Consider the following 54,634-nt stretch of genomic DNA (forward strand, 5'->3'; position numbering starts at 1 on the left):
GCCCCCACCCGTCTCGCGCTTCGCGCGATCCACCCTCCCCTGCAGGGGAGGGAAACCGCGCCCAGCCATCGGCAATCACTTGTGTGCATTTCGACGGGCCGAGCCCGGGCATCCCCGGCTTTGCCGGGGGCCGTTCTCGAGTCGTGGATGACCGGGCCAAGCCCGGGCCCCGACGTCAGGGCCGGCGCAACGGCTCGGCGCGGCTCCAGATGTCTTCGAACCGCTCGGCGAATCGACGGACGAGCTCCGGGTCGCGGGTGATCGCGAGGTCGTTGTCCTGCTTCTTCAGGCCGCTCGCCGAGAAATTGGCCGAGCCCCAGCGCAGGATGCGGCCGTCCACCAGATAGCTCTTGAGGTGCATGATGGGCCGCGTGCGCTTCATGTGCACCGCGTCGCCGAGGTCGGCGAGCCTGTCGAGCACGTGGTCCTGGCTGCCGTCCAGCACGACCCGGACCTTCACGCCGCGACGCCTGGCGTCTGCCAGGGCATCGGCGATGACCCAGTCCGACAGGATGAACGCGGCGAAATCGATCGACTTCTCGGCCTTGTGCAGGAGTTCGACGTCGATGCGCTCGAGATTCTCGGTCGGGGCGTAGTGGATCTCGACCTCGGCCGCGACGGCCGAGAGCGGCGCGGCGGCGGTCAGGACGCCGAGAATCAGACCTGCAACCATGGCTCTCATGGAGCCATTCTGTACCACCGCAGGTAACGCCACCGTCAATGCGGGGGCTGCCTGGCCGCAACCGCGAGTCCGTTGCCGCCCGTGCCCGCCATTCGTATCGTCGTGTGGTCGCGGTCCGAGAGCCTCGCGGGACTTCCATGTGCATCACCGCCAGCGTCGGCGCCCATGGCGCCAACCATTTCGACGACGTGATGGTCATCCAGTGCGCCCTGACCTACGTGTGGCCGGGCGTGCCCTACCGGGCGGCCCCGATCACCGGGCGATGCGACCCGGCGACGATCGACGCGATCAAGGATTTCCAGACGCGGGTCCAGAACGCGGCCAAGCCGGACGGCCAAATCTCTGCGGTCAGGGGAGGCTCGCTGGACAGGCTCTGGCTGGAGGTCGAGCCGGAGTACAATCCGATCAACCTCAAGGGGATCATGACGCGCACGTCGTTCAAGGTGCTCGACCGCTACTACAAGCACCTCGAGACGGCCATGCTGACGCGCGGCATCACCACGCCCCTGCGCCAGGCGCACTTTCTTGCCCAGCTCGGCCACGAAAGTGGAGGCTTCCGCTACACCGAGGAACTGGCGAGCGGATCCGCCTACGAGGGCCGGACGGACCTCGGCAACACGCAGAAGGGCGACGGCGTGCGCTTCAAGGGCCGCGGCCTGATCCAGATCACGGGCCGGGCCAACTACACGGCCTATGGCGACGCCATCGGCATGGATCTCACGACCGGCGGGAACTGGACGAAGCTGTCGACCGATCCCTTCCTGGCGGTGGACTGCGCCGGCTGGTACTGGGAGACCCGCGGCCTGAACGACCTTGCCGACCAGGACGACGTCCAGAAGATCACCCGCAAGATCAATGGCGGCGTCAACGGTCTCAAGGACCGAAAGGCCTATCTGAGCCGCGCAAAATGGTTTCTGGTCTACCCATGATCGTCCGAACGGCTCTCACCGCCCTCGTCGTCGCTCTGGCCCTCCTCGGCCCGCCGGCGCCCGCGGGCGCGACCGACGTCCGCCCGATCGCCTTTGCCCGCGGCAAAAGCGCCGCGACCCTGTCGGGGGCCGTGGTGCGGGGAACGCGGGACGTCTATTCGCTCGAGGTCAAGGGCGGCCAGACGGCCGCCATATCCGTCTCCGCGACCGAGAAGAACGCCGTCTTCGCCATCTTCCAGCCCGGCGCCACCGTCACGGCGGACGGCGACGTCAATGGCGAGGCCCTTCCCAAGGCGGGCGAAGAGGACGAGGCACGCCGCTGGACCGGCCGCCTTCCGGCTACGGGCATCTACCTTATCGTCGTCGGCGGCACCCGGGGCAACGCGACCTACAGCCTGACCGTCCAGGTCAGGTGACCTGCGGAGTTCGGCCGGGCTGGCCCTGCACAGGGCCTGGAGACCGAGCCCCACCTGGACGAGGGGACGGGGTCAGATGCCGTCAGCACGCCGTGGAGGCGATCAGCAGGCCGTCGCAGCGGCCTGCGATCAGGTCTTCGAGCCGGTCGGGGCTCCAGCGATCGATGCGCTTCAGGAGCGCCTGGGCTTCGTCGAACGAGTCGAAATGGGCGGCAAAGGCCAGCTTGACCGGGCGCCGGCCCAGGGTTTCGCGCAACGGCGAGCCATGGCGGTTGTGCTCGGCCACGCGCTTGGCAGGGTCGTCGTGGTCCGTCAAACCGACGAACAGCGACCTGTCTGCGCACCGCAGGATGTAGAGCCAGTATCCACCCATGCCGTGAGTGTGGCGGAGGCGAAGGCCCGTTTCCACGCACCCGCGGTTGCAGCCACGTTCAACTGAAAGTCGCAGAAACCGGCCCAAACCCTGCCTGCACAGACGAAAACACCGCCCGAAGCAGAGCTTCGAGCGGTGTTTCCCACCGTCCGGTGGAAGAGGTGGCCGGCTGGGAGCGGCCTGCGAGGAGGCCACTCCGGCCGTTCCCGAGCCGGCCGAACCCCACGGGACCCAGGAGATGCGGCGGACCTGAGCATCCGTAGGGTATTGGGGAGAAACGGCGACCGGGCGTTCGATGTTTCGAAACGTCCGGGCCGCTTCAACGAATTGGACACTAGCAAACGCGCCGGCTGCTTCCAACCGACTCGCGCCGTCCCTTAGTGTTTACCTCGCATTAAGGTAAAATTGCGCCCGGAAAGCTCAGGCGGCCTGCGCGTTGACGATCACACGATTGCGACCGCCGCTCTTGGCGGCATAGAGCGCCTCGTCCGCCCGCTTGAGCAGCGAAGCGGCGGTTTCCTCAAGAGTTTCAATGGCTGACACGCCGATCGAGACCGTCACGGTGATCGTCACGCGCCCCCGATGGACGCGGAAAGGCTCGGCCTGCACCTTCTCGCGGATCCGCTCGGCGGCGAGCCTCGCCGTCTCGATGGGAGTATCGGGCATCACGACGACGATCTCCTCGCCGCCGAAACGGGCCACGAGATCCACGCCGCGCACGCTTCGACGCACCCGCTGGGCGAATTCCTTCAGCACGTCGTCGCCGGCATCGTGGCCGTGCGTGTCGTTCACCGACTTGAACCGGTCGACGTCGAGCACCATCACCGACAGGGGCCGCCCGCGGTCCAGCGCCTCGTTGACGAGGCCCGAGAAGTGGCTGTCCAGGTAGCGACGGTTGTGGAGACCCGTCAGCGGGTCGACGATCGCGAGCTCGATCGAGGCATGCACCGTCTCGCGCAGGCGGTCGGCGTATCGCTTGCGCCGCAGCTGGGTGCGCACGCGGGCGATGAGCTCGTTCCGGTCGACCGGGCGCACCAGATAGTCGTTCACGCCGAGATCGAGGGCCCGCAGCACGCGGGAATTGTCGTCCGCCTCGGCCAGGACGAGCAGCGCGATGTGGCGCGTCCTGTCGAGCGAGCGCAGCTGGCTGCAGATCCTCAGGCCGTCGAAGTCGGCGAGGTCCATGCTGACGATCACCAGGTCGGGCTCCATGTCCGTGGCGACGAACAGGGCCTGCTGGGGATCGCGTTCGATGGTGACGGTGTAGTGCGGCGACAGCGTCGCCGTCAGGCGCTCCGAGGCGCTGGCACGGTCCTCGACCACGAGAATGGACCCGCCCTGCTCCACGGCGGCCGCGGCCTGGACGAGCGGATCGCCGAAGCCCAGGTCGCGGGAGCTCAGCGCGCGGCTGCGCAGCTCGTCCACCACGGCCTTCAGCCGCACCAGGCTGCGGACCCTGGCGATGAGGGCGATCTCGTTGACCGGCTTGGTCAGGAAGTCGTCGGCGCCGGCCTCCAGCCCCTTCAGGCGGTCGCTGGGCTGGTCGAGCGCCGTCACCATCACGACCGGCAGGTGGGCGGTCGCCGGATTGGCCTTGATGCGGCGGCACAGCTCGAAACCGTCCATGCCCGGCATCATGACGTCGGTCAGCACGAGGTCGCACTGGCCCTGGGCGCAGATCGCCAGGGCTTCCGCGCCGCTCATGGCGGTGACCACGTCGAAATACTCGGCGGTCAGCCGAGCCTCGAGCAATTTCACATTGGGCAGGAGGTCGTCGACGACGAGAATGCGCGCTGTCATGGTCCCCGAACTCGGACGTCAGGCGTGGGCTGTCAGGCGTCGCCGAGGTAGTTGCGAACGGTGTCGAGGAACTTCGACACCGAGATCGGCTTCGAGAGATAGGCCTCGCAGCCCTTGCGCCGGATGCGTTCCTCGTCGCCCTTCATGGCGAAGGCCGTGATCGCGATGATCGGGATGGCCTTCAGCTCGTCGTCCGTCTTGATCCACTCCGTCACGTCCTCGCCGGACACTTCTGGCAACTGGATGTCCATGAGAATCAGGTCGGGGCTGTGGGCCCGCGCGAGCTCGATCGCCTCCACGCCGCTCGACGTCTTCAGGGTCGAATAGCCGTGAGCTTCCAGAAGGTCGTTGAAGAGCTTCATGTTGAGCTCATTGTCTTCGACGATGAGCACCTTCTTCGCCATCGGACCATCCCTTCCTGGCCGCGCTGTCGCGGCGCCGAACCGTCACGATCTCGTCTGGTCCCGGCATTGGGGTTATAACAGCCACACGTTGACGAAACACGAATTCGGTCGGAGACCCGTGTGCGAACTCCGTTCAAAAGCGGCCCCGATGCCGAGGCCATCGCCATCGACGCTCTCGCCTTCCTGGCTTCCGACGTCGAAAGGCTCGGTCGGTTCCTGGCCCTGACGGGTCTTTCGCCGGAAACCATCCGCGAGGTGGCGCAAACGCGCGGCTTCATGGCGGCGGTGCTGGACCACCTCGCGTCCGACGAAAGCCTGCTCCTCGCCTTTGCCGCCAACCAGGGCCTGGACCCCGCAAACGTGCTGCGGGCGCGCGAATCGCTGGCCAGGCCCCATGCCATGGGCCTGCGCGACGGGTGAGCCATGTCGGGACCGGGGGGCATCTGCCGCGACTGCATGACGTTCGCGAGCGCGCCGGCCGGACGATGCCGGTCGTGCGGCTCGCCGCGGGTCCTGCGTCATCCCGAGTTCGCGACGCTGTCCATCGCCCACATCGACTGCGATGCCTTCTACGCGGCCATCGAGAAGCGTGACGATCCCTCGCTGGCCGACAAGCCCGTCATCATCGGCGGGGGCAAACGGGGAGTCGTTTCAACGGCCTGCTACGTGGCGCGCACCTACGGCGTGAAGTCGGCCATGCCCATGTTCAAGGCGCTGAAGGCCTGCCCGCACGCGGTCGTGATCAAGCCCAACATGGAGAAGTACGTCCGCGAAGGCCGCACGATCCGGGCCATGATGACCGACCTGACCCCGCTGGTGCAGCCGGTCTCCATCGACGAGGCGTTCCTCGACCTGTCGGGAACCGAGCGGCTGCACGGCGCTCCGCCCGCGGTCACCCTGGCCCGCTTCGCGCGCCGCGTGGAGGACGAGCTGGCCCTGTCCGTCTCCGTCGGCCTGTCGTTCAACAAGTTCCTCGCCAAGATCGCCTCCGACCTCGACAAGCCGCGCGGCTTCGCCGTGATCGGCCGGGCGGAGGCCGTGTCGTTCCTCGCCGACAAGCCGATCGGGATCATCCCCGGGGTCGGCAAGGTCACGCAGGAGCGCCTCGCCCGCGACGGGGTCATCACCATCGGCGACGTGCAGCGGCGGGACCTCGCGGACCTCGCGAGGCGCTATGGCGACGAGGGCCTGAGGCTGGCCCGCCTGGCACGGGCCGAGGACACGCGCCGCGTCGAGCCCGAACGGGAGACGAAGAGCATCTCGGCCGAGACCACGTTCGACGAGGACATCGGCGACATGGAGCGGCTCCTGCCCATCCTGCTGCGCCTGTCCGAGAAGGTCGCCACTCGCCTGCGCCACGCGGAGTTCTCGGCCAAGGGCCTGACGCTCAAGCTGAAGACCGCCGACTTCAAGATCCGCACGCGCGCCCGCTCGGGCTTTCCGCCGACCCAGCTCTCGTCGCGCATCTACGACGTGGGCCGGGAACTGCTGGCGAAGGAGGCAACCGGCGAGCGCTTTCGTCTCATCGGCATCGGCGCGTCCGATCTGGGGACCGCCGAGGAAGCCGACCGCGGCGACCTCGTCGACACGGGCGCGGCGCGCGAGGCCACCATGGAGCGGGCCATCGACAAGCTGCGCGAGCGCTTCGGACGCGACGCGGTGCAGCGCGGGCTGGTATTCGGAGCGCGGAAGAAAGAGGGCTGATCAGGGCCCTGCCCGCCCCCTCACTTGTCGCAGGGAGCGCCGCTCTTGAGCACGTCGACGCGGGTGAGCACGCCGTTGAGGCCGAAATCCCCGTAGTCGAGCTTGAGCTTGCGCGACACGCCGTTCTCGAGGAGCTCGAAGGAGATCACGTAGAGCGGGGTGGAGGTGTCGCCGCCGTCCTCGAAGTAGCTGACCGACACGGGCCAGCGCGCCAGCTTGTCCCAGCCTGCCGCCTTGAGCGGCTCCTCCACGTCCCCGCCCTCGGCCTGCTTGCCGATGACGGTGAAGGTCTCATAGGCCTTGCGGGCCTGCTCCGAGCCGTCGAACACCTTGACGTTCACGGTGCTGCGCCCCTCGCGGGCCGCCTCGATGATCAGCTTGATCTGGGCCGTGGGGAACACCGCGTCGGGCAGCGACACGGTGCCGGGCTGGGGCTTCTTCACGGAGACGGAGACCTTGCCGTCCTTGCGCTCGGCGACGCCGTCGCTGGCTTCGTTCTTGCCGCCGCTGACGCGGCTCTCGGTGTTGAAGCGCAGCATCGAGCCGTCGCCCTCCTCAAAGGTCGAGGAGCGCATGTCGGAGATGCGCGTGCCGATGTCGCCGCCGCCGAGCTGCGTCACCTGGCGGAAGTTCTGGGTGTAGCCCTCGCAGGCGCTGCCCGTGAATTCGAAGACGATGCGCCCTTTCGCCGTCTCGATTCCCTTGCTGCTGCCGTTGTCGGCGAGCGAGAGGTCGTAGGTGGCCCGGTGCGCGGCCATCTGCACGGGTTGCGCGGCGAAGGCCGGGGCGGCGGCCAGGAGGGTGAGCGCGGTCCCCGCCGCGAGGCGGCGGACGACGGATGCGACCAGGGGGGAAGCGGACATGACGGCCTCCGGGCGGCGGCCCTGCGCCGTCGCTTCGATGACAGAGGATAGGCGCCGCAATCCGCGGCGACAATGCGGCGGAGGATGCCAGAAGCGTGCCGAGTCTTCGACACGCGCCGCCTTGCGGCCATCCCGTCTATGCGCGACAAACACGCATTCTCACGCTCCAGCAGGGATCTCCCGATGAGCATCGACGCGAAGCTCGCCGAACTCGGCATCGTCCTCCCCACTCCCGCAGCTCCGGTGGCCAACTACGTGCCGAGCGTGCGCACCGGCAACCTGCTGGTGATCAGCGGCCAGATCTGCCTCGGGCCGGACGGCAAGCTGGCGCCGCAGCACAAGGGCAAGCTGGGCGCGGAGGTCTCCGCCGAGGCCGGCTACGAGGCGGCGCGGCTCAGCGCGATCAACGTGCTCGCCCAGGTCAAGGCGGCGCTCGGCAGCCTCGACAAGGTCGTGCGCTGCGTGCGCCTCGGCGGCTTCATCAACGCCGTGCCCACCTACGCCGCCGTCCCCGCCGTGATGAACGGCGCCTCGGACCTGATGGTGGCGGTGTTCGGCGATGCCGGCCGCCACGCCCGCAGCACCATCGGCGTGGCCGAACTGCCGGCCGACGCGGCGGTGGAGGTCGAAGCCATGTTCGAGGTCGCCTGATGGCGGCCCCTGCCTGGCTCACGGCCCGCCCGATCGCGCATCGCGGGCTGCACGTGCGCGACAACGGCGTCATCGAGAACACCATCGGGGCGGCGAAGGCCGCCATCGGCCATGGGTTCGGGATCGAGTGCGACGTGCAGCTGACCCGCGACGGCGAGGCCGTGGTGTTCCACGACTTCACACTGGACCGGCTCACCGAGGCGACGGGTCCCGTGGCCGGCCGTTCGGTGGCCGAACTCGCGGCGATCGCGATGAAGGGCACGAGCGACCGCATCCCCACGCTGGCGGCGTTCCTGGCCGAGATCGGCGGCCGCGTGCCGCTCGTGTGCGAGATCAAGAGCTCCTTCGACGGGGACCTGCGGCTGACCCGGCGAACGGCCGAGATCGTGGCCTCCTACGACGGACCCGTGGTCCTCAAGTCGTTCGATCCCGACATCGTGACCGCGCTGATCGACCTCACCGATCGCCCGCGCGGCTTCGTGGGCGAGAACGACTACCGGCACGGCGAGTGGGACCGGCTTCCGCCGCGCTTGAAGCACGAGATGCGCAACCTGCTGCAACTCGAGCGGATGAAGCCGGATTTCCTGTCCTGGCAGGTCAAGGATCTCGACACCGCCGTGCCGTTCCTCGCCCGCAAAGGGCTCGGCCTGCCGGTGATGACCTGGACCGTGCGCACGCCAGAGCACCGCGCCAAGGCCGCGCAATGGGCCGACCAGATGGTGTTCGAGGGCTTCGTGCCCTGAGGCCGTCCGGAGATCCTGCGTCCATCGACATGGCCGCCGGTCGGCGTGTCGATGGGCGCAGCCTCCCTCCGTGCGAGCCATGCGTCCGTGCGCCTTGCCGCGATGCACCTTGGCGCTAGGTTGAAGGCATGTCCTCGCAAGACCTCTCCGTCAGCATCGCCTCATCGCTCTCGGCCGTCGATGCGGCGGAGTGGGACGCCTGCGCCTGCCCAGACGGTGCCGGGCCCTGCTCCGTGCGCATGCCGCTGCGGGATCCGGCGGCGCCGCGTCCGGTGCTTGCCGAAGACGACGACGAGGCGGAGCTGCCCTCCCCGCCCGATCCCGACAATCCGTTCGTGCGCCACGCCTTCCTGCTGAACCTGGAGGAGTCGGGTTCGGCGGTGACTCGCACGGGCTGGCAGCCGGTCCACGTGCTCGTCAACGACGCCTCAGGCGCCCTGCTCGCCTGCGCGCCCGCCTACCTGAAGGGCCACTCCCAGGGCGAATACGTGTTCGACCATTCCTGGGCCGACGCGTACGAGCGCGCCGGTGGGCGCTACTACCCGAAGGTCCAGGTGAGCGTGCCTTTCACTCCCGCCACCGGCCGCAGGCTTCTGGTGCGGCCCGGCGAGAGGGCGGAGGAGGCCCGAGCGGCGCTGGTGGAGGGGCTGCGCGCGCTGCGGGCGCAGGCAAAGGCGTCCACCATCCATGCGACGTTCCTGCCGCGCGACGAATGGGACGACCTGGGCGCGCGCGGCTTCCTGCAGCGCACCGACCAGCAGTTCCACTGGCTGAACGCCGGCTACGCCACCTACGACGACTTCCTCGGCGACCTCGCCTCGCGCAAGCGCAAGGCGCTGAAGAAGGAGCGGCGCGAGGCGCTCGCGTCGGGTCTCACGATCGAGCGGCTGACCGGGGCCGACATTCGCGAGGAGCACTGGGACGCGTTCTTCGCGTTCTACATGGACACCGGCTCGCGCAAGTGGGGCCGGCCCTACCTGACCCGGACGTTCTTCTCGCTGGTCGGCGAACGGATGGCGGACCGCACGCTGCTGGTCATGGCCCGGCGCGAGGGCCGCTACGTCGCCGGCGCCATCAACTTCATCGGCGCCAACACGCTCTACGGCCGCAACTGGGGCTGCATCGAGCACCACCCCTACCTTCATTTCGAGGTCTGCTACCACCAGGCCATCGACTTCGCGATCGAGCGCGGCCTGGCGCGCGTCGAGGCCGGGGCGCAGGGCGAGCACAAGCTCGCCCGGGGCTATCGTCCGGTGACGACCTACTCCGCCCACGACATTCCCGACCCGGGCTTTCGCCGGGCGGTGGCGGACTACCTGATGCGCGAACGCCGCCACGTGGCGGCGCTGCAGGACGAACTGGTGGAGATGGCGCCGTTCAGGAAGGCTGGGGGATAGCCCCGCCCGTCGGCGCGGCGGACAGCGCCGCCGCCTCCGCCTTGATCAGCCGGCCCACGTCGGCGGCGTCCGGGATGCGGAACAAGGTGGGCCTGCGCCACAACAGCGGGAAGACGAACTCCTCGGCCGTGACCTGCATGCGGTGGTCGGGAAACACCAGCGTCCCGCGGCCGTCCGCATCCTCCGTCACCTCCATGCGCCCGATGTCGGCGAGGGGCACCGTGGTGACCTGCCTGTTCTCGACGATCACCACCTGGTTCTGGGTCAGGGCGTAGACCGTGTGGCGCAGGCGCCAGGCCCGAATCCACGGATAGGCCGGCCCGACGACGACCGCGGCCAGCAGGACGCCGATCCCCGCCAGCTTGAGGAGGATCGGGCCTTCGAAGGCGAACTCGAGCGTCAGCCAGACCGCCGTGATGGCGGCCATGACGGCGGCGTAGACCATGCGCTGCTGGCCGCCGAAGGCGAGCGTGATCTGCGAGAGCGGGCGCCCCGCCCACTTGATCCGGTCGGTGGGTTGAAGGTAGCCCTTGACGAGCCCTGCTGCTTCCACGTCGTCCTTCATGACCCTCCCCCCGGAGATCGCAACCTTGACCCAAGCCTACGACCCCTCGAACGTCTTCGCAAAGATCCTGCGCGGGGAGCTGCCCTGCGAGAAGGTGTACGAGGATGAGCACACGCTGGCGTTGATGGACATCATGCCCCGGGCCGACGGTCACGTGCTGGTGATCCCCAAGGCGCCCGCCCGCAACATCCTCGACATCGCTCCTGAGGACCTGTCGCGCCTGGCGGTCAGCGTGCAGAAGCTCGCCAAGGCCGTGAAGGCCGGTATGGGGGCGGACGGCATCACCGTCCAGCAGTTCAACGAGAGCGCCGGTGGCCAGGTCGTGTTCCACATCCACGTCCACGTCCTGCCGCGCTGGGAGGGCGTCGCGCTGCGCCCCCACACGGGCGCCATGGAGAAGCCGGAGGTGCTGAAGGCCCACGCGGACAGGATCCGCGCGGCCCTCGCCTAGGTTCAGCGGCACGCCAGCGGCGCGCGGCGTCAGACCGGCGTCGCGCGCAGCGGTGCGATGCGGACGGTGTCGCGGAAGCGCATTTTGTCGCGCATGACCACGAGCGAATCCTTCGGCTTGCCGGGGCCGAGGATCACCAGCCAGTTGCGATCGACGCCGTGGTCGCCGTTGTGCGGTCCCGCCGACTCGACCGACCGCAGGGCCTTCTTGCCGTACATGCCGAGCTGGGCGGCCTGCCAGTCCATGCCGCCGAACGAGTTGGCGACGAAGGCGTGGTCCATCATGTCGCCCGGCTCGGTGATGGCGATGTGGGCCCCCATCCCGCCGCTGACCTGGGGGATGACACGGCCCTTCCCGTCCACGCGCATCACCAGGTAGGTGCGCGAGCGATCCAGCGTCCCGGGGTCGGTGACCGGTGCCTCGCACCAGTGCGTTTCATAGTGATCGATCGTCTGCGACGGCCCGACCTCCTTGGCCGACGCCGTGTTCCGCCACGGCTTGGCGAGGAGATCGTGCACGAGGTAGTTGCCGACGAAGCCGTTGCAGTCGAGGCCGAGGTTGAGGTCGGCCCAGGTCTGAAGCGACTGGGGACGGACCAGCTTCAGGGCGACGGCGAGCTGGAGCACCAGCTGGCACTCTTCCGGCGATCCCTTGCCAATGAACGGGTTCTGCAGGTTGAGCTTGATCTCGTCATAGCTCTGCACGGCGAACGGCTGGCCGTTGATGGTCGTCGCGAGACGATAGAGTCGGTCGGCCTTGTGGTGTCCGAAGTGATCCCGCACCGTTCCGAGCAGCTCGTCCTTGGCCTTGGTCGGCGCGCCGCGATGGTAGCGACCGATCTTCACCGGCCCGGTGGCGACACCCGGCACGTCGATGGCCAGATACCGGCACGCATAGTTCCATGGGGTCATCGTTGCACCCTCGCGTGGGAAGAGGAGCGACCCGTGCTGACCGTTTCGTTTTCCGGACTATGCGCCCTCTCCTCCGCGACCGACAAGCCCGCCGGTGTGCGCGAGCGCACGTGTCCGACGCGCCCATCGCCCCCTGCGGATCGGCCGGGAGCCGGCGGCTAGCCCCACCACCAGGCCGAGGCGACGAGTACGGCCTCGCCTGCGATGACGCCCGCGATCATGCTGCGGCGGATCAGCAGGAAGGCCGCGGCTCCGGCCACGATGCCGGCCAACCGGCCGGCGAGCGGCACGTTCGCCAGCGCGCCGGTGGGGGCCAGCAGGAGCTTGATCACGACGCCGGAGAGCAGCGCCGTCGCGACGTAGCGCACCCAGACAATCACGGCGGACGTCTCCGGCAGCCCCCGCGACAGCACCACCGCGAGGATGCGCCACATGGCGGCGGGCAGGACGCCGAAGACGAGCAGCAGCGCGTAGGGCCACAGCGACGCGAGGAGACCGGAGGGGACGAGGCTTGCGTCCGGAGCGGTCATGCCGGTTGCCCCCCGCCCTGCCGCGCCGCGGCGCGGGCATCGCCCAGCCGGGCCACCAGGAAGGCCACCGTCCCGCCCACGAGTCCGACGGCCAGCAGGTCGAAGCTTTCCCCCACGAGCCACACGGACAGGGGCTGGAGCGCGAAGCCGAGAAAGATCGCCAGCCAGTCGGCCAGCCGGCGCGCGCCACCGCTCACCGACAGGGTGAAGAAGATCGGCGTCAGGAAGAGCAGCGCGGCGGCCAGCGGGCCGGGCAGCGCGCCCACGAGGAAATAGCCCAGCCCCGTGCCGAGCGCCGCCAGCCAGACACAGGCATTGGCGAAGCCCAGATAGTAGGCCTGCCGGGCCTCGACCGGGACGTTGGGAAGGCGCCGCAATCCCTCGCTCCACACGGTGACGGCCACGTAGTGCGCCAGCACCATCTGCCAGAGCAGGCTGTCCTTCGGCCGCCGGATCAACGGCAGGATGGACATCGTCATCGGCAGGAAGCGGATCGAGGAGAAGCAGACCGCGGCGGCAATGGCGAGGGGCGCCATGCCGGTTCCCAGGCCGCCGTAGAAGATGACCTGCGCCGGTCCGGCCCAGACGAGAAGGGTCGAGAGGACGGCGGAGCCCAGGGGCTGGCCGACGTCGCGCGCGATGCTGCCCACCCCCACCAGCGCGAAGGCGACGGTCCAGGCCGGGAACGACAGCGCGTCGAACGCGCCGCGCCCGAACCACGGCCAGAACGAGAAAGGTTTGTCGTCGATCATCGCCGGACGGCTCAGGGGGCCGCCGGCGTCCGGTCCTTGCCGGTGATGATGCCGATCAGGGGCGTGCCCTTGACCTGCTCCTTGACCTGCAGCCAACCCCACCACAGGCAGATGGCGATGGCCGGGACGACGATCCAGGCCACCACCTCCTCGAACCGCTCACGGCGTCGACGCCGACGCCGCCTTTCCTCGAACCAGGACGCCACGCCCCCTCCAGTCCTGACTGTGCGCGGGCACTACCCGCGGACCAGGGGCACCTTCGGAACCGTGCGCACGGGCGGCTTGCCGGAGCCTTTTCCGCCACCGCCCTCGCCCGGACCTCCGGGGCCCTCGTCGCCCCCCTTCTTGGCCTTCGGCGCCTTGCGGGCCGCGGACGCCTTCCGGGAGGATGGAGGCCGCTTTTCGCGCGCCTTGGTCGCTTCCGCAACATCCTTTTCGGGCTTCGGGGTGACCGGGCCCTCCGGGAACTCGAATCCCAGGGCCGCCTTGCCGTCGGTCGTCTTGACGACGACCTTCACCGCGCCGCCGCTCTTCAGGCGGCCGAACAGCACCTCGTCCGCCAGGGGCGTCTTGATGGTGCTCTGGATCAGGCGGGCCATGGGGCGGGCGCCCATGGTCTCGTCGTAACCGTGCTCCACCAGCCAGTCGCGCGCCTCGTCGGAGAGCTCGATGGTGACGTTGCGGTCGGCGAGCTGGGCCTCGAGCTGCAGGACGAACTTGTCCACGACCTTGGAGACGACCTCCCGCGGCAGCTGGCCGAAGGAGATGATCGCATCCAGGCGGTTGCGGAATTCCGGCGCGAAGAGGCGGTTGAGCGCCTCGTTGTCGTCGGCATCGCGCTTGCTGCGCGTGAAACCCATCACCGGGCGAGCCAGTTCGGCGGCTCCCGCATTGGTCGTCATGATCAGGATGACGTTGCGGAAGTCGACCTGCTTGCCGTTGTGATCGGTCAGCTTCCCGTGGTCCATGATCTGCAGGAGGATGTTGAAGAGGTCCGGATGGGCCTTCTCGATCTCGTCCAGCAGCAGGACGCAGTGCGGATGCTGGTCGATGCCGTCGGTCAGCAGGCCACCCTGGTCGAAGCCGACATAGCCGGGAGGCGCGCCGATGAGGCGCGACACCGTGTGCCGCTCCATGTACTCGGACATGTCGAAGCGGATCAGCTCGACGCCGAGGCTCGAGGCGAGCTGGCGCGCGACCTCGGTCTTGCCGACGCCGGTCGGACCCGCGAACAGGTAGTTGCCGATCGGCTTTTCCGGATCGCGCAGGCCCGCGCGGGCCAGCTTGATCGCGGAGGTCAGCGCGGTGATGGCCGCGTCCTGGCCGTAGACGACGCGCTTCAGGGTCTCGTCGAGGGCCTTGAGCACCTCGGCGTCGTCCTTCGACACGGTCTTGGGAGGAATGCGGGCCATCGTGGCGATGGCCGCCTCGATCTCCTTGATGCCGATCGTCTTCTTGCGGCGGTTCTCCGGCAGCAGCATCTGCGAGGCGCCGGTCTCGTCGATCACGTCGATCGCCTTGTCCGGCAGCTTGCGGTCGTGGATGTAGCGGGCCGAGAGCTCGACCGCCGCCTTGATGGCGTCGTTGGTGTAGCGGATGCGGTGGAAGTCCTCGAAATAGGGCTTGAGGCCCTTGAGGATCTCGATGGCGTCCGGCACCGACGGCTCGTTGACGTCGATCTTCTGGAAGCGACGCACCAGGGCCCGGTCCTTCTCGAAGTACTGGCGGTACTCCTTGTAGGTGGTCGAACCGATGCAGCGCAGCGTGCCCTGCGCCAGCGCCGGCTTCAGGAGATTGGAAGCATCCATGGCGCCGCCCGACGTGGCTCCCGCACCGATGACGGTGTGGATCTCGTCGATGAACATGATCGCCTTGGGATGGGCCTCGATCTCCTTCATCACCTGCTTGAGGCGCTCCTCGAAGTCGCCGCGGTAGCGGGTGCCGGCCAGCAGCGTGCCCATGTCGAGGGCGAACACCGTCGCGTCCGCCAGCACGTCCGGCACCTCGCCGTTGACGATCTTGCGGGCGAGGCCCTCGGCGATGGCGGTCTTGCCCACGCCGGGCTCGCCGACGAGGAGCGGGTTGTTCTTCTGCCGGCGGCAGAGCACCTGGATGGTGCGCTGCACCTCGGGCTCGCGACCGATCAGCGGGTCGATGCGGCCTTCGCGGGCGCGCTTGTTGAGGTTGACGCAGTAGGCGTCGAGCGCCTCGCCCTTCTTCTTGTTGCCGGGCCCTTCCTCGGTCGTGTTGGAGCGCTCGGCCTGCTCCTCCTCGGCGCCACGCGGCGAGCGCGGCTCGGAGAGGCCGGCCCGCTTGGCGATGCCGTGGGAGATGTAGTTGACCGCGTCGTAGCGCGTCATGTCCTGCTCCTGCAGGAAGTACGCGGCATGGCTCTCGCGCTCGGCGAAGATGGCCACCAGCACGTTGGCGCCCGTGACCTCCTCGCGGCCCGACGACTGCACGTGAATCACGGCGCGCTGGATGACGCGCTGGAAGCCGGCGGTCGGCTTCGAATCGTCGCTGGAATCGGTGATCAGGTTGGACAGTTCCGCATCGACGTACTCGGTCAGATTGCGGCGCAGGGCGTCGAGGTCGACGTTGCATGCGCGCATGACGGCCGCGGCGTCCTGGTCGTCGATGAGCGCGAGAAGCAGATGCTCGAGCGTCGCATATTCATGGTGACGCTCGTTGGCCAGGGCGAGTGCCCTGTGAAGCGCCTGCTCGAGATTGCGTGAGAAGGATGGCATCGAGATCGGCCTTTCACTTCTTTTCCATGACGCACTGCAAGGGATGCTGGTGCTTGCGGGCGAAGTCCATGACCAGGGTGACCTTGGTCTCGGCGACCTCGTAGGTGAAGACGCCGCACTCACCGACGCCGTGCTGGTGAACGTGCAGCATGATGCGCGTGGCCTCGTCCGCGTCCTTGTTGAAGAAGCGCTGCAGGACGTGGACCACGAACTCCATGGGCGTGTAGTCGTCGTTGAGGAGCAGCACCCGGTACATGTTGGGCCGCTTGGTGCGCGTCCGGGTCTGCGTGATGACTGCCGTGCCCGAGCCGTTGTCGCCCGGTCGCACGGGCCCCCTCCTGCGTTCGGCCATGCGCGCCGGCTGCCGCCGGAACAGGTCGGCCGCGTAGTCGCGACCGCGCCTGAGCGCCTGGCCCATGCGGATCACGAAGGGGGTGATGCTTTGTATGGGTCGCATTGCGGGATAGAGGGTCCCTCGATTGGGTGTGGGGCGGCCCAGACGCAACGGGGCGCCGCCACGCCCGGTTCCCCTAATGTAGAGTGCGTGGCCGCGCTCCGCCAGACCATACGCCATGATGTGTCGGTCTGGAACGCACCCGGGCGCCCCCCGCCGCCCCGCCCTGCCCGGCCTGGCCCCGGCGCAAGCGAAAACGGGGCCCGGCGCTGGCCGGACCCCGTCTCATCCGCTCGCGAGCGGACACTTCGTTCCACCGGCCGCGCGACCATGCCGCACGGCCCGCATGGGACTTACTTTCCGGCGGCGGCCTGCGCCTTGGCGACCAGCGTCTCGTACGGCTTCACCGTTTCCTTGGCGAGGTTCGTGTAGAGCTCGCCGAGCTTCGAGGCGTAGGCCACGAACGACTCGTAGGCGGTCTTGGCGTAGTCGGACTGGATCTCGACGGCCTTGTCGAGCGTCTTGGCTCCGGCGAGCTTCTCGGCCACGGCCGAGGTCTGCTCGAAGGCCTTCTTGGAGAAGTCGGCGACCTCGTTGGCGATCGCCTGGACGCCGCTGGAGGTGGCGCCGAAGCTCTTGATCACCAGGTCGACGTTGTCCTTGGCCAGCTTCTGGAAGTCCTCGAACTGCGCAGCCATCGTAACACCCCTGTGCTCTGGCCGCCCCCGGGCGGCGTTGGATCGGAAAGCCAGGCGGAACGCGACGCTCCCGGCTTGTGCGCCTCATATATGTGCACCGCACCATCCGTGTCAACGAATTTTGTTGCACTGCAACATATGCCGTTCGGCGGACCCGAACCGTCGTCTTTCACCGATCGCGGCCACCCTCCTTTAACCACCCCGTAACCTCATCTCTCTACGGTCCACGACTGTGCCGTGCATGCGACAGGGGGCGCCGGGACGCGCTCCCCCGCCGTCGGCAAGGCGCCGGTTCACCTGGGACGGGCCGGTCAATGTCGGGGACTTGTGGAATGGTTTTCTGTCGCGTTTTCGCGAAGCGTGGTGCTGCGCTCGCCACCGTGATCGTCGCTGCGACCGTCATGGTCACGGCGATTTCCTCTCCTGCGGAAGCGCGCCGCCGCGCCGTCCACAAGGGCGGGGGATACAATCCTCCCTACGCGGCGATGGTCGTCGACGCGAAGACGGGTCGTGTTCTCCACGCGGAGAACGAGGACGCGCTGCGCCACCCGGCCTCCGTCACCAAGGTGATGACCCTCTACCTGCTCTTCGAGCAGATCGAGAAGGGTCGCTTCCGGCTCGACAGCGAGCTCAAGATCTCCGCGCACGCCGCCAAGCAGGCGCCCTCCAAGCTCGGCCTGCGGCCGGGCGAGACGATCGAGGTCGAAGACGCGATCAAGGCGCTCGTGACGAAGTCGGCCAACGACATCGCCGTGGCCGTCGCCGAGAACATCGGCGGCACCGAGGACGCCTTCGCCGACATGATGACGCGCAAGGCGCGCCAGCTCGGCATGAACCGGACCGTCTACAAGAACGCCTCGGGCCTGCCCGATACCGGCCAGGTGACCACCGCGCGCGACCTCGTGACGCTGGGCCGCGCCATCCAGGACCGCTTCCCGACCTACTACCGCTATTTCTCGACCCCGACCTTCAGCTACGCCGGCGCCACGCACCGCAACCACAACCGGCTCCTGGGCCGCGTCGAGGGCATGGACGGCATCAAGACCGGCTACACGCGGATGTCGGGCTTCAACCTCCTCACCTCGGTGAAGACGGAAGGCCGGCACGTGGTGGGCGTCGTCCTGGGCGGACGCAGCGCCGCCCTGCGCGACCGCCAGATGGCCGACCTGCTCGACCAGTCCCTGGAGCGGGCCTATGCCGGCAACCGGACCGCCCCGCCGGTCGGCGAGGGTTCGGCCGTGGCCGAGCGCGAGACGCCGAAGGAGCCCGTCCGCACCCGCGTCGCCTCGCTCGACGACGAGGTCCCCACCGCGGCCGTGACGCAGAAGCCCTCCGTGACCCCGGCGGCCCCTGCGCCCAAGCAGATCGACGTCGCGGCGGCCCGCCCCGTGGTCGCCTCCGCCGTCGGCGCCTCGACCGCGACCCCCACCTCGACGGGTTCGCTGCGCTGGTCGGTCGGGGCCCCGCCCGCAACCGACACCGGCAAGGCGGATCCCAAGGCCGCCAAGGCCGAGCCGGCGAAGCCAGAGCCCGTGAAGGTCGCGCGCCTCGAGACCGGCAAGCCTGACGCCAAGGCCGACAAGAAGGCCGACGTCGCCAAGACCGAGGTCCACAAGTCGGTGGTTCCGAAGTCGGCCCTCTCGGGTTGGATCATCCAGCTCGGCGCCACGGACGACGAGGCCAAGGCCAAGGAAATCCTGTCGAAGGCCCGCAGCCAGAACCGCTCGCTCGCGAAGGCCGATCCCTTTACCGAGAAGGTCTCCAAGGGCGGCTCGACGCTCTACCGGGCCCGCTTCTCCGGCTTCGACGAGGACGATGCCCAGACCGCCTGCAAGTCCCTCAAGCGCAGCGGCTTCGCCTGCTTCGCGGTGAAGGGCGGCTGATTTCCAAGGTCCGATCCCAGCGAAATGCACGTGACGGCGCACGGTCGCGCCGTCCCCGAATGAATTCGAGAACGTCCGGTTAACGGGCGCGCAGGAGACTGAAGCCTCGGGCTTCACCGAACGATTGGTGTCAAACCGGAACGCGCGTGGAGTTTTAGCGATGCCGGCTCAAGAGGACGTCCTTGGCCTGGTTGACGCGGGTGGCGAGATACGTCGAGCCCCCCTGATCGGGATGCAACTTCTTCATCAGCGCTCGGTGCGCGCTTCGGATGTCATCCTCTCCCGCCCCAAGCGGAAGACCCAGGATCTCATAGGCTTCCTTTTCGGACATCGCGTTGCGATCGCGTCCCGGCGGCCCCGTGTCAGCGTCACCCTGTGCTGCTTTACGCCGACCGGGAAACCGGCGGTCGAGATAGGCCTCTAGGAGCCGCGCGCCTTCGGGGTCCGAGGCCCGGCAAAGGCCCTCGAGGTCCGCGAGTTCCGCTTCGCCCAGTGCGTCGAGTTCGCGGCCGGCCATCGCGCCGTCCGTGACCCGTCCCCGCAGCGCACCCGTCCCGTGGTCGAGCTCCATCTCGATCAGCCGCGAGCGCACCTTCGAGGTGCCGCCCGGCGCGCTGGTGGTGCGCTGTCCCCAGCCGGGCATGGAAAATCCCGGCAGGTCGAGAAGCCAGGCGCCGAAGCCGCCCAGCGGGATGGCGATGTCGATGCGGCCACGGAACACCAGGAAGGCCGCCGCCACCAGGGCCAGTGCGCCGCCGGCCTTGCGCACGTTCTTGGCCAGGAAGGCCGGGTTTGCCTTGGCGTAGCTCTTGAGGAGCCACCAGATCAGGCCGACGGCCACGAGGCCTGCCAGAAGCGTCACGTCACCCTCATTTCATCTGGCCGAGCAGCAGCCTCGCCTCGCGCTGGCCATTGCTTTCGAGGCGTTCCAGGCCGGCGATTCCCCCGGCCGCGTAGGCGGCGGCGGCCTTGAGAAGGCCCGCCAGCGCCGCGGACGCCCCCGCGTCGAACCGCGCATAGGCGCCCTTGGTCAGGCGCGCCACTTCCCGGTAGGCGCCGGTCGCGACCGGGTCGCCGCCTTCCTGGAACATGAACGCCTTGATCCCGAGCAGGCCGAGTTCCCCGGCGCGGGCGCACAGGTCGTCGAGGCGCTCCTCCATGGCGTCGCCCACATAGACCAGGGCCCGGACCGGCCCGCCCTGGCTTTCGTGGCGGACATGGTCCAGGACCTTGCCGATCTGCGTGTGGCCCCCGCGGCAGGAGATCTGCGCCATCAGGTCGGTGAGCGCGCGGGCGTCTGACACCCAGCGCGAGGCGCGGCACTCCGAGAAACCGCGGAAGAACACGAGCTGCACGCCGAGGCCGGTGGCCAGCGTCGCGGCGGTGGAGAACATCTCGCCCTGCAGCCGGCAGGCGAGGTCCCAGGTCGGCTGGCGGCTCATGGTCGCGTCGAGGGCGAAGATCAGGCGGCCGCCATCGGCCGCTCCCGGCGCCAGGGCCCGGGCCTTGTCGACGAAGGCGTCCACGGCACGCCGATCCGACGGGCTGACGGACGTGCCGCCTCCCTTCACGATCGCATTGTCGTCCTCACGTGGCATTGCCGGCTCCGTTGGCCTCTAGATTGGCCGTCCGGCGCCGGATTGCAATCCACGCGTCAGGGATGGATGAGGCCGTCCGCCCGATGTTGCGGCGCCGTGGGAACCGAAGGCGGCTCGGCGGCCCGCGTCCACGGACCGGGAACATCGCCCGATATCGCGCGCAGGGAGGTGGGCGGAGCATGCTCGACGGGCACGAACATCATCGGGCATCCGCCCGTCCGCATCTTCACGCCGGGAGCCACCTCGGTGGCGGGGCAGGCAGGCTTTCTCTGATCGAGAGCCAGGGCCGGCGACACGGCGACGCAGGTCGTCAGCAGCAGCAACACACGCGTCACGAATCGGCTCCCCATCGTCCGGCAACGGCCAGAGTCACGCCGGGATTGTGGCCTTTTTGGGCGCGGGCGTTGCCGTCAGAGGAGGCCCAGGGACGACAGCTCCCGGCGCAGGTCCTCGGGCATCGCCGCCAGGTCCCCCGCGCCGGTGCCGAGATCGGGAGGAACGGCCTTGTCCTCGATGTAGCGCCACCCCTGGAACGGCCTGCAGGGCCGCGGCGACACGGGCACCACGACCGGCTCCAGCACGAGGTTGCAGCGCCCGATCCCATCCGCATCCTTGAACGGACGGATGTCGAGCAGCCGCTGGCGGCACGCGACCTGGCCCTTGATCACCCAGTAGAGCGAACCGCCCTCGAGGATTTCGTCGATGCGCTTGGGCACCATGCGGGTCGTATGGATCTGCTCCTGCGGCTTGCCGAGCCGGCGCCAGAGCGCCATCGAATCGGCGATCCAGCTTTCCAGGTCCGCGATGGACTCGCAGCCGACGCACAGCTTGAGGATGTGAAGAGCCATGCCGTTGCATAGCGTGGCCGACCGGAGGTGGACAATCGGCGCCGATGCCGCCCTGTGGACAACGGCGCCCGGGGCGATCGCGCGCGGTCAGAGCCCTTCGGCGTCCGCGATGACGACGACCTTGGCGCCTTCGGAGACCTGCTGCCCCGCCGCGACGGCCACCTCGCCGACGGTGCCGGCGCGCGGCGCCACGAGGGCGTGCTCCATCTTCATCGCCTCGACGATGGCCAGCCGCTGGCCCTTCTCGACGGCCTGCCCTTCGGTCACGAACACCGCCACGACCTTGCCGTGCATGGGCGCCTTGATCGTCCCGCCCCCGTCCGCATCGTCGGCCGACTGGGACAACGGGTCGAACAGCGCCACCGCGGCCTGCCGGCCGCCGGACAGCACGATCAGGCCTTCGTCGGTGACCACGATCGTGGCCGGCTCGTCCTCGCCCCCGGCACCGTGGACGACGGCGCCCGTCTCCGACCAGCCCAGCACGACGTCGAGGCGCTCGCCCTCGACGACCAGCGGCAACACGTCGCGGCGCGGGCCGGCGGTCTGGAAGGCGTCGGCCTGGTCCCAGGGCGACGACCATCCCGGCGCCGTGCCCACGGCCGAGGCGATCCGCGAGCGCTCGGCGCTGACGAGCGCGAGGGCGGCCGCCGCCACCGCGGCGGGATCGACGGGGTGCGGCACGGCGCCGAGAGCCTCGAGATTGCGCTCGATGAACCCGGTGTCGAAGGCCCCCGACCGGAAGCCCGGCGCGTCGGCGAGCCGGCGCAGGAACGCGGCGTTGGATCGCGGCCCGGCGACGAGGGTGTCGCCCAGGGCCGCGGACAGGCGATCGAGGGCTTCGTCGCGCGTCGCCCCGTGAGCGATGATCTTGGCGATCATCGGATCGTACCAAGGCGTTACCGCGCTGCCCTGCTCGACGCCGGTGTCGACGCGGATGCCCTCGCCTTTCGGAAAGCGCAGGGCCCAGAGCCTCCCGGTGGACGGGAGGAAGCCCTTCTCCGGGTCCTCCGCATAGAGACGCGCCTCGACGGCGTGACCGTCGATGGCGAGGTCCCCCTGGCCGAAGGGCAGGCGCTCGCCCGCAGCCACGCGCAACTGCAGTTCCACGAGGTCGAGCCCGGTGATCGCCTCGGTGACCGGATGCTCGACCTGCAGGCGGGTGTTCATCTCCATGAAGAAGAAGCCGTCCGGCCGCAGGCCTTGCGAACCGTCGGCGATGAACTCGACCGTCCCGGCGCCGACATAACCGACCGCGCGCGCCGCCTCGACCGCGGCCCTGCCCATGGCGGCCCGGACCTCCGGGGGCATGCCGGGGGCCGGGGCCTCCTCGATCACCTTCTGGTGCCGGCGCTGCAGCGAGCAGTCCCGCTCGAACAGATGGACGACGTTGCCATGCCCATCCGCGAAGACCTGCACCTCGACGTGGCGGGGCGAGCGGACATATTTCTCGACCAGCACGCGCGGATCGCCGAAGGCGTTGGCCGCCTCGCGTTGCGCCCCCTGCAGGGCTTCCTCGAAGTCGATCAGCCTGTCGACCCGGCGCATGCCCTTGCCGCCGCCGCCCGCGACGGCCTTGATGAGGACGGGGAACCCGATGTTGGCGGCCCGCTCGCGCAGGAAGGCCGGTTCCTGCTTGGGCCCGTGATAGCCGGGAACGACCGGCACCCCTGCCCGCTCGACCAGCGACTTTGCGGCGTCCTTGAGCCCCATGGCGCGGATGGCGGAGGCGGGAGGGCCGACGAACACCACCCCGGCCCTCTGGCAGGCCTCGGCGAACTCGGCATTCTCCGACAGGAACCCGTACCCCGGATGGATGCAGGCCGCCCCCGTGGCCCGGGCCACCTCAAGGATCCGCTCACCGACGAGATAGCTCTCGCGCGCCGGCGCGGGCCCGATCCGGTGGGCCTCGTCCGCCATGCGGACGAAGAGCGCATCGGCATCCGCGTCCGAATGGACGGCGATCGTCCTGAGCCCGAGCCGGCGGGCCGTGCGGATGACCCGGCAGGCGATCTCGCCACGGTTGGCAATGAGGACGGAGGGGAACATGGGCGTGCGGTTCTCGTGCGGTTCAGAGGTCGATGTCGAGGTAGATCTCGGCCAGCGGCAGTATGGCCCCCACCGCACTTAGCCTGAGAACCTCGGACCGTTGCGTCATGATTTCAGGCTGGCTCGGCCACCCACTGTCGTCCCCTCGATGCCAGGCCTCGACCCTGACAATCGTCGGCGAGACGAAGACAAGATGGCGCAGGCTCGTGACCTCAAAGTAGCGATCGCGCTTGTAGCCACGGTCTCTGGCTGCCGTCGAAGGTGACAGAACTTCAAAAAGGACGACTGGATCGCTAGTCCATCGGCTGTCACCCGAGAGCGGTCCACAGCGGACCATCACATCCGGCTGCGGCATGAAGATGGACATCTCGGATGCGGCCACTCCGAAGTCTCGCAACACCTCGCAGCCCCTGCTACGCACTTGCTCCTTCAGGGCGTAGTCCACATTGCGACATGCCACCTGGTGTGCACGTGTCGTCGGCGCCATTGCCACCGGCTGGCCGTCAAGCAGTTCAAATCGCTCGAAAGGGCGCGCGTCGGCAAAGATCAGGTAGTCGCGAACGGTCATTCCCATGGCGGCATCCACCGGCTTCGGCTGACGCATCGACAATATCCTTCTTGAAAAAGGGACGGCCTGAAATCACTCACATCCGGAACACGCCGAAGCGCGCCTCCTCGATCGGGGCGTTGAGGGTCGCTGCGAAGGCGAGGCCCAGGACCCGGCGCGTTTCCGACGGGAGGATGATGCCGTCGTCCCACAGCCGCGCCGTGGCGTGGTAGGGGTTGCCCTCCGCCTCGTACCGGCTGCGGATCGGAGCCTTGAAGGCGTCCTCCTCCTCCGCCGACCAGGACTTGCCGTCGGCCTCCAGATTGTCGCGACGCACGGTCGCCAGGACGCTGGCGGCCTGCTCTCCACCCATCACCGAGATGCGGGCATTGGGCCAGGCAAAGAGGAACCGCGGCGAATAGGCCCGGCCGCACATGCCGTAGTTTCCGGCGCCGAAGGAGCCGCCCACGATCACGGTGATCTTCGGCACCTGCGCGCAGGCCACGGCCGTGACCAGCTTCGCGCCATCCTTGGCGATCCCGCCGGCCTCGTACTGGCGCCCGACCATGAAGCCGGAGATGTTCTGGAGGAACAAGAGCGGGATGCGCCGCTGGCAGCACAGCTCGATGAAATGCGCGCCCTTGAGCGCGCTCTCAGAGAACAGGATGCCGTTGTTGGCGAGGATGCCCACGGGCATGCCCCACAGGCGGGCGAAGCCCGTGACCAGCGTCGTGCCGTACAGCGCCTTGAACTCGTCGAAGCGCGAGCCGTCGACGAGGCGGCCGATGACCTCGCGGATGTCGTACTGCTTCTTCAGGTCCACCGGCACCACGGCCTCGAGCTCGCCCGGATCGAGCCGGGGGTCTTCGGGGGCGCAGAGCACCGGCCCCTCGGGGCGCGCGCGGTTCAGATTGGCGACGATCCTGCGGGCGATGGCCAGCGCGTGGACGTCGTCCAGCGCGTAGTGGTCGGCGACGCCGGACTGGCGGGCATGCACCTCGGCTCCGCCGAGGTCCTCGGCGCTCACCTCCTCGCCGGTCGCCGCCTTCACCAGCGGCGGGCCGCCGAGGAAGATGGTGCCCTGCCGGCGCACGATCACCGTCTCGTCCGACATCGCCGGAACATAGGCGCCGCCGGCGGTGCAAGAGCCCATCACCACCGCGATCTGGGGGATGCCGAGGGAGGACAGCGTGGCCTGGTTGTAGAAGATGCGGCCGAAGTGCTCCCGGTCCGGAAACACGTCCGTCTGGTGCGGCAGGTTGGCCCCGCCCGAGTCGACGAGATAGAGACAGGGCAGACGGTTCTCGCGGGCGATCTCCTGGGCGCGCAGATGCTTCTTCACCGTCATCGGGTAGTAGGTGCCGCCCTTGATGGTGCTGTCGTTGCACACCACCATGACCTCGCGGCCTTCCACGCGCCCGATGCCGGCGATCATGCCGGCCGCGTGGATCTCGTCGTCGTACATCTCGTTGGCCGCCAGCGCGCCGATCTCGAGGAACGGCGAGCCCGGATCGAGCAGGCGGGTCACCCGGTCGCGCGGCAGGAGCTTGCCGCGCGCCAAATGGCGCTCGCGGGCCCGCGGCGGGCCGCCTTCCGCGGCCTCGGCCCGGCGTTCCCGGAGCTCGGCGGCGAGCTCGCGCCACTGGCTCGCCGTGGCGAGCGCCGTTTCGGAGCGGGGGTCGAATGCGGACGTGAGAACGGCCAAGGGTCTTCACCTCACCTGATGGAGGCCGGCCGGCCTCCGGCTTGCCTTGCGGGTGCGTCGGGCGTTCAGCCTTTCGCGCCGGGCTCGACGGGCCCGCCCTGCTTCTTCCAGGCCGCGAAACCGCCGGCCACGTGGGCCACCGGCTTCAGGCCCATGGCCTGGGCGTCCCGGGCGGCGAGCGCCGAGCGCCAGCCGCCGCCGCAGAAGAACACGAACTTCTTGTCCTGCGCGAAAACCGGCTTGTGATAGGGGCTCTCGGGATCGATCCAGAACTCCAGCATGCCGCGTGGACAGTGGAAGGCGCCGGGCACCCGCCCCTCGCGTTCCAGTTCGCGGGGATCGCGCAAATCGACCAGCACCGTGTCCTCGCGCCCGACCAGCCCGACCGCCTCGGCCACCGGCACGGTCTCGATCGCGGCCTCGGCCTCGGCGATGAGCTGCTTGTAGCCGCGGGTGATCTCCTGGGGCATGGCGTTCTCCTCGCTGCAGGCGTCGTTGCACCGCACCTTGGTCCGGCCGACGGCGGTCGGTCAATGCTTCGCAGGTCGCGTGCCGACGGGCTTGCCGGAAGCGGTGCAGGACGGCCATCATCGGCCCCATGCAGGCTCTCTCTCCCACCGACATCGCCGCCCTCGTGTTCTTCGTCGTCGCATGGTTCGGCTATGCGGGCGTGGTCGAATCGCAACGCTACGGGCCGCTGTCGCTGAACGGCCTCATGAACCAGTACCGGCACGAATGGATGGACCGGATGCTGACCCGCGAGGTCCGCATCATCGACACGCAGATCATGGCCAGCCTGCAGAACGGCACGGCCTTCTTCGCCTCGACCTCACTGCTGGCGGTGGGCGGCTCGCTGGCGGTGCTGCGCTCGGCGGACGACGTGGTCCGCCTCTTCTCCGACCTGCCGCTCGGGCTGGCCACGACGCGCGCCATCTGGGAGACCAAGGCGACCGGCCTCGCCCTCATCTTCGTCTACGCCTTCTTCAAGTTCGCCTGGTCCTACCGGCTCTTCAACTACGCGGCGATCCTGCTCGGCGGAACGCCGCCCGTCGAGGAGGCGGGGACGGAGGAGGCGAAGGCCCACGCCAGGCGCACGGGCATGATGACCACCGCCGCGGGACGGCACTTCAACCGTGGCCAGCGCGCGTTCTTCTTCGCGCTGGGCTATCTCGGCTGGTTCATCTCGCCGGTGGTCTTCGTGCTGGCCACCGCGGGCGTCGTCCTGGTCATGGGCCTGCGCCAGTACCAGGGCGACGGCCGCCAGGCCATCGGGCCGCGGGCTTGACGCGTCGCGCCCGCGGGGCGCACACGGGGGCATGGCCAATTCCTCCACCGAATCCCCTGCCCGCCCCGCCGCGGATCCCGCGCAGATCGAGGACACGATCCTGACGCTCGTGGCCGAACGCGGCGAGGGCAAGACGATCTGCCCGTCCGAAGCGGCGCGGGCGCTCGGCGGGTCTCATCCGGACGGCTGGGGGCCGCTGATGATCCCGGTGCGGCGGGCGGCCGTCCGGCTGGCCCATGCGGGGCGGATCGTCATCTACCGCAAGGGAAAGCCGGTCGATCCCGACGACTTCAAGGGCGTGTATCGCCTGGGCCTGCCCCGCCTGGACTGAGCGACGGGAGCCGCGGTCCCAAGCTTTCCGCGGAGCCCTTCAGGCGGCCGTCACGTGCGGCTCGTCGCCGGCGTCCGCTGGCTTCGCGGCACGCGCCAGGTCGATGCCGTTCCTCTGGGCAAAGTCGAAGATCTCGTCGACGAAGGCATCGTTGCCCCGCCGCTTTTCGGCCTGCACGAGCCACTCGCCCTTGGCTTGCCGGTACTCTTGCTGATCGAATACGGCGAAGCGGTCGAGCCCGCGGAGCATGTCGAGCGCCAACTGCGTGCGCATGCACTTGGTGCAGCGGGAGCAGTTGCTCTCGACACCATTGGAGCACACCTGCAGGTGCCGCTGCGCCACGTCATAGTCGAGCAGACGACGCGTCTTTTCGATCCGCGGCGTCTCGGCATCTCCCGACGTGGCCCGGAAGGCCGTACCCGAAAGGAGCGGCAGCACGATCAGATCGAGGCGCGCCATGTCTCCGGTCGGCATCGGGGTCTGGTAGCGGATGGGGTAGCCGGATGCATAAAGATAGGTCGACACACCGTTGTTGAGCGCCATCGCAGCAGCCGTGTTGCGGATGGTGTGCGTGTCCTCGAAACGGATGCCCCGGTAGAAGGCCCCGACGTTCGAGTTGATCAGCAAGAGCGGCAGCCCGACCTCCTCGGCCGCCGCACGCGTGCACTCGAAGCGACGCTGGACGTAGGGGTTGGCGCTGTCCAGGTCATTGTCCTCCGCCCAAATGTCGTTGAGGCACAGATGGGTCAATTCCAGATCCGACACCAGGCGGCTGTGATAGTGCCTTGCGATCATGCTGAAGCTGTCGACACCGCGGGAGAAGCCGGTCATCACGCCCTTCGCGCGAGGCGGCCTGCGGTCGCCCACGCGCTTCGCGAAAACGTTGATGGGCTTCAGGTCCGGGTGCGAGCACCGCAGCAGCGCCTGCAACGGCCCGCAGGCATGGTAGTAGAACAAGCTGTCCACATCGCCGGACAGCACGATGTCTTCCCCAGTGCGCATCGCAGGAAACAAGAGGGCCGCAAGCGCCGCATCGAGGCCACTGGACAGGAAATCCCGATAGGCGGACGGGACCGAGAACCAGAGCCGGCCAAGGCTGGTCTCAAAAATCAGCGCCGTTTCCGTGTTGTTCCGGACGGGCTTCACGACAGGCGGATTGACCATGATGGGCATGTCGAAATTCCCCTCGTTCGGGAGATGGAAAGCGACCAGTTCGACTTAAATGTTGCTTGGCGTTTATCAATTTTGAGTTGAACAGCCGGCCTTTGGCTGGGTAGGGCGCCGCTCGTCTGCGCCCATGACTGCCAAAGGGTTAAGCTCCCTCACGGGCTCGGAAACACCGTGTCGATCTGGCCGAGCAGGCGCGCGGCGGCCAGGCCGATCCACTCACGGACGGCGAGGTCGGTGAGGCGCAGGCCGTCGCTGGCGCGGATGAAGCCGTCGAAGTCGTCGGGCCCCGTCGTGCGGTAGTCGACCGGGAAGGCGACGACGTCGAAGCCGGCCTTGCGGAACAGCCCCACCGAGCGGGGCATGTGGAAGGCCGAGGTCACCAGGAGGTAGCGGCTTCCTTGCGCCGGCTTCAGCAGGTCGCGCGTGTAGAGGGCGTTCTCGAGCGTGTTGCGGGATCGCTCCTCGATCGTGAGCCTTCCGGGCGCAAGGCCGATCCAGCCGGAATAGCGGGCCAGCGTGCCGGCTTCCGAGGCTTCTTCTCCGAACAACGCGGCCGAGCCGCCGGTGAACACGACGGGGACCGTCGGCCGGGTCCGCGCCAGGGCCGCCAGCGCCACGATGCGGTCGCCGGACTCGTTGAGCGACAATTGTCCGCGCGCCAGCGAGATCTGCTGTTCCACCGGCCCCCCCAGCACGATGATCCCGGAAATCGGTCGGCCATCCTCCGCATAGGGCGGAAACCGGTCCTCCAGCGCGAGGATCAGCCGGCGCGACAGGGGCGTCAGGCCGGCGATCGCGAGCAGCGCGACGCACAGCATGGCCACGCCGAGCCCCGGGCGCCGCCAGCGCGTGAAGGCTGCGGCCAGGAGGCCGAGGCAGGTGCCCAGCAGGAGGGCGTTGGTGGGCGAGCCCACCAGCCACAGGATCTTGGAGGCGACGAAATACATGGAGCCCGCGTCAGCCGCCGGCTTTCCACGCCTCGTAGCGTGCGCGGGCCTCGGCATTGGGCGGATAGAGGCCGGTGAGCGGCACGCCGCGGTCCACCTCCGCCATGATCCAGGCCTCGAGCCGCTCCTGCTCGGGAGCCTCGGCCAGCACCGTTTCGACGGAGGCCGCAGGAATGCACACCGCGCCGTCAGCGTCCGCCACGATGACGTCGTCGGGCAGCACCGCCACGCCGCCGCAGGCGATGGGCTCCTGCCAGCCGACGAAGGTGAGACCCGCCACGGAGGCCGGCGCCGCGGTTCCGCGGCACCACACCGGCAGGCCGGTGCCCGCGATCCCGGTGACGTCGCGCACCACGCCGTCGGTGACGAGCCCGGCAACGCCACGCCGGGCCATGCGCGCGGTCAGGATGTCGCCGAAGATGCCCGCGTCGGTGACGCCCATGGCATCGACCACGGCGATGCAGCCCTCCGGCATCGCCTCGACCGCGCCACGCGTCGAGCGGGGCGAGGCCAGGGACTCCGGCGTGGCCAGATCCTCGCGCGCCGGGACGAAACGCATGGTGAAGGCCCGCCCGGCGATCCGGTGACCCGGCGACAAGGGCATCGCGCCTTGCATCCACAGGCGGCGAAGCCCCTTCTTGAAGAGCACCGAGGTGATCGTGGCCGTGGCGATGCCGCGCAGGGCCTCGAGGGTTGCGGCGTCGAGGGTCATCGCGGGGCCAGCCTCAATCCCATTGCGGCGCGAACACCGGGTTGACGACGCGCCCGTCCGGCCGGCGCAGCCGCGCGATCTCGAGCATGTCGTCCTCGTCGAGCTCGAAATCCCAGATCGCCGCGTTCTCCTCGACCCTCGCCTTGCTGGCCGACTTCGGAATGGCGACCACGCCTGGCTGCTGCACCAGCCAGCGCAGGATCACCTGGGCCGGCGACTTGCCGTGGCGATCGGCGATTTCCGCGATCACCGGATCGCTGACGTCGCGCCCGCGACCCAACGGGCAGTAGGACACGAACGCCATGTCGTTGCTGCGGCAGGCCGCCCTGAGCTTCGACTGATCCAGCGTGGGGTGGTACTCGCACTGGTTGGCGACCAGCGGCACGTCCGCCAGCCGCACGGCCTCTCGCACCATGGCCACCGGGAAATTCGACACGCCGACATGCCGTGCGAGCCCGCGCTTGCGCGCATCGCACAGGCCCTTGATGGACGAGGCGAGCGGGATGGCCGGGTTGGGCCAATGGATCAGCAGAAGGTCGACGACGTCGATGCCCAGCCGCTTCAGGCTGCCCTCGGCCGAGCGCTGCAGGTCGCCGTCGGCGATGTCGTCCCACCAGACCTTGGTGGTCACGAACACGCTGTCGCGCGGCACGCCGGACGCCTTGAGCCCTTCGCCCACCTGGTGCTCGTTGCCGTACATCTTGGCCGTGTCGAGGTGTCGGTAGCCCACGTTGAGGGCATGCGCGACGATCTCGGCGCACTCCCCGCCCTCCGAGCGGAACGTGCCGAGACCCAGCGCCGGAATGCGGGCCCCGCCCGCATGGACCACGATCGGATCACCCATGTCGTTTCTCCCTGGCGCATGGAGCCGAGGCGCGTTCAGGCCTCGTCCGCGCCCTGCTGGTTGCGGGCGCCGCCGCGAAAACCGGTCGCCAGCACGTAGAGTTCCGCCGAGTCGGCCCTGCTGGCGGCAGGCTTCACGTGGCGAACCACGGCGAAGTCGCGCTTCAGGTCCGCCAGCAGCGTGCCTTCCGTGCCGCCCTGCAGGACCTTGGCCACGAAGGCCCCGCCGGGCGCGAGAACCTCGCGCGCGAACTCGATGGCGAGTTCCGCCAGGGCCACGATCTTCAAATGGTCGGTCTTCTTGTGGCCGGTGGCGTTCGCCGCCATGTCCGACATCACGAGGTCGGCCGACCCGCCGAGCATGGCGCGCAGCCGCTCCGGCGCGTCGGCGTCGAGAAAGTCCATCACGGTGAACTCGACGCCCGGGATGGGGTCGATGTCGAGCAGGTCGATGCCGATGACCTTGCCGCGCCCCTTGTCCGAGCCCACCTTCGCCGCGGCGATCTGCGACCATCCGCCCGGCGCCGCGCCCAGGTCGACGACACGCATGCCGGGCTTCAGCAGATGGAACTTCTCGTCCATCTCCATGAGCTTGTAGGCCGCGCGCGACCGATATCCCTCGCGCTTGGCGCGGGCGACGTACGGGTCGTTGAGCTGCCGCTCAAGCCACCGCGTCTGGGACACGGTGCGCTTCTTGGCCGTCTTGACCCGCTGTTTCAGGGAGCGGCCGCCCTCGCGACCGGATCCGGCGTTCCCGCTCACCCGCGTGATCCCCCACGACCGTTGCCGTTCCAGACGCCGTCCTCGGCCATCAACTGCATCAGGATCCCTTCCCGCAAGCCCCTGTCGGCGATCCGGAGCCGGTCGGCCGGGAACGCCCGGCGAATGGCCTCGAGGATCGCGCACCCCGCCAGAACGAGGTCCGCCCGCTCCTGACCGATGCAGGGATTGGCTGCCCGGTCCCGATAGGTCATGGCGAGCAGGTTCTCCAGCACGCCGTCGACCTGCTCGGCGCGCATCCACAGGCCGTCGACCTGGCGACGGTCGTAGCGCGGCAGCGCCAGGTGGACGCCCGCGATGGTGGTGACGGTGCCGGAGGTTCCCAGGAGATGAAAGCGATCGCAGGGCCGGCTGCCGCCCAGATCCGCCAGGAAGCCCTCGAGAAGCCCGTAGACCTCGTCGACCATGGCCTGGAACCCGTCACGGCTGACGTCGACGCCGCCGTGGCGCTCGGCCAGGGTGACGACGCCGACCGGCAGCGACGTCCAGGCGCGCACCCGGTCTGGCAACCGGCGACGGCCGGAGCGTTCCCGGTCGAGCCAGACGAGTTCGGACGAGCCGCCGCCGATATCGAACAGCACCACGCCCTCGGCGCGCGGGTCGGCGAGGCTTGCGCAGCCCGCGACGGCGAGGTGCGCCTCCGTCTCGCGGTCGACGATCTCCAGGTCGAGATCGGTCTCCTCGCGGACACGGGCGATGAACTCGGCGCCGTTGACGGCCGCGCGGCAGGCCTCCGTGGCTATGAGGCGCGCGCGGGCGACGCCGCGGGCTTCCATCTTGTGGCGGCAGACCTTCAGGGCCTCGATCGTGCGCCGGATGGCCTCGTCGCGCAGACGATTCGACGCGCCAAGGCCCTCGCCCAGCCGAACGATTCGGGAGAACGCGTCGACGACCCGGAACCCGTCGGAGGACGGCCGCGCAACCAGCAACCTGCAGTTGTTCGTCCCGAGGTCCAGCGCCGCGTAGGTGGTTCCGTGCCGGCGCGGCCCGGCCGCCCGCGGCGCCGCGCCATGGGCGCGCGCTCGGTCCGCGGACAGGGGGTCCCGCGCCATGGGCGGGGAGTCCGTTGTCGCGGCGGCGGCGGGATCGTCGACCGGCGACACGTTGAACCTCATTTTCTCGTCGAGAAGACTGTAACAAGTGTCACGCGCGAAAGCCAAGCGCGGCGCAAGCCGCGCCGTTTGCGCCGCAAGCGCGGCGGGAGCCGCACCGTTGGCGTGCTCGGGATCGACGCTGCCGCGTCAGTCGAGACCGGGCTTGTCGGTGCGCAGGGCCTTGAGGCCGGAGCGCTTGGACTTGCTGTCCAGCCGGCGCTTCTTCGACGCCAGGGTCGGGCGCGTCGGGCGGCGGATGGCGGGCCGCACCGCCGCCTTGCGGATGAGCTCGACCAGCCGGTCGACCGCGTCCTGCCGGTTGCGTTCCTGCGTGCGGTAGGTGCGCGCCGTGATCACGATGACGCCCTCCAGCGTCATCCGGCTGCCGGCCAGCGTCTTGAGCCGCTCCTTGACGTCGTCGGGCAGGACCGCCGAGCCCATGGCGTCGAAGCGGATTTGCACGGCCGTCTCGACCTTGTTGACGTTCTGGCCGCCGGGCCCCGAGGCGCGGACGAAGGTCTCCTCGATGTCGCGCTCGTCGATGGCGATGCGGCCGTTCACGCGGATCATGGCGGTCTCCAGAAGCCGGCCCGCCGTTTAGCATGAAACCGGCGCGGCGCTGCCATGCCGATACAAGGACCGGCCGGAAGTGGCTCGACAGGAGTCGTTTTCCGCCGCAAGACGGATCGCAAGCGCGCAAGACGGGAGGACGGCATGGCCGGTGGACTGAAGAAGGGCCTGACGAGCTACGGCGACCAGGCGTTCTCGCTTTTCCTGCGCAAGGTCTTCATCAAGGCCGCCGGCTATTCCGACGACGCCCTCGACCGGCCCATCGTCGGCATCACCGACACCGCCAGCGACTTCAACCCCTGCCACGGCAACGCCCCCCAGCTGATCGAGGCGGTGCGGCGGGGCGTGATGCTGGCCGGCGCCCTGCCGATGAGCTTCCCGACCATCTCCATCCACGAGTCCTTTGCCCATCCGACCAGCATGGTGCTGCGCAACCTGATGGCCATGGACACGGAGGAGATGATCCGCGCCCAGCCGATGGACGCCGTCGTGCTGATCGGCGGCTGCGACAAGACGATGCCCGCCCAGATGATGGCGGCGGTCAGCGCCGGCATTCCCGCGATCATGCTGCCGGTCGGCCCGATGGTCGTCGGTCACCACCGGGGCGAGGTTCTGGGCGCCTGCACCGACTGCCGGCGGCTGTGGGGCGAGCACCGCGGGGGCCGCATCGACGCCGCCGAGATGGAGGTGATCGCCGGCCGGCTCGCGCCGTCGGTCGGCACCTGCATGGTCATGGGCACGGCGAGCACGGTGGGCTCCATGGTGGAGGCCCTGGGGCTCGCCCTGCCGGGCGCGGCGTCCGCGCCGGCGGTCCATGCCGATCGCCTGCGGATCGCCGAGGCGACGGGCCGGGTCGCCGCCGACCTCGCCCGGCGCGGCGGCCCCTCCCCGTCCGAGCTGGTGACCCCGGCCTCCATCGCCAATGCCATGGCCGTCCTCCAGGCGACGGGCGGGTCCACCAACGGGCTCGTCCACCTCGCCGCGCTGGCCGGCCGCGCCGGGCTGCCGCTCGCCTACGCGCTGTTCGACAGGCTCGGGCGCGACGTCCCGGTGCTGGTGGACCTGAAGCCGTCCGGCCAGCACTACATGGAGCACTTCCACCACGCTGGCGGCGTGCCCCGCCTGATGCGGGAGATCGCCGACGCGCTGGACCTGACGGCGCCGACGGTCGACGGCCGGACCCTCGCGGACGTCGTGGCGGAGGCGGAGGACGTGCCCGGGCAGACCGTCATCCGCTCCCGGGCCAATCCGGTGAGCCCGGAAGGCAGCATGGCCGTGCTCTCGGGCAACCTTGCGCCGCGCGGTGCCGTGATCAAGCAGTCGGCGGCCACCAAGGGCCTGCTGCAGCACACGGGACGGGCCGTGGTGTTCGACTCGGTGGACGACATGGCCGCCCGCATCGACGCGCCGGACCTCGACGTCACCGCCGACGACGTGCTCGTGCTGCGTAACACCGGGCCCGTGGGCGCGCCGGGCATGCCGGAGGCCGGCTACCTGCCGATCCCGCGCAAGCTCGCGCAGCAGGGCGTCAAGGACATGGTGCGGATCTCCGACGCGCGCATGTCGGGAACCGCGTTCGGGACCATCGTGCTCCACATCGCCCCCGAGGCGGCCGTGGGCGGCCCGCTGGCGCTCGTGCGCACCGGCGACATGATCCGCCTCGACACGCAGGGCCGGCGCATCGACCTCCTCGTGGACGACGCCGAGCTGGCCCGCCGGCGCGAGCACTGGACCGCCCCGCCCGCCCGCCCCGGCGAAAAGCGTGGCTATGCCAGGCTCTACCGGGAGCAGGTGCTCCAGGCCGATCAGGGCTGCGATTTCAGGGTGTTGCGGGCCGATCCGGACGCGGACTGAGAGGACGGCTCGGCCGCCGGCGGCGTGCGCGGCCCGGTGCGGCGGCGCACGAGGTCCTGCCCGAGGTCGTTCGGCAGCATCGTGTAGAGCAGGACCGACGTCGCAGCGGCCAGGCATCCCATGGCGGCGAAGACCGGCGGGAAATGGGAGGCTTCCAGCGGCCCTGTGCCGTCGAGCCGCCCCATGAGCTCCAGGCCCAGGGCCGCGACGGAAACCCCGACCGAGCCGGAGAGCTCCTGGACGACGGCCGACAGCGTGGTGGCGCGGCTGAGCCGGTTGTCCGGCACCTGCGCATAAGCCACCGCATTCAGCGCGGTGAACTGCAGCGACCGCAGGAACCCGCCGATCAGAAGCAGACCCATGACCACGGGCCAAGGCCAGCCCGGGGTGAACAGCCCGGGCACCGCGATGAAGACGGCCGCCAGCACGGCATTCACCGTCAGGGCGCGGCGGAACCCCCATCGCCGCAAGATCGGCGAGGCGCAGGCCTTCATCAGAAGCGCGCCGATGCTGGCCATGAAGGTCGTGAGCCCGGACTGGAAGGGATTGAGCCCGAACGCCACCTGCAGCATGAGCGGCAGCAGGAATGGGGTCGCCCCCACCGCGATGCGGAAGGGAAAGGCGGCCGCGATGCTGGCGCGCATGCTGGCCAGCTTGAACATGCGCAGGTCGATGATGGGCGCCTCGGTGCGCAGCGCGTGCACGCCGTAGGCCGCCAGCAGAACGGCCCCGACGCCGATGAGCACGGCGACCTGGGCGGTCGGCAGGAGGCCGAGCCCCGCCACCGTCGCCCCGGTCAAGAAGGTGGCGAGGCCCGGGCCGACCAGCGCGAAGCCCAGTGCGTCGAACCGCGTCCGCTCGTCGCCGCGCACGTCGGGAATGAAGAGCGTGACGAGCACGATGCCCAGCACCGCGATGGGGATGTTGACCCAGAAGATCCAGCGCCAGTGGAAGTAGGCGGTGATGAAGCCGCCGAGCGGAGGGCCCAGGATGGGTCCCAGCATGCCAGGCAAGGTGAGCCAGGCCAGCGCGTTGACGAGGTCGGAGCGGTCGATGCTGCGCAGGACCACGAGGCGGCCCACGGGCACCATCATGGCCCCGCCGATGCCCTGCACGACGCGCCCGGCGATGAGCCCCGTCATGTCGTGCGCGAAGCCGCAGCCGATCGAGCCTGCGGCGAACACGGCGATCGCGGCGCGGAACACGAGCCGTGCGCCCAGGCGATCGGCCACCCAGCCCGACGCCGGGATGAAGATGGCCAGCGCCAGGAGGTAGGACGTGACCGCGAGCTTCAGATGGATGGGGTTCTCGCCGAGATCCTGGGCGATGGCCGGCAGTGACGTGGCCAGGACCGTCGAGTCCAGGTTCTCCATGAACATCGCGGTCGCCACGATGAGCGGCACGAGACGTTCGCGCGGAAGCGCGGGTGATGTGCGGGCCATGGGGGGAACGTCCACACGCGGCGGGCCAGGCACCGCGGGAGGCGGGCGGCCGGGGCCCCCTCTTCGATCTGCCCGGCGGGCCTGTCAACCGACCCAGGATCAGAGCCGGCGTGCGGCCGGAGCGGAGCAGGTGGCGCCGCGCGGCGATCTCCCGCAGGCGGGAACGGGTTGCGGCGGCGGGCGCACCGGCTAGGGTCACGGGCCGCCAGGAGGCCTCATGACGCGCCCCATCGTCCCCGCCCGCAAGCTCCCGGGCCGTATCGCCAGCGTGCTCTTTGCCGGAGGGCCCGGTTTCGAGACGGCGCCGGTCGACGCCGTGACGCTCGATTTCGACGGGCTTTCGCTGCCCGACGGCACGCCCGACCGGCACCACGGGCCGACACGCGGCGCCGACGCCCGGGTGCCCTGGTACGGCCGCGGCACGACCATCCGGAACACGCGCCAGGTCTCGATCGTCGCCTCGGCCGAGCTTGCCGCCATCGCGGAGGGGCTCGGGGTGCCCGAGGTGCGGCCGGAATGGCTCGGTGCCAATATCGTGATCGACGGCGTGCCGGATCTGTCGATGCTGCCGCGCGGGACGCGCATCCTGGTGAAGGGCGGCGCGGCGCTGGCCGTCGACGACCAGAACGCGCCCTGCCGGCAGCCGGGCCGGGTGCTCGCCTCCCGCTATCCGGACCATCCGCGCATCGAATTCCGCTTCGTCGAGGTGGCGAAGCGGCTGCGCGGGCTGACGGCGTTCGTCGAGCGGGCCGGTCCGCTTCGCGTGGGCGACGTCGCCGAGTTGCGCCTGCCGGAACAGTGGCTCTACTGAGCGGCCCGGAGCGTGTCGCGGAAACTCGTCGCGCGAAGCCCGCGACCAGGCGACCGAACGGGCCTCACGCCTTGCCGCGCGACAGGAACGCCGCGAAGGCGGCCTTGGCTTCCTCCGACCGAAGGCCCTCGCGGAAGGCCGCGAACTCGCGCCGCATCACCGCCAGGACCTCGGCGACGTCGGGCCGCATGAGCGCCTTGGAGGCGAGCATGGCCTTGCGCGGCTTGGCGGCCAGCGCGGCGGCCGCGGCGGTGGCGGCCGGCACCAGGTCCGCCGCGGGCACGAGCTGGCCGACGAGACCCCACGCCTCGGCGGTCGTGCCGTCGATCATCTCGCCGGCCAGCAGCAGCCGGGCGGCCCTGGCCTGACCCACGCGGCGGGGCAGCAGCACGCTGCTGGCCGCCTCGGGGACGAGCCCGAGATCGGCGAAGGGCGTGCGCAGGCGCGCGTCGGGCGCCGCGAAGACGAGGTCGCAATGCAGCAGGATGGTGGTGCCGATGCCGATGGCCAGTCCCTCGACGGCGGCCACCACGGGCTTCGGGCAGGCCGCCACCGCATCGAGGAAGCGCACGACCGGCACGCCATCGTCCGGAGGCGGCCCCTCCAGGAAGTCGGCGAGATCGTTCCCCGCCGTGAAGCAGCCGCCCTCGCCGCGCAGCAGGACAGCGCCGATCGCGTCGTCCGAGGCGGCCGCCTCGAACGCGTCGGCGGCGGCGGAATACATGGCGCGGGTGATGGCGTTCTTCTTGGCGGGACGGTCGAGCACCACGTGGCGCACCCCGTCGCGATCCTCGATGCGCACATGCGTGTCCGAACCGCCAGCCGATGCCATGGAAGCCTCCCTCGTTCCTGGACCGGGTAGCAGCCCGGAACGGCGGCGGGAAGGCGGTCGAGCCCGGACCGCAGCAGGAACCTGTCCGCCGAGGCGGCGTTCTGTCGGACCGCGGCCTTGCCCGGCGGGGCCTCCAGAAACACAGCACCAAAGGATGACGCCATGTCCTTCAACGACCGATGGAGAGACGACCAGGACCGCTTCGGCTCGGAGCGCTCCGGACAGGACCGCGACGAGTGGCGGCGGGACAGGGACTGGCAGCGCGGCGACGACTGGCGCCGGCGTGACGAGGACCGCCGCTACGGACGCGGCCAGGGCGGCGAGAACCAGGCCTGGAGCCGCTCCGGCGGCATGGGCGGCTCGGGCTATCGTGGCGGTGGCCAGTACGAGGGCATGAACGACGACGGCCTGTCGCGCACCGGCAGCTCCGGCGCCTACGGCTCGGGAATGGGCATGGGCTCGGGTTGGGGCGGCTATGGCCGCGACGAAGGCGCACGCGGCTATCGCGGCGACCGGGACTACGGCAGCCGCGGGGGCTCCTCGGGCTCCGGCTGGACCGGCTCGGATTCGTCGCGATCGGGCGCCGGGAGCTCCGAATCGCAGGGCTATCGCGGCGGCTACGGCATGGGTGAAGGCGGATCGCGCTCCCAGCGCGGCGACCGCGACTGGTGGGACCGCACCACGGACGAGGTCGCCTCCTGGTTCGGCGACGACGACGCCGAACGGCGCCGCCGCCAGGACGCGCGCAGCGACGGCGAGCACCGCGGCCGCGGGCCCAAGGGCTACTCGCGCTCGGACGACCGCATCCGCGAGGACGTCTGCGACCGGCTGACTGACGATCCGATGGTCGACGCCTCGGAGATCGAGGTCAGCGTGGCCGGCAGCGAGGTGACCCTGGCGGGCACCGTGCACCGCCGCGATCTTCGCCGCCGCGCGGAGGACCTCGCCGAGGCCGTGTCCGGCGTCACCCACGTGCAGAACAACCTGCGCGTCTCGCAGGGCACGGGCGGCACCATGGGCATGGGCACCGACACGGCGCGGCAGGGCTCGTCGCAGACGGGCTCGGGCGGCTCGCTGTTCGGCTCCGGCACCAATTCCGGCACCGGCGGCGACGCAGCCCGGACCGAAGCCACCGCGGCGAAGACCGGCGGAACGACCGGGATCGGCCGCAGCTAGTCCAGCGGGATCTCCGGGGCCGGCCCTCCGCCGGCCCCGGCATTTTCCAACTTCGCCTAGGAATAGATGCGGCGCTTTGTCGCAGTCGACGGAAGGCTGTCCCGGCGTGGACCATGCGGGACGGCTTGGAATCGTCCTCGCCGCAGGGAGGCAGCCGCGAAGCGGCGACTGTGCGATGGGGAACCTCCGGCGTGGCAAGGTGTTGCGGCTCGTGACCGTTGGGCGCGGGCGGTAACCATGTCCGCGGATCGAGGGCTCCACGACCCGGATCGTGCCGAATTCTTCGGACGCGGTGGAACCCGCACGGCACCTCGCACGTTGTGGGGTGTTTCGCAGTCCCGGTCCCTCGATGCCCCTCCCACGTCCGCTTGTCGCCACCATGCCCGCTGACCGGTCAGCCAGCCGGTCGGGCTTTCGCCTAGTCGAGACCGTGGAGATCACCTGCGGGGACGTGCCGACGCGGCCCCTCTCCGCGCTGGTCGACTATTGGCGGCTGATGGCGGAAGACGGATTGCCGTGCCTCTCCGAGGCCGAACCGGACCGCCTGCAGGTGCTGCCCGGCCGCATCCACCTGGTCCGCGTCGAGCGCGACGCGTTTCGGTTCCTCCACTACGGCGCGGCCGTGACCAACCCCGACGCCCGCGACATGTGCGGCCTCACCACGCGCGACTACGAGGACCACGCCTTCGGCGAACTCGTGACCGCCCACTACGCCGAGGGCGTGAGCGCCCGGCGGCCGGTGTGCCGGGCGATCCGGGCGGCCGTGGACGGCGACGTCTACGACTATGTCCGCGTGGTCGCGCCGTTCGGGCTCGGCGGCGACTCGGTCGAATTCCTCGTCATCGGCACCGAGCGGATCGCCGTGCCGGCGCGTTGCGAGCGGGCCGGCGACGAGGCGGATCCCGAGACGCTTCGCGCCACGTTGGAGCGGACGAAGCGGCTCGCCCGGCAGATCTCGGGCACCGAGGCGGGCGTCGCGCTGGCCGGCATCGCCGCCGCGGCGGCCCTGCATTTCTCCGAGGCGATGCGCATGGCGGCCCTGCGCCGCGACTGACGCGGTCGCGGCCCGGCGAACGGGGCCGGCGCGGCCCCTCCCCAACCCCTTTCAAGGCCCGGAGGACCACGATGCCCATGACCGACCTGCCCCGCGTGACGCTGTACCACTCGCCCAACACGCGCTCGACCGGCGCGCGGATCCTGCTGGAGGAACTGGGGGCGCCCTACGACCTGCATGCCCTCAACATGATGGCCGGCGAGCAGCGTTCACCCGCCTTCCTGGCGGTGAATCCGATGGGCAAGGTTCCGACCGTGACCCTGGGCGATGCCATGGTGAGCGAGCAGGTGGCGGTCTATCTCTTCCTCGCCGATCTCTATCCCGGCGCGGGCCTGGCGCCTTCCGTCACCGATCCGCTGCGCGGACCCTATCTGCGCTGGATGGCGCTCTACGGCTCGTCCTTCGAGCCCGCCGTGATGGACCGGGCGATGAAGCGCGAGCCGCCGCCCGCCCGCATGAGCGCCTACGGGTCCTTCGAGGACCTCTATGCGATGATCGAGGCGCAGGTGGCCAAGGGGCCCTGGCTGTTGGGCGACCGCTTCACCGCGGCCGACGTGCTGTGGGGCACGGCGCTGGGCTGGGTCTCCGCCTTCGACCTCGTGCCCAAGTCGGAGGCGATCGGCGCCTATGCGGCCCGGGTCGCGGCCCGTCCGGCGGCCGTGCGGGTGCGGGAGGCGGATGCCGCGCTGGCCGCCGAGCACAAGGCCGCCGCCGGCGCCTGAGCGGGCTCAGCGCCTTGCGGCGGCCGCCAGGTTGGCGCGTGCCCCGAAGCCGAGGACGGTGGGCACGCCGAAGACCAGGGCGAGGGCCGACACGATGAACACGCCGGCCGGCATGTGGTGGTCGAGCAGGCCGCCATGCAGCAGGGGAGCGACGAGGGCCCCGATGTCGAAGCCCGAATAGACGATGCCGAACACCTTGCCGACGGCGTTGGGCGGCGCCGCGCGCCGCACCAGCACGTCGCGGGACGGCATGGTGACGCCCATGGTGGCGCCCGAGATGGCGAGCAGCGTCACGCTGGCCCACAGCGGAAGCCCCGGGATCACCACCGCCGCGCAGAACAGGGCCGAGGTGACGAGGCCGGCCACCGCAATCGTGGCGTGGTTGGTCATGCGGTCGGCGAGCACGCCGCCGATGGAGACGCCGATGGCGCTGCCGGCCTGGTAGAGCGTGGCGGCGATGGTGGCGGCGGCCAGCGTGGCGCCGAAGCCCTGCATCAGCGCACTGATGGCGAAGGTCTGGATGCCGGTCCCCGAGAAGGACGACAACACGAAGTAGGCGAAGCCCAGGATGACCACCGGCATGGCGAGCACCTGGCCGAAAGAGATCTGCGCGGCGCCGGCCTTGCCCGGATCCCTGCCGCCGTGGGGCTGCGTGCGGATGGCGGCATGGCTGAGCGCCAGGATCGCGGCCACCGCGAGCCCTCCCGCGCCGAAGACCATGAGCGCGGTGCGCCAGCCATTGGCGGTGCCGACCAATGCCGAGAGCACGGGCGCAAGGGCGAACCCCGCCGCCCCGGCGATGACGTGGAAGGCGAAGGCGCGGCCGAGCAGGTGCGGGCGCACCCGGTGGCTGAGAATGGAGAGGTCCGCCGGGTGGTAGACGCTGTTGCCGAGCCCCGCCACGACGGCGCAGGGCAGCATCCAGGCGTAGCCGGGCATGAAGGCCATGGCGCCGACGCCGCCGGCATGCAGGACGACGCCACCGATGAGGATGCGATGCGCGCCGAACCGGTCCACCAGGACGCCGGCGGCCACCTGCCCCAGCCCCGAGGCGGCGTAGAACGCGGTGAGCAGCAGCCCGAGTTCGGTGAAGCTGACGCCCAGGCCGTCGCGCATCGCCGGGAACAGCGGCGCGAAGACGAGCTGCAGCATGTGGCTGGTGAAGTGGGCGAGGCCCACCGTGCCGATGATCCGGACGTCGCCGGCCGCTCGGGCGGGCGAGGGTCCGAGCCTCTCTGCGCTGGCCTGGCTCACGGGGGCGATCCTTCGACGTTTCTTCGGTTTTCGGGGCGCCGGACCATGGGATCAAGCGACGGATGACGCCAGAGCGCAAGCGGTTGTTCCGGCATGCGAGCGGTGCATGGCGCGCAGCCGTGCCGTCCGGCAAGGCCCGGACTGGCCCTCGCGCGGGGCGGCCGGTACAGGAAGCTCTGTTTCGAGCGAAACGCGGCACGATTTCTTGGTGGTCGCAGGAAAATCTGCGACCGCCCCGAATTCCCCCGCATGGCCGCATGGTCTAGATCCATCGACATCGCATGCTGTCCGCGAAAGGTCGTTCCCCCTTTCCGGCAGCATGCTCCAGGACAGCCGCATGACCGATAGCACCACCGTTTACGATCTCATCGGCGCGGAAGAGGGCGTCCGCCGGCTCACCCGCCGCTTCTACGCGCTGATGGACACACTGCCCGAGGCGAAGGCGGCGCGGGCCATCCACCCCAAGAGCCTGGCCGACAGCGAGCAGAAGCTGTTCGAGTTCATGACCGGCTGGCTGGGCGGCCCCCCACTCTTCATCGAGCGCCGCGGCCCGCCGATGCTCAGGGCCCGCCACCTCCAGGCCCCGATCGGCATGGACGAGATCGAGGGCTGGCTCGCCTGCTTCAAGCTGTCGTGGAGCGAACTCGCGGTCCCCGACACGATCACCGAGGCCGTCATGCCCAAGGTCGAGGCGCTGGCTCGTCACATGCACAACAGGGGGTGAAGGAAGAGGCAGTAGGCAGTCGGCAGCAGGGAAGGCCACAGTCCACTGCCTGATGCCTACTGCCTACTGCCTACTGCCTACTGCCTCCTTCTCCTCGAACCTGTGGACACCGCGCCCCGGGCCTGCCCGGGCGTGCTACGAGAACGGTCCGATGATGAGCCGATTCGACCAGCTGGCATGAGAACGAACGTCGTCATGGGCGCAGGCCCGGGCGATGCGCCCGCTGGCCTCGATCTCGAGGAATTGCTGGCCACGCGCCTGCTGGTGCAGGGCAACTCGGGTTCCGGCAAATCCTACCTGCTGCGCCGCCTGCTGGAGCAGAGCGCCGGGCACGTGCAGCAGGCCGTCATCGATCCCGAGGGCGACTTCGTCACGCTGGCCGACCGCTACGGGCACGTGGTGGTGGAGGCGGGCCGGTCGGAGGCTGACCTGGCGCGCGTGGCGCTGCGGGTGCGCCAGCACCGCGCCTCGGTGGTGCTGAACCTCGAGGGCCTCGACGCCGAGGAGCAGATGCGCTCGGCGGCCGCCTTCCTCAACGGGCTCTTCGACGCCGACCGCGAGCACTGGTACCCGCTGCTGGTGGTGGTGGACGAGGCGCAGCTCTTCGCGCCCGCCGTGGCGGGCGAAGTTTCGGACGAGGCGCGCAAGCTCTCGCTCGGCGCCATGACCAACCTGATGTGCCGCGGCCGCAAGCGCGGGCTCGCAGGCGTCATCGCCACGCAGCGCCTCGCGAAGCTCGCCAAGAACGTGGCCGCCGAGGCCTCGAACTTCCTGATGGGCCGCACCTTCCTCGACATCGACATGGCGCGCGCCGCCGACCTCTTGGGCATGGAGCGCCGGCAGGCCGAGATGTTCCGTGACCTGGAGCGCGGCCAGTTCGTGGCGCTGGGCCCGGCGATGTCGCGCCGGCCCCTCCCCGTCCGGATCGGCGCCGTGGAGACCGAGGCGCGCAGCACCAGCCCCCGGCTGATGCCCCTGCCGGAGGCTCCGGCCGACGGCGCGATGATTCTGGCGCCGGTCACGGACGACCTGCCGGTTCGGCCGCGTCGCCAGCCGGCGCCGCGCCCCACCGCCGACATCCTGGAGCAGCTCACGCAGGAGCTCGCCAACGCGCCCCGGGCTGCCGAGGGTGGCGAGCGCACGGGCGAGCCGTCGGAGACCCGCGAGCCGGCCTACGAGCCCGTTCCGGGGCCCGGCCCGGCCGAGGTCCTGGCCATCGTCGAGGAGGTCCTGGCGGCCATGGTCGAGGAGGAGGCCGCCGACGGCACCTTCCGCCCGGCGGGCTTCCTCTACCAGGACTTCGCCGTGCGCTGCCGAATCCGGCGCGTGCAGACGCCGCCCCTGGACCTCACCGCCTTCCGCCGCCGCCTGCTGGTGGCGCGCTCCGCGGCCGGCCTCGCCGATCCGGCGGACGAATCATGGCGCATCGCCGTGGAGGTCTCCTCCATCCTCGACGAGGACCTCCAGGCCGCCTTCCTGCTGATCGCCCGCGCCGCCATCGAGGGCGCGCCCTGCCCCACCGACGCCGCCATCGCGCGGGCCTTCGGCAGCCACTCCCCCGGCCGCGGCCGGCGCGCCGTGGCCGCCCTGGAGCAGCAGGGCGTGCTCGTGTGCCGCAGCGACATCCGCGGCCACCGCATCGCGGTGCTGCCCGACCTCTCCCGCGAAACCGCCGCCTGCGACCCCCGCGCCGCCACCGGTTGACCATCCGGTAGAACTGGGCTTGTCAACGCGGACCGTCTTCGCTATGTCACCGCTCACTGCCGCGCCGGCCCGGTTCGCAAGACCGCCCGCAGGCCCTGGTGGGGGATAGTTCAACGGTAGAACAGCGGACTCTGACTCCGTTAATCTTGGTTCGAATCCAGGTCCCCCAGCCACTCCTAGTCTTCCTTTGGCTAAGTCACCGGCTCGCTCTCGCGGCGCGAGGCAACGGCGTAGTCGATCGCCATTGCCTCGCCATCCGCGCCCTGCCACGAGCACGCGGACGCCGACCTCGGGCTGCTCGCCGAGAACGGTCAGGGGCGAGCCGTCACGATGCGATGGGCTGCGGCCATCCAGGCGTTGAGGTGGGCCCACTGGTCGAGGGGGGATGGCGGTCGCGTGCATGGGAAGGCTCCACGGTTGATGTGAAGCCTGGAACAAAGGAATGCCACCAACTCCCGGCCGCGGCAGCGAAGTGTCCCTCATGGATCGGAACAACCGGCGCGTAGGGTTGTTGGCAGGGCCCAGCCTTATGGAGCTCGCCGATGTTCATGCACAACAAGCGCCTGCAATACACGGTCCGCGTCTCGGAACCCAACCCACGCCTGGCCTGCATGATCATGGAGCAGTTCGGTGGGGCCGACGGCGAGCTTGCCGCCGCCATGCGCTATTTCACGCAGGGCCTCGGGGAAGACGATCCGGGCCGCAAGGACATGCTTCTGGACATCGCCACCGAGGAGCTCAGCCACCTCGAGGTGGTGGGCTCGATCGTCACGATGCTCAACAAGGGGCTGAAGGCTCAGCTCGCCGAAGGCCAGATGAAGGAAGCGGAGCTCTACAAGATCGTGGGCGCCAGCGGCACGTCGGCGAAGGAGTCCATTCTGTTCGGTGGCGCGCCGGCCCTCTGCGACTCCGCCGGGGTGCCCTGGACGGCGGCCTACGTCGACTCCCGCGGAGAGCCCACCGTCGACCTGCGCTCCAACATCGCGGCCGAGGCGCGCGCCAAGATCGTCTATGAGCGCCTGATCAACATCACGGACGATCCGGGCATCAAGGACGCCCTGGCGTTCCTGATGACCCGTGAGGTCGCGCACCAGAAGTCGTTCGAGAAGGCCCTGTACGCCATCGAAAACAACTTCCCGACCGGGAAGCTTCCGGGCATCGCCAAGTACGCGAGCATGTACGTCAACACGTCTCAGGGTGACGGTGACACGAGCGGCCCGTGGAACTCTGGCGAGGAATGGGATCGGGTGGATGATCTGGAGCAGGTCATGCCCGTCGATGGGGGTGACGGAACGGCCATGGTGAAGCTGTCCACCGCGGACAAGAAGATGGCGAGCAAGATGGCGACGCGCACCCAATCCGACGCCACGTCGGATCCGATGACGGGAGCCGACCTGGGTGCCGGCCCGGGCGCAGGCCGCACCAAGAACGGGGACATGGGTGGCGCGGACACCATTCAGGACGCCGCAGCCATGGGAGAGGCCGCCTCTCGGAAACGATAACGCCGTTCGCCCCGGAACCCTGTCCCTTGCGGGCAGCAAGAGCGCCGGAGCCGCACTGACCGCGGCCCGGCCCTCACGGCAACGTCTGCGAGCGGCCCGCCGCGGGCCGAATCCCGCGGGTGACTGGGCCCCCCTCACCTTCGCCAGGACCATCCGGGACTAAGCTGCTGCCGGTCCGCTGGCGCCGAGATCGGCTGCGGCATGAGGCCGGGGGTGGCCCTGCCCGGACAAGCCGGGCGGCCGCCCCGGCCAGAATCCTGTTGCTAGGCCGCGGGCTCAGAGACTACAGAGCATCATTCGCCTGGACCCGGTGTAATTCCGGGTGGCTCTTCCGGCCGCCAATCCGCCGGATCGCGCAAAGCTCCCGCTTCCCAAGCAGCCTGCTGACAAGCCGCCGGCGCCAGCCGCGCGTGAGAGCTCTTTTGCGGACATCGTCCCCCATGACCACTTTGCCCAACACCGTCACGGCGCGGCTTCGCCGTGACTGGATTTCCAACATGCGCGCCGACGTCCTGTCCGGGATCGTCGTCGCCCTCGCCCTCATCCCCGAAGCGATCGGCTTTTCGGTCATCGCGGGGGTGGACCCCAAGGTCGGGCTCTATGCCTCGGTCATCATCGCCACGGTGATCGCGTTCACGGGCGGGCGCCCTGCCATGATCTCCGCGGCCACGGCCGCGACGGCGGTGCTGATGGGCAGCCTCGTGCGCGAGCACGGCATCCAGTACCTCTTCGCCGCCACCATCCTGATGGGCGTCTTCCAGATCGGGGCCGGTCTCCTCAAGCTCGGGCGCCTGATGCGCTTCGTCTCCCGCTCGGTGATGACGGGCTTCGTCAACGCCCTGGCGATCCTCATCTTCATGGCGCAGCTCCCCGAGCTCGTGGGCGTGCCCGGCGCCACCTACGCGCTGATCGCGCTGGGGCTGGCGATCATCTACCTGCTGCCGCGCCTGACCACGCTGGTGCCCTCCCCGCTCGTCGCCATCGCCGTGGTCACCGCCGTGGCCTACGCGCTGAACCTCGACGTGCGCGCCGTGGCCCAGCTCGGCGAGCTGCCCTCCGCGCTGCCGCAGTTCGGCTGGCCGGACGTGCCGCTGACGCTGGAGACGCTGCGCATCATCGCGCCGGTGTCCCTGACGCTGGCGGCGGTGGGCCTGCTGGAATCGCTCATGACGGCGCAGATCGTCGACGACATGACCGACAGCGCCAGCGACAAGAACCGGGAGTGCCACGGACAGGGCCTCGCCAACATCGCCTCCGCCCTGTTCGGCGGCATGGGCGGCTGCGCCATGATCGGCCAGTCGGTGATCAACGTGTCGTCGGGCGCGCGCGGCCGGCTCTCGACCCTCGTCGCGGGCGTCTTCCTCCTCGTGCTGCTCGTGCTGTTGCAGCCGCTGCTGGCCATCGTGCCGGTGGCGGCGCTGACGGCCGTGATGATCATGGTCTCGATCAACACCTTCTCGTGGCGGTCGATCGTGAAGCTGCGGGAGAACCCGCGCTCGTCCTCCATCGTGATGCTGGCGACGGTCGCGACCGTCGTGGCGACGCATGACCTGGCCCAGGGCGTCATCGTCGGCGTGCTGCTCTCCGGCGTGTTCTTCGCCGGCAAGGTGTCGCGCCTGTGCCAGGTCACCAGCACCCTCTCGCCGGACGGTTCAACGCGGACCTACACGGTCGAAGGCCAGGTGTTCTTCGCCTCCGCCGGGGAGTTCGCCGACGCCATCGACGTGCTCGAGCCGGTGGACCGGATCGTCATCGACGTCGGCGCGGCACACTTCTGGGACATCTCGGCGGTCGGCGCGCTCGATCGCCTCGTGCTGAAGGCGCGCCGGCACGGCCATGCGGTGGAGGTCATCGGCCTCAACGCGGCCAGCGCCACCCTGGTCGATCGCTTCGCCGTCCACCGCAAGGATCCCGACGCCCTCTCGGCGTCGCTGCACTAAGGGCATCCCTCACGTTTCAGCGTCGAGAGCCCGGGCTCCGGACGGCGCGCTGCCGCCGGCCTTGCCACCGTCCGGCGCGGCAACCCCGGTCAGCCTCGCGACCACGGGCAGCGTCAGACCCTGGACGACGATGCTGAACAGGACGACGGCATAGGTCGCCGACAGGATGAGGGGCTTCGCCTCGCTCGCGGGAAGCGCCAGCGCCAACGCGACCGAGATGCCGCCCCGCACGCCGGCCCAGGTCAGGAACGGCACGTTGCGCAGCGACATCGCGACGCCGAGAGGGGCGATGACCAGCGGGCAGAACACCGCCACCAGGCGGGCGACGACGACGATGGGGATCGCGGCGGCGGCAAAGCCCAGCGAGATGCTGCCGGTGCTGATCACGAGGACCTCGAGGCCGATGAGCAGGAACAGGACCGAGTTCAGGATCTCGTCGATCAGCGTCCACAACCCGAAGAGATAGGTCTGGGTGCGGTCGCTCATCGCGTCGCGCGGACCCCGCGTGCCGATGAGCAACCCCGCGGCCGCCATGGCCAGCGGCCCGCTCACACCGATCCGCAGGGCTATCGCGTAGGTGCCGGTGACCAAGGCGAGCGAGATGAGCACCTCGACGGGGTAATCGTCGATCATCCGCATGCCCCAGTAGGCGACGAGCCCGGTGACGAGCCCGAGCAGCAGGCCGCCGCCCGCCTCCGTGACCAGGAGCACGCCCGACCCGACGAGCCCGCCGTGCTGCTCCCCCTGCCCTGCGGCATAGGCCGTGAGCGCCGCGACCAGGACGATGCCCACACCGTCGTTGAACAGGGCCTCGCCCTGCAACTCCACCTCGATGGACGGCGGCAAGGCCACGGTGCGCAGGATGCTGAGAACGGCGACGGGATCGGTCGGGCTGATCAGCGCGCCGAAGACCAGCGACCAGCCCAGCGTCAGCGGCCAGCCGAACAACGGCGCGAGCCACCACACCGCAAAGCCGATGATGGCCGTGGAGAGGACCGTGCCGACGACGGCCAGCACCCCCACCTGCCAGGCCCGGTCGCGCAGGCGCCCGAAATTGACGTGCAGGGCCCCGGCGAACACCAGGAAGGCGAGCATCCCGTCCATGACGATGCGGCTGAAGTCGATGGCGCCGAGCGGCGCGGTCAGGGCCTCGAACAGGTGCTGCCCGGGTATGGCCCGGTCCACGGCGATGAGGACGCCCGACGACACCACGCTCATGATCAGCAGACCGACCGCATGCGGAAACGGCAGGAACTTGTGGTTCAGCCATCCGAAGAGCGCGGACAGCCCGAGCAGCAAGGCGGCAGTCTCGAGAAAGGTGAACACGCGGGACGCCTCATCGGCAGCGGGACGATCGGGGGCAACGCGAGCGCGACGTGCGGGGTTCGGTCGGTCAAGGGCCGGCGCTGCACGACAGGAGGCGGCGGTCAGGTCGGCCGGCGATCACGGACCGGCTGTCCCAGCGCATCCTCGGCTTGTTCGATGCGGACCTGGACGGCGGCGAGGTCGGCCGGCACGAGCGTGGCAGCCTGCGCGGTCTGGCCGATCTTGCGCAGCTGATCCGCCAGGGCCTCCCTCCAGCAAGGGCCCTCGGCCGCGCGGGCGAGTTCCGCGAGGATGTCGACCATGCGGATCAGAACCGCCGGATTGGTCCGCGCCGCCTGCCGCAGGGCGTCGAAGGCGGCGCCGATCAAGCCCGGGGGATCGGACCGGCTCAGGACCACGCGGGGATGGCCATCGCCGTCGCGCAGCACGGCGGCGGGCTCGCCGCGCGCGATGGCCGCTTCCAGCGCCTCGCCCAGCCGGTCCAGGGTCGCGATGGCCGTGAACGGGTCGTTGATCCCCGGCGACAGGGCGCGCAGCCCGATCTCCACGAGCTGGCGGATGCCGAACTCGATGTCCTGCGCGGGGCTGCGCTCCGGGCCGATGACGAAGGCCTCGCGAACCGTGTCCTGGCCCGCCTCGTCGAGGCTGCCGCCCCGCACGCGCACATGCGCGCCGTGGCGCAGGACGAAGTGCCCGGCCCGCACCGCGACCTCCAGCGCGACGCCGGCCTCGATCGCCTGGGCGAGCAGCGCGTCGTGATCGACGACCTGGATGACGCCGCTGCGCCCGATGGCGATGTCCTGCTCCACCGCCGGGAGCCGCGCGTCAGCGACCTCCCGGCCGTCGCCGTCGCCCCGCTCGGGCAGGATCATCCTCACGGACTGCAGCAGCCCGCGCCCCACCGTATCGACGATATTGTCGGCCACGAGCGATCGCGCGACCTTGTGCACGTAGAACAGCAGCGCGAACAGGCAGAGCACCGTCAGCAGCGTTCCACCGGTGACGGCCACATGGGGAACGCCCCGCGGCCCCAGGACGTCGCTGATGCTGCGTAGGACCACGAGGATGTAGAGGATGGTGGCCAGGAACAGGCCGATGACCGCCTGGATCTGCCGATCCGCCATGAAGGTCGGGATCAGGCGCGGCCCGAGCTGGTTGGCCGCCAGCGACAGGATCACGAAGGTCACGGACACGACGAGCGACATCATCGTCATCAGCCCCGACAGGAGGCTGGACAGCAGATCCCGCGCTGTCCCGGCGTCGCCGCTGAACAGCCACCACGGCAGCGCCCCGCCCGTGAGGGCCCATCGCGACGCCGCTTCGCCAAAGACCAGCACTCCATAGGCCAGCGCCAATCCGACGGCGCTGATGGCCAGAGGCAGCGGCCAGAGCTGCCCGCGAAGGAGGATCAGTATGTTGCGGAGGCGGATCGCGGACGAGGCTTGAGAGCTGCGGGGCCGTGGCGGGGCCCGACCGAACGAACTGATGTCCACCTCCCTCGCTCCAGTCGTGCCCACCGCCTCGGCAACCGCCAAGCCCAGCTCTGGTTCCTTGTGGGGAGGCGCACGGGCGCCGCGGGACGCGAGGCCGCCGGCGCGAACGATGGCTCTCGACCCGTTGATGGGCCTTGAGGGACGTTTGTGAGATCGGCGAGCACCCCTGCGTCGATGGCAGGCCGTGCCGTCAGGTCCACGCCTGAGTGACGAAATCCCGCGTGTCCTTGCTGATGGCAAGCGGGGGCATGTCGACGCGAGGGTCGTCGCGCACCCTCAGGCGATCGTCGGCCGGCTTGTCGAATGCCCCGGCAATCAACCCCGGAAGCCCGGTGAAGACGTCGCCGAACGCCCCTTTGACCGTGTGCTCGTTGTCGGTGAGACCGAGAGCGTGGATCATTTCGTGCGCCGCGATGAAGGTCAGCACGCCGAGACCCGATGGCCTCGGAACGTTCTTGAAACCGTCGGGGCCCGGTGCAACGCGCACTTGCGCGGGCGTCATCGGCGTGGCCGGCACGAAGATGAATGCGCGCTGGACGATTCCCGCCGAACTCAAAGTCTGCGTCAGTCCATGCAACGCCGTGGGATCGAGTTTCACATCCGACACGACGTCGTTGATCTTTTCCGTGACGGTATAGTCCTTCCCCCACGCCCTGTATTTCAGGACACCGTTGCCCAGATCGAATTGAACGTTGGCCCCTGCATCGGTCTCAGGATGCGGCGGGGTGGAGGACACTTCGAGTGATGCGGCAAGCTTGAAGCCGTTGATCACGCCTACGGCGTTGTTGAAGGCCGTCAACCAGAGGCCCGTCACCCGAGACGTTGGAAAAATGGTGAGCTTCTTCGAAGCCTTGATGTCCACTCCCCAAGTCCGAACGACATGCATGGCACTTCCCCGACTTCAGCGACGGTCACGTCGATGGAAAAATGCATTCCGATCGAAGAATTTGCAGTAGTCCAAGTGGAACTCCAGGTCCTTCCTGGGGCCTGGCGCGGGCTTCAAATCAGCGAGTTCGTCGTCCAAGCGAACGATGGTCATTTTGCCCACCGTGTCGTCAGCTTGCGACTGGTACGAGGAATTGATGATTTTCCGCTTTTGCTTGAACGCCAGGACGGCGGCGGCCGTCGCCGGTCCGTAGACTTCGTCAACCGCCAGGCCGGCGCCATCCAGCGCGTTGAGTGCGGCCTGGATCTTGGCAACATGCTTGCCCTTGTGACCACGGGTGATGTGTGCCGAGTGCGAGACAGCGCAAGCCTCCAGCTTCGGGTCACCTGCGAAAGCTTGCGATCGAAGAGGCACGGGCGTTCTCCCTTGCAACGGATACTTGACGTGCCAGCACAGGTTGTCAACGTGACCTAAAACAACTTTCGGGAAGAAGCCGGGCCTCCCGCAGGCGAGGTGTGAGCGCGGCGGCCAACTCCGGCGCGCCACCCGAGGCGGACCTCGCCTTCGCGGAATCTGATCGGCGGCTCTGGGCCAAAGGCGAGCCTCCGGGGGACAGATGCGCCCAGGTTCCGGGATCGCTCGTCGAGAAGCGTCCGTCGTCGGGCGTCGTGGCATGGTCTCCCGCCCGGGTGTGTCGACACGGGTTGATAAGCCCTTTGTTGAATGCGATAGAGTGCACAGGGTGTTCCGCCGGAAGGGTTCGGCGGGCAGGTCAAGCGCACGGTCGGGCCGCCAGCGCGGGAGACCTGTGCCCATGCTTCGATCGTTTTCGGCGTTCCGCGACTTCCTGCACAGCGAGGCTGCCGGCGGAGTGATCCTGATGGGGGCGGCCGTCGCTGCCCTCGCCATCGCCAATTCACCGGTTTCCCCCCAGTACTTCGCCGTCCTGAAAACCTATGTCGGGCCTCTCAGCCTGCTGCACTGGATCAACGATGCGTTGATGGCGGTGTTCTTCTTGCTGGTCGGGTTGGAGATCAAGCGCGAGGTGCTCGACGGGCAGCTTTCCACCTGGAGCCGCCGGACGCTTCCCGGCGTTGCGGCCCTGGGCGGCATGATCGTTCCGGGCCTGATCTACGTCGGCCTGAACTGGCAGGATCCGCTCGTCCTGCGCGGCTGGGCGATCCCGGCCGCGACGGACATCGCCTTCGCGCTGGGCGTGCTGTCCCTGCTGGGGCCGCGTGTCCCGGCTTCGCTCAAGGTCTTCCTGGCGGCCCTGGCGATCATCGACGACCTTGGGGCGGTGATCATCATCGCGCTGTTCTACACAGCCGGGATCAACGCGCTCGCCCTGCTCGGTGCCTTCGTGGTCGCCCTCGTCCTGCTGGGCCTCAACCGGGCTGGGATCGTCCGGCTGGCGCCCTACCTGGTCCTGGGGATCCTCCTCTGGGTGTTGATGCTGCTCTCGGGCGTTCATGCGACGATCGCGGGCGTGCTCTTGGCCCTCACGATCCCCCTCGTCCGCACGCCGGGGAAACCCGAGGCGTCGCCCGAGATCTCGCCCTTGCATCGGCTGGAGAAGCGCCTGCATGTGCCGGTCGCTTTCGTGATCGTCCCCATCTTCGGATTTGCGAACGCCGGGGTATCCTTCTCCGGCGTCAGCTGGGGGCTTCTTCAGGACAGCCTGGCCATCGGGGTCGCCGCCGGTCTCGTCGTCGGCAAGCTGCTCGGGGTCTTCGGCGCGGTCGTCCTGCTGGTGCGCTCCGGCTGGGCCGACCTCCCCGCCCGGGCGACCTGGACGCAGATGCTCGGCGTCTCGCTGCTCTGCGGCATCGGCTTCACGATGAGCCTGTTCATCGGGCTGCTCGCCTTCACCGACCCGGCCCTCCAGGACCGCGTGAAGTACGGAATCCTGGCAGGATCCTTGTGCGCCGGGCTCGCCGGCTACCTCATCCTGAGGGCCTCACCGGGGAAGACGCCGGCCTGACCGCCCTCGGCCTCGCGGGTGTCTGCGCGGCGGGACGTCGACGGGGTCACGGCAGGCTCCCGGAGACGCGCGGGATGGCGGGACAGTAGCGACGACGGCGGCCGCCGTCGGGCGGGCCCACGGCCCCTTGTCCTACGGATGCGTTCTCTCGGCTGGATCGATCAAGGCCTTCAGGCCCAGCGCATCGCCCGTGGCGGCGTAGGATTGCGTGTTGTCGAAGATGCACCAGGCTTGCGCGCCGGTCCGCGCGGCGCCGAGGACCTGGGTGGCCAATCGCTCCAGGCGACCGTCGGCGTAGGAGGAGCGGTAGATCTCGGGCGAGCCGTGCAGGCGGAGATAGGCGAAGCCCGGCCAGCCGGCGGGCTGGTCGGCGCCCGCCGCCCGGGGCGGGTCGGCGGCAACCCTGGCGATCCGCAGGGACCGGAGGAGGTCTTCCCCTGCGGGCCCGAACCAGCTGGCATGGCGCGGTTCGAGGACGACGGGCGCCTGCGTGCGGCTGCGGACGGCCCGCAGGAGCCGGTCGGCATCGGCCGGGCTGAAGGCCTGCTTGGGCGGGAGCTG

The 54,634-nt window shown here is 69.6% G+C and carries 56 protein-coding genes, 1 tRNA gene, 1 pseudogene and 1 other annotated feature (1 of these 59 cut by a window edge); of the genes and pseudogenes, 22 read left to right on the forward strand and 36 right to left on the reverse strand.

The window, feature by feature from the left end:
• Nucleotides 1-175 precede the first annotated feature (175 nt).
• Nucleotides 176-682 (reverse strand): phospholipase D-like domain-containing protein, encoded by a 507-nt coding sequence (locus tag Q0Q47_RS22130; RefSeq protein WP_293864935.1) that lies wholly within the window; start codon nucleotides 680-682, stop codon nucleotides 176-178.
• Nucleotides 683-819: 137 nt separating this feature from the next.
• On the opposite strand from Q0Q47_RS22130, the gene Q0Q47_RS22135 reads away from it, so the two are divergent.
• Both Q0Q47_RS22135 and Q0Q47_RS22140 read left to right on the forward strand, forming a co-directional pair.
• Nucleotides 820-1,611, forward strand: a complete 792-nt coding sequence (locus tag Q0Q47_RS22135; RefSeq protein ID WP_293864938.1) for a glycoside hydrolase family 19 protein — start codon at nucleotides 820-822, stop codon at nucleotides 1,609-1,611.
• Nucleotides 1,608-2,027, forward strand: coding sequence for a hypothetical protein (locus Q0Q47_RS22140; protein WP_293864941.1), 420 nt, complete (start codon nucleotides 1,608-1,610; stop codon nucleotides 2,025-2,027). Before Q0Q47_RS22135 ends, Q0Q47_RS22140 begins: the two co-directional genes overlap by 4 nt.
• Before the next feature lie 82 nt (nucleotides 2,028-2,109).
• On the opposite strand, the gene Q0Q47_RS22145 is transcribed toward Q0Q47_RS22140, so the two are convergent.
• The 3 genes from Q0Q47_RS22145 to Q0Q47_RS22155 form a co-directional block, all read right to left on the reverse strand.
• Nucleotides 2,110-2,400 carry a GIY-YIG nuclease family protein gene (locus Q0Q47_RS22145; RefSeq protein ID WP_293864944.1) on the reverse strand — a complete coding sequence of 97 codons (291 nt, stop codon included), beginning with the start codon at nucleotides 2,398-2,400 and terminating at the stop codon, nucleotides 2,110-2,112.
• Between the two features lie 420 nt (nucleotides 2,401-2,820).
• The gene (locus tag Q0Q47_RS22150; protein WP_293864947.1) at nucleotides 2,821-4,200 is read right to left on the reverse strand and encodes a PleD family two-component system response regulator; all 1,380 of its coding nucleotides are present in this window, start codon (nucleotides 4,198-4,200) and stop codon (nucleotides 2,821-2,823) included.
• Between the two features lie 32 nt (nucleotides 4,201-4,232).
• Entirely contained in the window at nucleotides 4,233-4,604 is a 372-nt protein-coding gene (locus Q0Q47_RS22155; protein WP_293864950.1) for a response regulator, read from the reverse strand.
• A gap of 120 nt (nucleotides 4,605-4,724) precedes the next feature.
• On the opposite strand from Q0Q47_RS22155, the gene Q0Q47_RS22160 reads away from it, so the two are divergent.
• Together Q0Q47_RS22160 and Q0Q47_RS22165 are read left to right on the forward strand one after the other, a co-directional pair.
• On the forward strand, nucleotides 4,725-5,024 hold the full coding sequence (locus Q0Q47_RS22160; RefSeq protein ID WP_293864953.1) for a DUF3572 domain-containing protein: 300 nt from the start codon (nucleotides 4,725-4,727) through the stop codon (nucleotides 5,022-5,024).
• Between the two features lie 3 nt (nucleotides 5,025-5,027).
• Nucleotides 5,028-6,308, forward strand: coding sequence for a DNA polymerase IV (locus tag Q0Q47_RS22165; RefSeq protein WP_293864956.1), 1,281 nt, complete (start codon nucleotides 5,028-5,030; stop codon nucleotides 6,306-6,308).
• 20 nt (nucleotides 6,309-6,328) lie between these two features.
• On the opposite strand, the gene Q0Q47_RS22170 is transcribed toward Q0Q47_RS22165, so the two are convergent.
• Nucleotides 6,329-7,171 (reverse strand): cell envelope integrity EipB family protein, encoded by an 843-nt coding sequence (locus tag Q0Q47_RS22170; RefSeq protein WP_293864959.1) that lies wholly within the window; start codon nucleotides 7,169-7,171, stop codon nucleotides 6,329-6,331.
• Between the two features lie 183 nt (nucleotides 7,172-7,354).
• Between Q0Q47_RS22170 and Q0Q47_RS22175 the strand changes: the two genes are divergently transcribed.
• From Q0Q47_RS22175 to Q0Q47_RS22185, 3 genes are all read left to right on the forward strand, one after another.
• Entirely contained in the window at nucleotides 7,355-7,822 is a 468-nt protein-coding gene (locus tag Q0Q47_RS22175) for a RidA family protein (protein ID WP_293864962.1), read from the forward strand.
• Nucleotides 7,822-8,565: a glycerophosphodiester phosphodiesterase family protein gene (locus Q0Q47_RS22180; protein ID WP_293864965.1), complete on the forward strand. Its 744-nt coding sequence runs from the start codon at nucleotides 7,822-7,824 to the stop codon at nucleotides 8,563-8,565. Before Q0Q47_RS22175 ends, Q0Q47_RS22180 begins: the two co-directional genes overlap by 1 nt.
• Before the next feature lie 128 nt (nucleotides 8,566-8,693).
• Nucleotides 8,694-9,962 carry a GNAT family N-acetyltransferase gene (locus tag Q0Q47_RS22185; protein WP_293864968.1) on the forward strand — a complete coding sequence of 423 codons (1,269 nt, stop codon included), beginning with the start codon at nucleotides 8,694-8,696 and terminating at the stop codon, nucleotides 9,960-9,962.
• Here the strand turns inward: Q0Q47_RS22185 and Q0Q47_RS22190 are convergent.
• Complete coding sequence (locus Q0Q47_RS22190; protein WP_293864971.1) at nucleotides 9,943-10,527, reverse strand: hypothetical protein; 585 nt, start codon at nucleotides 10,525-10,527, stop codon at nucleotides 9,943-9,945. The genes Q0Q47_RS22185 and Q0Q47_RS22190 overlap by 20 nt on opposite strands.
• Between Q0Q47_RS22190 and Q0Q47_RS22195 the strand changes: the two genes are divergently transcribed.
• The gene (locus Q0Q47_RS22195) at nucleotides 10,526-10,978 is read left to right on the forward strand and encodes an HIT family protein (RefSeq protein WP_293864974.1); all 453 of its coding nucleotides are present in this window, start codon (nucleotides 10,526-10,528) and stop codon (nucleotides 10,976-10,978) included. The two genes, Q0Q47_RS22190 and Q0Q47_RS22195, sit on opposite strands and share 2 nt — an antisense overlap.
• 29 nt (nucleotides 10,979-11,007) lie before the next feature.
• Here the strand turns inward: Q0Q47_RS22195 and Q0Q47_RS22200 are convergent, their stop codons facing one another.
• The 7 genes from Q0Q47_RS22200 to Q0Q47_RS22230 all read right to left on the reverse strand — a co-directional run bounded on the left by Q0Q47_RS22200 (nucleotide 11,008) and on the right by Q0Q47_RS22230 (nucleotide 17,010).
• Nucleotides 11,008-11,889, reverse strand: coding sequence for a hypothetical protein (locus tag Q0Q47_RS22200; RefSeq protein WP_293864977.1), 882 nt, complete (start codon nucleotides 11,887-11,889; stop codon nucleotides 11,008-11,010).
• 158 nt (nucleotides 11,890-12,047) lie between these two features.
• On the reverse strand, nucleotides 12,048-12,419 hold the full coding sequence (locus Q0Q47_RS22205; protein ID WP_293864980.1) for an AzlD domain-containing protein: 372 nt from the start codon (nucleotides 12,417-12,419) through the stop codon (nucleotides 12,048-12,050).
• Nucleotides 12,416-13,171, reverse strand: coding sequence for an AzlC family ABC transporter permease (locus Q0Q47_RS22210; protein ID WP_293864983.1), 756 nt, complete (start codon nucleotides 13,169-13,171; stop codon nucleotides 12,416-12,418). Before Q0Q47_RS22210 ends, Q0Q47_RS22205 begins: the two co-directional genes overlap by 4 nt.
• 11 nt (nucleotides 13,172-13,182) lie before the next feature.
• The gene (locus Q0Q47_RS22215) at nucleotides 13,183-13,377 is read right to left on the reverse strand and encodes a hypothetical protein (protein ID WP_293864986.1); all 195 of its coding nucleotides are present in this window, start codon (nucleotides 13,375-13,377) and stop codon (nucleotides 13,183-13,185) included.
• A 30-nt stretch (nucleotides 13,378-13,407) separates the two neighbouring features.
• The gene (gene clpA, locus Q0Q47_RS22220; protein WP_293864989.1) at nucleotides 13,408-15,918 is read right to left on the reverse strand and encodes an ATP-dependent Clp protease ATP-binding subunit ClpA; all 2,511 of its coding nucleotides are present in this window, start codon (nucleotides 15,916-15,918) and stop codon (nucleotides 13,408-13,410) included.
• A gap of 13 nt (nucleotides 15,919-15,931) precedes the next feature.
• The gene (clpS, locus tag Q0Q47_RS22225; protein ID WP_293865139.1) at nucleotides 15,932-16,270 is read right to left on the reverse strand and encodes an ATP-dependent Clp protease adapter ClpS; all 339 of its coding nucleotides are present in this window, start codon (nucleotides 16,268-16,270) and stop codon (nucleotides 15,932-15,934) included.
• Nucleotides 16,271-16,665: 395 nt separating this feature from the next.
• Nucleotides 16,666-17,010 (reverse strand): phasin family protein, encoded by a 345-nt coding sequence (locus Q0Q47_RS22230; RefSeq protein ID WP_293864992.1) that lies wholly within the window; start codon nucleotides 17,008-17,010, stop codon nucleotides 16,666-16,668.
• A 332-nt stretch (nucleotides 17,011-17,342) separates the two neighbouring features.
• On the opposite strand from Q0Q47_RS22230, the gene Q0Q47_RS22235 reads away from it, so the two are divergent.
• Entirely contained in the window at nucleotides 17,343-18,893 is a 1,551-nt protein-coding gene (locus Q0Q47_RS22235) for an SPOR domain-containing protein (protein WP_293864995.1), read from the forward strand.
• Between the two features lie 154 nt (nucleotides 18,894-19,047).
• Here the strand turns inward: Q0Q47_RS22235 and Q0Q47_RS22240 are convergent, their stop codons facing one another.
• From Q0Q47_RS22240 to Q0Q47_RS22285, 8 genes are all read right to left on the reverse strand, one after another.
• Nucleotides 19,048-19,734, reverse strand: a complete 687-nt coding sequence (locus tag Q0Q47_RS22240) for a DnaJ domain-containing protein (RefSeq protein WP_293864999.1) — start codon at nucleotides 19,732-19,734, stop codon at nucleotides 19,048-19,050.
• A 28-nt stretch (nucleotides 19,735-19,762) separates the two neighbouring features.
• The gene (locus tag Q0Q47_RS22245; RefSeq protein WP_293865002.1) at nucleotides 19,763-20,491 is read right to left on the reverse strand and encodes a VWA domain-containing protein; all 729 of its coding nucleotides are present in this window, start codon (nucleotides 20,489-20,491) and stop codon (nucleotides 19,763-19,765) included.
• Nucleotides 20,492-20,547: 56 nt separating this feature from the next.
• A complete protein-coding gene (locus tag Q0Q47_RS22250; protein WP_293865005.1) occupies nucleotides 20,548-20,826 on the reverse strand; it encodes a hypothetical protein in 279 nt (92 codons plus the stop codon).
• A gap of 75 nt (nucleotides 20,827-20,901) precedes the next feature.
• Nucleotides 20,902-21,339: a DUF1489 family protein gene (locus tag Q0Q47_RS22255; RefSeq protein ID WP_293865008.1), complete on the reverse strand. Its 438-nt coding sequence runs from the start codon at nucleotides 21,337-21,339 to the stop codon at nucleotides 20,902-20,904.
• A gap of 87 nt (nucleotides 21,340-21,426) precedes the next feature.
• The gene (locus Q0Q47_RS22270; protein ID WP_367278290.1) at nucleotides 21,427-23,385 is read right to left on the reverse strand and encodes a biotin carboxylase N-terminal domain-containing protein; all 1,959 of its coding nucleotides are present in this window, start codon (nucleotides 23,383-23,385) and stop codon (nucleotides 21,427-21,429) included.
• A gap of 22 nt (nucleotides 23,386-23,407) precedes the next feature.
• Entirely contained in the window at nucleotides 23,408-23,989 is a 582-nt protein-coding gene (locus Q0Q47_RS22275; protein WP_293865011.1) for a Uma2 family endonuclease, read from the reverse strand.
• Between the two features lie 40 nt (nucleotides 23,990-24,029).
• Entirely contained in the window at nucleotides 24,030-25,637 is a 1,608-nt protein-coding gene (locus Q0Q47_RS22280; RefSeq protein WP_293865014.1) for a carboxyl transferase domain-containing protein, read from the reverse strand.
• A 65-nt stretch (nucleotides 25,638-25,702) separates the two neighbouring features.
• Entirely contained in the window at nucleotides 25,703-26,107 is a 405-nt protein-coding gene (locus Q0Q47_RS22285; protein ID WP_293865017.1) for a rhodanese-like domain-containing protein, read from the reverse strand.
• Between the two features lie 128 nt (nucleotides 26,108-26,235).
• On the opposite strand from Q0Q47_RS22285, the gene Q0Q47_RS22290 reads away from it, so the two are divergent.
• A complete protein-coding gene (locus Q0Q47_RS22290) occupies nucleotides 26,236-26,922 on the forward strand; it encodes a DUF599 family protein (protein ID WP_293865020.1) in 687 nt (228 codons plus the stop codon).
• 31 nt (nucleotides 26,923-26,953) lie between these two features.
• A complete protein-coding gene (locus tag Q0Q47_RS22295) occupies nucleotides 26,954-27,253 on the forward strand; it encodes a DUF3253 domain-containing protein (RefSeq protein ID WP_293865023.1) in 300 nt (99 codons plus the stop codon).
• A 39-nt stretch (nucleotides 27,254-27,292) separates the two neighbouring features.
• Here Q0Q47_RS22295 and Q0Q47_RS22300 read toward each other — a convergent pair whose 3' ends face one another.
• From Q0Q47_RS22300 to arfB, 7 genes are all read right to left on the reverse strand, one after another.
• Entirely contained in the window at nucleotides 27,293-28,426 is a 1,134-nt protein-coding gene (locus Q0Q47_RS22300; protein ID WP_293865026.1) for a hypothetical protein, read from the reverse strand.
• 149 nt (nucleotides 28,427-28,575) lie between these two features.
• Nucleotides 28,576-29,370 (reverse strand): YdcF family protein, encoded by a 795-nt coding sequence (locus tag Q0Q47_RS22305; protein WP_293865029.1) that lies wholly within the window; start codon nucleotides 29,368-29,370, stop codon nucleotides 28,576-28,578.
• 10 nt (nucleotides 29,371-29,380) lie between these two features.
• Complete coding sequence (locus Q0Q47_RS22310; protein WP_293865032.1) at nucleotides 29,381-30,082, reverse strand: ribonuclease activity regulator RraA; 702 nt, start codon at nucleotides 30,080-30,082, stop codon at nucleotides 29,381-29,383.
• Nucleotides 30,083-30,095: 13 nt separating this feature from the next.
• Nucleotides 30,096-30,926 carry an aldo/keto reductase gene (locus tag Q0Q47_RS22315; protein WP_293865035.1) on the reverse strand — a complete coding sequence of 277 codons (831 nt, stop codon included), beginning with the start codon at nucleotides 30,924-30,926 and terminating at the stop codon, nucleotides 30,096-30,098.
• Nucleotides 30,927-30,961: 35 nt separating this feature from the next.
• A complete protein-coding gene (locus Q0Q47_RS22320) occupies nucleotides 30,962-31,687 on the reverse strand; it encodes an RlmE family RNA methyltransferase (RefSeq protein ID WP_293865038.1) in 726 nt (241 codons plus the stop codon).
• Complete coding sequence (locus Q0Q47_RS22325; RefSeq protein ID WP_293865041.1) at nucleotides 31,684-32,757, reverse strand: Ppx/GppA phosphatase family protein; 1,074 nt, start codon at nucleotides 32,755-32,757, stop codon at nucleotides 31,684-31,686. The genes Q0Q47_RS22320 and Q0Q47_RS22325 overlap by 4 nt, the downstream gene beginning before the upstream one ends.
• 189 nt (nucleotides 32,758-32,946) lie before the next feature.
• Nucleotides 32,947-33,369, reverse strand: coding sequence for an alternative ribosome rescue aminoacyl-tRNA hydrolase ArfB (arfB, locus tag Q0Q47_RS22330; protein WP_293865044.1), 423 nt, complete (start codon nucleotides 33,367-33,369; stop codon nucleotides 32,947-32,949).
• A gap of 144 nt (nucleotides 33,370-33,513) precedes the next feature.
• On the opposite strand from arfB, the gene Q0Q47_RS22335 reads away from it, so the two are divergent.
• Entirely contained in the window at nucleotides 33,514-35,223 is a 1,710-nt protein-coding gene (locus Q0Q47_RS22335; protein WP_293865047.1) for an IlvD/Edd family dehydratase, read from the forward strand.
• Here the strand turns inward: Q0Q47_RS22335 and Q0Q47_RS22340 are convergent.
• Nucleotides 35,175-36,665, reverse strand: a complete 1,491-nt coding sequence (locus Q0Q47_RS22340) for a DHA2 family efflux MFS transporter permease subunit (protein WP_293865050.1) — start codon at nucleotides 36,663-36,665, stop codon at nucleotides 35,175-35,177. The genes Q0Q47_RS22335 and Q0Q47_RS22340 overlap by 49 nt on opposite strands.
• Before the next feature lie 217 nt (nucleotides 36,666-36,882).
• On the opposite strand from Q0Q47_RS22340, the gene Q0Q47_RS22345 reads away from it, so the two are divergent.
• Entirely contained in the window at nucleotides 36,883-37,476 is a 594-nt protein-coding gene (locus Q0Q47_RS22345; protein ID WP_293865053.1) for an MOSC domain-containing protein, read from the forward strand.
• A gap of 64 nt (nucleotides 37,477-37,540) precedes the next feature.
• Here Q0Q47_RS22345 and Q0Q47_RS22350 read toward each other — a convergent pair whose 3' ends face one another.
• Nucleotides 37,541-38,308: an enoyl-CoA hydratase-related protein gene (locus Q0Q47_RS22350; RefSeq protein ID WP_293865056.1), complete on the reverse strand. Its 768-nt coding sequence runs from the start codon at nucleotides 38,306-38,308 to the stop codon at nucleotides 37,541-37,543.
• 654 nt (nucleotides 38,309-38,962) lie between these two features.
• Here Q0Q47_RS22350 and Q0Q47_RS22355 point away from each other — a divergent pair.
• The 3 genes and pseudogenes from Q0Q47_RS22355 to Q0Q47_RS22365 form a co-directional block, all read left to right on the forward strand.
• A pseudogene (locus Q0Q47_RS22355) lies at nucleotides 38,963-39,319 on the forward strand (BON domain-containing protein); the annotation flags it as partial.
• Nucleotides 39,320-39,935: 616 nt separating this feature from the next.
• Nucleotides 39,936-40,538 (forward strand): hypothetical protein, encoded by a 603-nt coding sequence (locus tag Q0Q47_RS22360; protein ID WP_293865059.1) that lies wholly within the window; start codon nucleotides 39,936-39,938, stop codon nucleotides 40,536-40,538.
• 77 nt (nucleotides 40,539-40,615) lie between these two features.
• A complete protein-coding gene (locus Q0Q47_RS22365; protein WP_293865143.1) occupies nucleotides 40,616-41,260 on the forward strand; it encodes a glutathione S-transferase family protein in 645 nt (214 codons plus the stop codon).
• Nucleotides 41,261-41,266: 6 nt separating this feature from the next.
• Here Q0Q47_RS22365 and Q0Q47_RS22370 read toward each other — a convergent pair whose 3' ends face one another.
• On the reverse strand, nucleotides 41,267-42,514 hold the full coding sequence (locus tag Q0Q47_RS22370) for an MFS transporter (RefSeq protein WP_293865062.1): 1,248 nt from the start codon (nucleotides 42,512-42,514) through the stop codon (nucleotides 41,267-41,269).
• 337 nt (nucleotides 42,515-42,851) lie between these two features.
• On the opposite strand from Q0Q47_RS22370, the gene Q0Q47_RS22375 reads away from it, so the two are divergent.
• From Q0Q47_RS22375 to Q0Q47_RS22395, 5 genes are all read left to right on the forward strand, one after another.
• The gene (locus tag Q0Q47_RS22375) at nucleotides 42,852-43,238 is read left to right on the forward strand and encodes a group II truncated hemoglobin (protein WP_293865065.1); all 387 of its coding nucleotides are present in this window, start codon (nucleotides 42,852-42,854) and stop codon (nucleotides 43,236-43,238) included.
• 177 nt (nucleotides 43,239-43,415) lie between these two features.
• Nucleotides 43,416-44,942: an ATP-binding protein gene (locus Q0Q47_RS22380; RefSeq protein WP_293865068.1), complete on the forward strand. Its 1,527-nt coding sequence runs from the start codon at nucleotides 43,416-43,418 to the stop codon at nucleotides 44,940-44,942.
• Between the two features lie 99 nt (nucleotides 44,943-45,041).
• A tRNA-Gln gene (locus tag Q0Q47_RS22385) sits at nucleotides 45,042-45,115 on the forward strand.
• Between the two features lie 369 nt (nucleotides 45,116-45,484).
• Nucleotides 45,485-46,444, forward strand: a complete 960-nt coding sequence (locus Q0Q47_RS22390) for a manganese catalase family protein (protein ID WP_293865071.1) — start codon at nucleotides 45,485-45,487, stop codon at nucleotides 46,442-46,444.
• Between the two features lie 300 nt (nucleotides 46,445-46,744).
• Nucleotides 46,745-46,800, forward strand: a sequence feature (sul1 is cis-regulatory element that is thought to sense ions involved in sulfur or methionine metabolism; They are found in Alphaproteobacteria).
• Between the two features lie 141 nt (nucleotides 46,801-46,941).
• Entirely contained in the window at nucleotides 46,942-48,384 is a 1,443-nt protein-coding gene (locus Q0Q47_RS22395; protein ID WP_293865145.1) for a SulP family inorganic anion transporter, read from the forward strand.
• 9 nt (nucleotides 48,385-48,393) lie between these two features.
• On the opposite strand, the gene Q0Q47_RS22400 is transcribed toward Q0Q47_RS22395, so the two are convergent.
• The 4 genes from Q0Q47_RS22400 to Q0Q47_RS22415 all read right to left on the reverse strand — a co-directional run bounded on the left by Q0Q47_RS22400 (nucleotide 48,394) and on the right by Q0Q47_RS22415 (nucleotide 52,503).
• Nucleotides 48,394-49,710: a sodium:proton antiporter gene (locus tag Q0Q47_RS22400; protein ID WP_293865074.1), complete on the reverse strand. Its 1,317-nt coding sequence runs from the start codon at nucleotides 49,708-49,710 to the stop codon at nucleotides 48,394-48,396.
• A 101-nt stretch (nucleotides 49,711-49,811) separates the two neighbouring features.
• The gene (locus tag Q0Q47_RS22405) at nucleotides 49,812-51,203 is read right to left on the reverse strand and encodes a DUF2254 domain-containing protein (protein WP_293865077.1); all 1,392 of its coding nucleotides are present in this window, start codon (nucleotides 51,201-51,203) and stop codon (nucleotides 49,812-49,814) included.
• A gap of 190 nt (nucleotides 51,204-51,393) precedes the next feature.
• On the reverse strand, nucleotides 51,394-52,065 hold the full coding sequence (locus Q0Q47_RS22410; RefSeq protein WP_293865080.1) for a hypothetical protein: 672 nt from the start codon (nucleotides 52,063-52,065) through the stop codon (nucleotides 51,394-51,396).
• 39 nt (nucleotides 52,066-52,104) lie between these two features.
• Nucleotides 52,105-52,503 (reverse strand): peptidoglycan-binding protein, encoded by a 399-nt coding sequence (locus Q0Q47_RS22415; RefSeq protein WP_293865083.1) that lies wholly within the window; start codon nucleotides 52,501-52,503, stop codon nucleotides 52,105-52,107.
• 400 nt (nucleotides 52,504-52,903) lie between these two features.
• On the opposite strand from Q0Q47_RS22415, the gene nhaA reads away from it, so the two are divergent.
• On the forward strand, nucleotides 52,904-54,073 hold the full coding sequence (gene nhaA / locus Q0Q47_RS22420; protein ID WP_293865086.1) for a Na+/H+ antiporter NhaA: 1,170 nt from the start codon (nucleotides 52,904-52,906) through the stop codon (nucleotides 54,071-54,073).
• Between the two features lie 132 nt (nucleotides 54,074-54,205).
• Here the strand turns inward: nhaA and Q0Q47_RS22425 are convergent, their stop codons facing one another.
• Nucleotides 54,206-54,634, reverse strand: the 3' portion of a protein-coding gene (locus Q0Q47_RS22425; RefSeq protein ID WP_293865089.1) for a DUF72 domain-containing protein. It continues 318 nt past the right edge of the window; 429 of the gene's 747 nt are visible here — the last part of the coding sequence; its start codon lies beyond the right edge, outside the window; its stop codon occupies nucleotides 54,206-54,208.

Origin of the sequence: uncultured Alsobacter sp. (genome assembly GCF_945952055.1) — a bacterium.
GTDB lineage: Bacteria > Pseudomonadota > Alphaproteobacteria > Rhizobiales > Beijerinckiaceae > Alsobacter.

Coding starts and splice junctions, on each gene's coding strand:
- Q0Q47_RS22130 (WP_293864935.1), bottom strand. CDS start 682: ATGAGAGCCATGGTTGCAGGTCTGATTCTCGGCGTCCTGACCGCCGCC.
- Q0Q47_RS22135 (WP_293864938.1), top strand. CDS start 820: ATGTGCATCACCGCCAGCGTCGGCGCCCATGGCGCCAACCATTTCGAC.
- Q0Q47_RS22140 (WP_293864941.1), top strand. CDS start 1,608: ATGATCGTCCGAACGGCTCTCACCGCCCTCGTCGTCGCTCTGGCCCTC.
- Q0Q47_RS22145 (WP_293864944.1), bottom strand. CDS start 2,400: ATGGGTGGATACTGGCTCTACATCCTGCGGTGCGCAGACAGGTCGCTG.
- Q0Q47_RS22150 (WP_293864947.1), bottom strand. CDS start 4,200: ATGACAGCGCGCATTCTCGTCGTCGACGACCTCCTGCCCAATGTGAAA.
- Q0Q47_RS22155 (WP_293864950.1), bottom strand. CDS start 4,604: ATGGCGAAGAAGGTGCTCATCGTCGAAGACAATGAGCTCAACATGAAG.
- Q0Q47_RS22165 (WP_293864956.1), top strand. CDS start 5,028: ATGTCGGGACCGGGGGGCATCTGCCGCGACTGCATGACGTTCGCGAGC.
- Q0Q47_RS22170 (WP_293864959.1), bottom strand. CDS start 7,171: ATGTCCGCTTCCCCCCTGGTCGCATCCGTCGTCCGCCGCCTCGCGGCG.
- Q0Q47_RS22175 (WP_293864962.1), top strand. CDS start 7,355: ATGAGCATCGACGCGAAGCTCGCCGAACTCGGCATCGTCCTCCCCACT.
- Q0Q47_RS22180 (WP_293864965.1), top strand. CDS start 7,822: ATGGCGGCCCCTGCCTGGCTCACGGCCCGCCCGATCGCGCATCGCGGG.
- Q0Q47_RS22185 (WP_293864968.1), top strand. CDS start 8,694: ATGTCCTCGCAAGACCTCTCCGTCAGCATCGCCTCATCGCTCTCGGCC.
- Q0Q47_RS22195 (WP_293864974.1), top strand. CDS start 10,526: ATGACCCTCCCCCCGGAGATCGCAACCTTGACCCAAGCCTACGACCCC.
- Q0Q47_RS22190 (WP_293864971.1), bottom strand. CDS start 10,527: ATGAAGGACGACGTGGAAGCAGCAGGGCTCGTCAAGGGCTACCTTCAA.
- Q0Q47_RS22200 (WP_293864977.1), bottom strand. CDS start 11,889: ATGACCCCATGGAACTATGCGTGCCGGTATCTGGCCATCGACGTGCCG.
- Q0Q47_RS22205 (WP_293864980.1), bottom strand. CDS start 12,419: ATGACCGCTCCGGACGCAAGCCTCGTCCCCTCCGGTCTCCTCGCGTCG.
- Q0Q47_RS22210 (WP_293864983.1), bottom strand. CDS start 13,171: ATGATCGACGACAAACCTTTCTCGTTCTGGCCGTGGTTCGGGCGCGGC.
- clpA (WP_293864989.1), bottom strand. CDS start 15,918: ATGCCATCCTTCTCACGCAATCTCGAGCAGGCGCTTCACAGGGCACTC.
- clpS (WP_293865139.1), bottom strand. CDS start 16,270: ATGGCCGAACGCAGGAGGGGGCCCGTGCGACCGGGCGACAACGGCTCG.
- Q0Q47_RS22230 (WP_293864992.1), bottom strand. CDS start 17,010: ATGGCTGCGCAGTTCGAGGACTTCCAGAAGCTGGCCAAGGACAACGTC.
- Q0Q47_RS22235 (WP_293864995.1), top strand. CDS start 17,343: ATGGTTTTCTGTCGCGTTTTCGCGAAGCGTGGTGCTGCGCTCGCCACC.
- Q0Q47_RS22245 (WP_293865002.1), bottom strand. CDS start 20,491: ATGCCACGTGAGGACGACAATGCGATCGTGAAGGGAGGCGGCACGTCC.
- Q0Q47_RS22255 (WP_293865008.1), bottom strand. CDS start 21,339: ATGGCTCTTCACATCCTCAAGCTGTGCGTCGGCTGCGAGTCCATCGCG.
- Q0Q47_RS22270 (WP_367278290.1), bottom strand. CDS start 23,385: ATGTTCCCCTCCGTCCTCATTGCCAACCGTGGCGAGATCGCCTGCCGG.
- Q0Q47_RS22275 (WP_293865011.1), bottom strand. CDS start 23,989: ATGCGTCAGCCGAAGCCGGTGGATGCCGCCATGGGAATGACCGTTCGC.
- Q0Q47_RS22285 (WP_293865017.1), bottom strand. CDS start 26,107: ATGCCCCAGGAGATCACCCGCGGCTACAAGCAGCTCATCGCCGAGGCC.
- Q0Q47_RS22290 (WP_293865020.1), top strand. CDS start 26,236: ATGCAGGCTCTCTCTCCCACCGACATCGCCGCCCTCGTGTTCTTCGTC.
- Q0Q47_RS22295 (WP_293865023.1), top strand. CDS start 26,954: ATGGCCAATTCCTCCACCGAATCCCCTGCCCGCCCCGCCGCGGATCCC.
- Q0Q47_RS22300 (WP_293865026.1), bottom strand. CDS start 28,426: ATGCCCATCATGGTCAATCCGCCTGTCGTGAAGCCCGTCCGGAACAAC.
- Q0Q47_RS22305 (WP_293865029.1), bottom strand. CDS start 29,370: ATGTATTTCGTCGCCTCCAAGATCCTGTGGCTGGTGGGCTCGCCCACC.
- Q0Q47_RS22310 (WP_293865032.1), bottom strand. CDS start 30,082: ATGACCCTCGACGCCGCAACCCTCGAGGCCCTGCGCGGCATCGCCACG.
- Q0Q47_RS22315 (WP_293865035.1), bottom strand. CDS start 30,926: ATGGGTGATCCGATCGTGGTCCATGCGGGCGGGGCCCGCATTCCGGCG.
- Q0Q47_RS22325 (WP_293865041.1), bottom strand. CDS start 32,757: ATGGCGCGGGACCCCCTGTCCGCGGACCGAGCGCGCGCCCATGGCGCG.
- arfB (WP_293865044.1), bottom strand. CDS start 33,369: ATGATCCGCGTGAACGGCCGCATCGCCATCGACGAGCGCGACATCGAG.
- Q0Q47_RS22335 (WP_293865047.1), top strand. CDS start 33,514: ATGGCCGGTGGACTGAAGAAGGGCCTGACGAGCTACGGCGACCAGGCG.
- Q0Q47_RS22340 (WP_293865050.1), bottom strand. CDS start 36,665: ATGGCCCGCACATCACCCGCGCTTCCGCGCGAACGTCTCGTGCCGCTC.
- Q0Q47_RS22345 (WP_293865053.1), top strand. CDS start 36,883: ATGACGCGCCCCATCGTCCCCGCCCGCAAGCTCCCGGGCCGTATCGCC.
- Q0Q47_RS22350 (WP_293865056.1), bottom strand. CDS start 38,308: ATGGCATCGGCTGGCGGTTCGGACACGCATGTGCGCATCGAGGATCGC.
- Q0Q47_RS22365 (WP_293865143.1), top strand. CDS start 40,616: ATGACCGACCTGCCCCGCGTGACGCTGTACCACTCGCCCAACACGCGC.
- Q0Q47_RS22375 (WP_293865065.1), top strand. CDS start 42,852: ATGACCGATAGCACCACCGTTTACGATCTCATCGGCGCGGAAGAGGGC.
- Q0Q47_RS22380 (WP_293865068.1), top strand. CDS start 43,416: ATGAGAACGAACGTCGTCATGGGCGCAGGCCCGGGCGATGCGCCCGCT.
- Q0Q47_RS22390 (WP_293865071.1), top strand. CDS start 45,485: ATGTTCATGCACAACAAGCGCCTGCAATACACGGTCCGCGTCTCGGAA.
- Q0Q47_RS22395 (WP_293865145.1), top strand. CDS start 46,942: ATGCGCGCCGACGTCCTGTCCGGGATCGTCGTCGCCCTCGCCCTCATC.
- nhaA (WP_293865086.1), top strand. CDS start 52,904: ATGCTTCGATCGTTTTCGGCGTTCCGCGACTTCCTGCACAGCGAGGCT.